This window comes from Nocardia sp. NPDC056952 (genome assembly GCF_042674185.1).
Lineage (GTDB): Bacteria > Actinomycetota > Actinomycetes > Mycobacteriales > Mycobacteriaceae > Nocardia.
Genome location: NZ_JBHURA010000004.1, coordinates 45439 through 100099 on the forward strand (window position 1 = coordinate 45439; position 54661 = coordinate 100099).

At 68.4% G+C, this 54661-nt stretch carries 61 protein-coding genes and 1 pseudogene (1 of these 62 cut by a window edge); 35 read left to right on the plus strand and 27 right to left on the minus strand.

The features are described 5' to 3' along the window. The first annotated feature begins 293 nt into the window (after positions 1–293). The 4 genes and pseudogenes from ACFTS5_RS16250 (at position 294) to ACFTS5_RS16265 (ending at position 5424) form a co-directional block, all read left to right on the plus strand. A complete protein-coding gene (locus ACFTS5_RS16250; protein ID WP_101464728.1) occupies positions 294–905 on the plus strand; it encodes an FHA domain-containing protein in 612 nt (203 codons plus the stop codon). A 124-nt stretch (positions 906–1029) separates the two neighbouring features. Further along, entirely contained in the window at positions 1030–1587 is a 558-nt protein-coding gene (locus tag ACFTS5_RS16255) for a DUF1772 domain-containing protein (RefSeq protein WP_378631529.1), read from the plus strand. Between the two features lie 63 nt (positions 1588–1650). Beyond that, a pseudogene (locus ACFTS5_RS16260) lies at positions 1651–2582 on the plus strand (esterase/lipase family protein). A gap of 274 nt (positions 2583–2856) precedes the next feature. Next, positions 2857–5424, plus strand: a complete 2568-nt coding sequence (locus ACFTS5_RS16265) for an ATP-dependent Clp protease ATP-binding subunit (RefSeq protein WP_378631531.1) — start codon at positions 2857–2859, stop codon at positions 5422–5424. 67 nt (positions 5425–5491) lie between these two features. Here ACFTS5_RS16265 and ACFTS5_RS16270 read toward each other — a convergent pair whose 3' ends face one another. Continuing rightward, positions 5492–6283: an LLM class flavin-dependent oxidoreductase gene (locus tag ACFTS5_RS16270; RefSeq protein ID WP_378631532.1), complete on the minus strand. Its 792-nt coding sequence runs from the start codon at positions 6281–6283 to the stop codon at positions 5492–5494. Between the two features lie 2 nt (positions 6284–6285). After that, positions 6286–6549: an SHOCT domain-containing protein gene (locus tag ACFTS5_RS16275; RefSeq protein WP_378631534.1), complete on the minus strand. Its 264-nt coding sequence runs from the start codon at positions 6547–6549 to the stop codon at positions 6286–6288. Positions 6550–6679: 130 nt separating this feature from the next. Here ACFTS5_RS16275 and ACFTS5_RS16280 point away from each other — a divergent pair, with 130 nt between their 5' ends. Then, a complete protein-coding gene (locus tag ACFTS5_RS16280; protein ID WP_378631535.1) occupies positions 6680–7528 on the plus strand; it encodes a helix-turn-helix domain-containing protein in 849 nt (282 codons plus the stop codon). On the opposite strand, the gene ACFTS5_RS16285 is transcribed toward ACFTS5_RS16280, so the two are convergent. Beyond that, the gene (locus tag ACFTS5_RS16285) at positions 7509–8699 is read right to left on the minus strand and encodes an MFS transporter (RefSeq protein ID WP_378631537.1); all 1191 of its coding nucleotides are present in this window, start codon (positions 8697–8699) and stop codon (positions 7509–7511) included. The two genes, ACFTS5_RS16280 and ACFTS5_RS16285, sit on opposite strands and share 20 nt — an antisense overlap. Positions 8700–8978: 279 nt before the next feature. Between ACFTS5_RS16285 and ACFTS5_RS16290 the strand changes: the two genes are divergently transcribed. Beyond that, a complete protein-coding gene (locus tag ACFTS5_RS16290; protein WP_378631539.1) occupies positions 8979–9626 on the plus strand; it encodes a VWA domain-containing protein in 648 nt (215 codons plus the stop codon). Positions 9627–9628: 2 nt separating this feature from the next. Here ACFTS5_RS16290 and ACFTS5_RS16295 read toward each other — a convergent pair whose 3' ends face one another. From ACFTS5_RS16295 to ACFTS5_RS16310, 4 genes are read right to left on the minus strand one after another with little or no spacing between them, the layout of a single operon-like run. Continuing rightward, positions 9629–9940, minus strand: a complete 312-nt coding sequence (locus ACFTS5_RS16295; protein ID WP_378631540.1) for a helix-turn-helix domain-containing protein — start codon at positions 9938–9940, stop codon at positions 9629–9631. A gap of 6 nt (positions 9941–9946) precedes the next feature. Beyond that, positions 9947–10303 (minus strand): type II toxin-antitoxin system RelE/ParE family toxin, encoded by a 357-nt coding sequence (locus tag ACFTS5_RS16300; RefSeq protein ID WP_378631542.1) that lies wholly within the window; start codon positions 10301–10303, stop codon positions 9947–9949. Between the two features lie 45 nt (positions 10304–10348). After that, on the minus strand, positions 10349–11044 hold the full coding sequence (locus ACFTS5_RS16305; RefSeq protein WP_378631543.1) for a response regulator: 696 nt from the start codon (positions 11042–11044) through the stop codon (positions 10349–10351). After that, complete coding sequence (locus tag ACFTS5_RS16310) at positions 11041–12321, minus strand: sensor histidine kinase (protein WP_378631545.1); 1281 nt, start codon at positions 12319–12321, stop codon at positions 11041–11043. Before ACFTS5_RS16310 ends, ACFTS5_RS16305 begins: the two co-directional genes overlap by 4 nt. A gap of 146 nt (positions 12322–12467) precedes the next feature. On the opposite strand from ACFTS5_RS16310, the gene ACFTS5_RS16315 reads away from it, so the two are divergent. Both ACFTS5_RS16315 and ACFTS5_RS16320 read left to right on the plus strand, forming a co-directional pair. Further along, complete coding sequence (locus ACFTS5_RS16315) at positions 12468–13367, plus strand: ABC transporter ATP-binding protein (protein ID WP_378631547.1); 900 nt, start codon at positions 12468–12470, stop codon at positions 13365–13367. Further along, a complete protein-coding gene (locus tag ACFTS5_RS16320; protein ID WP_378631548.1) occupies positions 13364–14224 on the plus strand; it encodes an ABC transporter permease in 861 nt (286 codons plus the stop codon). The genes ACFTS5_RS16315 and ACFTS5_RS16320 overlap by 4 nt, the downstream gene beginning before the upstream one ends. A 73-nt stretch (positions 14225–14297) precedes the next feature. Here ACFTS5_RS16320 and ACFTS5_RS16325 read toward each other — a convergent pair whose 3' ends face one another. Together ACFTS5_RS16325 and ACFTS5_RS16330 are read right to left on the minus strand one after the other, a co-directional pair. Then, complete coding sequence (locus ACFTS5_RS16325; RefSeq protein ID WP_378631550.1) at positions 14298–14774, minus strand: DUF4240 domain-containing protein; 477 nt, start codon at positions 14772–14774, stop codon at positions 14298–14300. 53 nt (positions 14775–14827) lie between these two features. Further along, positions 14828–15433, minus strand: a complete 606-nt coding sequence (locus tag ACFTS5_RS16330) for a TetR/AcrR family transcriptional regulator (protein WP_378631551.1) — start codon at positions 15431–15433, stop codon at positions 14828–14830. A gap of 102 nt (positions 15434–15535) precedes the next feature. Here ACFTS5_RS16330 and ACFTS5_RS16335 point away from each other — a divergent pair, with 102 nt between their 5' ends. The 4 genes from ACFTS5_RS16335 to ACFTS5_RS16350 are packed head-to-tail and all read left to right on the plus strand — an operon-like array spanning position 15536 to position 17502. Further along, positions 15536–16189, plus strand: coding sequence for an FMN-dependent NADH-azoreductase (locus tag ACFTS5_RS16335; protein WP_378631553.1), 654 nt, complete (start codon positions 15536–15538; stop codon positions 16187–16189). Beyond that, positions 16186–16506: a DMT family transporter gene (locus ACFTS5_RS16340; RefSeq protein ID WP_378631554.1), complete on the plus strand. Its 321-nt coding sequence runs from the start codon at positions 16186–16188 to the stop codon at positions 16504–16506. The genes ACFTS5_RS16335 and ACFTS5_RS16340 overlap by 4 nt, the downstream gene beginning before the upstream one ends. Positions 16507–16561: 55 nt before the next feature. After that, positions 16562–17008 (plus strand): SRPBCC domain-containing protein, encoded by a 447-nt coding sequence (locus ACFTS5_RS16345; RefSeq protein WP_378631556.1) that lies wholly within the window; start codon positions 16562–16564, stop codon positions 17006–17008. A 56-nt stretch (positions 17009–17064) separates the two neighbouring features. Beyond that, positions 17065–17502 carry an OsmC family peroxiredoxin gene (locus ACFTS5_RS16350; RefSeq protein WP_378631557.1) on the plus strand — a complete coding sequence of 146 codons (438 nt, stop codon included), beginning with the start codon at positions 17065–17067 and terminating at the stop codon, positions 17500–17502. Positions 17503–17515: 13 nt separating this feature from the next. Here the strand turns inward: ACFTS5_RS16350 and ACFTS5_RS16355 are convergent, their stop codons facing one another. From ACFTS5_RS16355 to ACFTS5_RS16370, 4 genes are all read right to left on the minus strand, one after another. After that, positions 17516–17968: a hypothetical protein gene (locus tag ACFTS5_RS16355; protein WP_378631559.1), complete on the minus strand. Its 453-nt coding sequence runs from the start codon at positions 17966–17968 to the stop codon at positions 17516–17518. Between the two features lie 36 nt (positions 17969–18004). Beyond that, positions 18005–18790: a CbtA family protein gene (locus tag ACFTS5_RS16360; protein WP_378631560.1), complete on the minus strand. Its 786-nt coding sequence runs from the start codon at positions 18788–18790 to the stop codon at positions 18005–18007. Then, entirely contained in the window at positions 18781–18981 is a 201-nt protein-coding gene (locus tag ACFTS5_RS16365; protein WP_019044677.1) for a CbtB-domain containing protein, read from the minus strand. The genes ACFTS5_RS16360 and ACFTS5_RS16365 overlap by 10 nt, the downstream gene beginning before the upstream one ends. Before the next feature lie 224 nt (positions 18982–19205). Further along, positions 19206–19529 carry an antibiotic biosynthesis monooxygenase family protein gene (locus ACFTS5_RS16370; RefSeq protein WP_378631562.1) on the minus strand — a complete coding sequence of 108 codons (324 nt, stop codon included), beginning with the start codon at positions 19527–19529 and terminating at the stop codon, positions 19206–19208. Positions 19530–19620: 91 nt separating this feature from the next. Between ACFTS5_RS16370 and ACFTS5_RS16375 the strand changes: the two genes are divergently transcribed. Then, positions 19621–20364 (plus strand): alpha/beta fold hydrolase, encoded by a 744-nt coding sequence (locus ACFTS5_RS16375; protein WP_378631563.1) that lies wholly within the window; start codon positions 19621–19623, stop codon positions 20362–20364. Positions 20365–20412: 48 nt separating this feature from the next. Here the strand turns inward: ACFTS5_RS16375 and ACFTS5_RS16380 are convergent, their stop codons facing one another. Further along, positions 20413–21291, minus strand: coding sequence for an A/G-specific adenine glycosylase (locus ACFTS5_RS16380; RefSeq protein WP_378631565.1), 879 nt, complete (start codon positions 21289–21291; stop codon positions 20413–20415). A 90-nt stretch (positions 21292–21381) separates the two neighbouring features. Here ACFTS5_RS16380 and ACFTS5_RS16385 point away from each other — a divergent pair, with 90 nt between their 5' ends. Both ACFTS5_RS16385 and ACFTS5_RS16390 read left to right on the plus strand, forming a co-directional pair. Next, positions 21382–22005: a carbonic anhydrase gene (locus ACFTS5_RS16385; RefSeq protein ID WP_056819369.1), complete on the plus strand. Its 624-nt coding sequence runs from the start codon at positions 21382–21384 to the stop codon at positions 22003–22005. A gap of 82 nt (positions 22006–22087) precedes the next feature. Continuing rightward, positions 22088–22765: a hypothetical protein gene (locus ACFTS5_RS16390; RefSeq protein ID WP_378631566.1), complete on the plus strand. Its 678-nt coding sequence runs from the start codon at positions 22088–22090 to the stop codon at positions 22763–22765. A gap of 155 nt (positions 22766–22920) precedes the next feature. On the opposite strand, the gene radA is transcribed toward ACFTS5_RS16390, so the two are convergent. After that, positions 22921–24321, minus strand: coding sequence for a DNA repair protein RadA (gene radA, locus ACFTS5_RS16395; RefSeq protein ID WP_378631567.1), 1401 nt, complete (start codon positions 24319–24321; stop codon positions 22921–22923). A gap of 81 nt (positions 24322–24402) precedes the next feature. After that, positions 24403–25104, minus strand: a complete 702-nt coding sequence (locus tag ACFTS5_RS16400; RefSeq protein ID WP_378631569.1) for a hypothetical protein — start codon at positions 25102–25104, stop codon at positions 24403–24405. A gap of 351 nt (positions 25105–25455) precedes the next feature. On the opposite strand from ACFTS5_RS16400, the gene carD reads away from it, so the two are divergent. The 6 genes from carD (at position 25456) to ACFTS5_RS16430 (ending at position 30016) form a co-directional block, all read left to right on the plus strand. Then, entirely contained in the window at positions 25456–25944 is a 489-nt protein-coding gene (gene carD, locus ACFTS5_RS16405) for an RNA polymerase-binding transcription factor CarD (RefSeq protein ID WP_019044685.1), read from the plus strand. A gap of 14 nt (positions 25945–25958) precedes the next feature. After that, positions 25959–26705, plus strand: a complete 747-nt coding sequence (gene ispD / locus ACFTS5_RS16410) for a 2-C-methyl-D-erythritol 4-phosphate cytidylyltransferase (protein WP_378631570.1) — start codon at positions 25959–25961, stop codon at positions 26703–26705. Continuing rightward, a complete protein-coding gene (gene ispF, locus ACFTS5_RS16415; RefSeq protein WP_378631571.1) occupies positions 26702–27169 on the plus strand; it encodes a 2-C-methyl-D-erythritol 2,4-cyclodiphosphate synthase in 468 nt (155 codons plus the stop codon). Before ispD ends, ispF begins: the two co-directional genes overlap by 4 nt. A 131-nt stretch (positions 27170–27300) precedes the next feature. Then, on the plus strand, positions 27301–28704 hold the full coding sequence (gene cysS, locus ACFTS5_RS16420) for a cysteine--tRNA ligase (RefSeq protein WP_378631573.1): 1404 nt from the start codon (positions 27301–27303) through the stop codon (positions 28702–28704). Further along, positions 28704–29687: a 23S rRNA (guanosine(2251)-2'-O)-methyltransferase RlmB gene (rlmB, locus tag ACFTS5_RS16425; RefSeq protein ID WP_378631574.1), complete on the plus strand. Its 984-nt coding sequence runs from the start codon at positions 28704–28706 to the stop codon at positions 29685–29687. Before cysS ends, rlmB begins: the two co-directional genes overlap by 1 nt. Positions 29688–29737: 50 nt before the next feature. After that, a complete protein-coding gene (locus ACFTS5_RS16430; RefSeq protein ID WP_378631576.1) occupies positions 29738–30016 on the plus strand; it encodes a DUF4190 domain-containing protein in 279 nt (92 codons plus the stop codon). Between the two features lie 3 nt (positions 30017–30019). Here ACFTS5_RS16430 and ACFTS5_RS16435 read toward each other — a convergent pair whose 3' ends face one another. The 7 genes from ACFTS5_RS16435 to kstR form a co-directional block, all read right to left on the minus strand. Further along, a complete protein-coding gene (locus ACFTS5_RS16435; protein ID WP_378631577.1) occupies positions 30020–30823 on the minus strand; it encodes an enoyl-CoA hydratase/isomerase family protein in 804 nt (267 codons plus the stop codon). Positions 30824–30837: 14 nt separating this feature from the next. Continuing rightward, positions 30838–32013, minus strand: a complete 1176-nt coding sequence (locus ACFTS5_RS16440) for an acyl-CoA dehydrogenase family protein (RefSeq protein WP_378631579.1) — start codon at positions 32011–32013, stop codon at positions 30838–30840. Positions 32014–32072: 59 nt separating this feature from the next. Continuing rightward, on the minus strand, positions 32073–32939 hold the full coding sequence (locus tag ACFTS5_RS16445) for a metal ABC transporter permease (RefSeq protein ID WP_378631580.1): 867 nt from the start codon (positions 32937–32939) through the stop codon (positions 32073–32075). Beyond that, positions 32939–33787, minus strand: a complete 849-nt coding sequence (locus tag ACFTS5_RS16450) for a metal ABC transporter ATP-binding protein (protein ID WP_378631582.1) — start codon at positions 33785–33787, stop codon at positions 32939–32941. Before ACFTS5_RS16450 ends, ACFTS5_RS16445 begins: the two co-directional genes overlap by 1 nt. Before the next feature lie 8 nt (positions 33788–33795). Next, positions 33796–34680 (minus strand): metal ABC transporter solute-binding protein, Zn/Mn family, encoded by an 885-nt coding sequence (locus tag ACFTS5_RS16455; RefSeq protein ID WP_378631583.1) that lies wholly within the window; start codon positions 34678–34680, stop codon positions 33796–33798. Between the two features lie 134 nt (positions 34681–34814). Beyond that, positions 34815–37385 (minus strand): trehalose-phosphatase, encoded by a 2571-nt coding sequence (gene otsB, locus ACFTS5_RS16460; protein WP_378631585.1) that lies wholly within the window; start codon positions 37383–37385, stop codon positions 34815–34817. A gap of 343 nt (positions 37386–37728) precedes the next feature. After that, positions 37729–38346, minus strand: a complete 618-nt coding sequence (gene kstR / locus ACFTS5_RS16465; protein ID WP_378631587.1) for a cholesterol catabolism transcriptional regulator KstR — start codon at positions 38344–38346, stop codon at positions 37729–37731. Between the two features lie 147 nt (positions 38347–38493). Between kstR and ACFTS5_RS16470 the strand changes: the two genes are divergently transcribed. The 7 genes from ACFTS5_RS16470 to ACFTS5_RS16500 are packed head-to-tail and all read left to right on the plus strand — an operon-like array spanning position 38494 to position 45903. After that, the gene (locus ACFTS5_RS16470; RefSeq protein WP_378631588.1) at positions 38494–40617 is read left to right on the plus strand and encodes an acyl-CoA dehydrogenase family protein; all 2124 of its coding nucleotides are present in this window, start codon (positions 38494–38496) and stop codon (positions 40615–40617) included. Between the two features lie 4 nt (positions 40618–40621). After that, entirely contained in the window at positions 40622–41701 is a 1080-nt protein-coding gene (locus tag ACFTS5_RS16475; RefSeq protein ID WP_378631590.1) for an acyl-CoA dehydrogenase family protein, read from the plus strand. Beyond that, complete coding sequence (locus ACFTS5_RS16480; RefSeq protein WP_378631592.1) at positions 41686–42849, plus strand: acyl-CoA dehydrogenase family protein; 1164 nt, start codon at positions 41686–41688, stop codon at positions 42847–42849. The genes ACFTS5_RS16475 and ACFTS5_RS16480 overlap by 16 nt, the downstream gene beginning before the upstream one ends. After that, complete coding sequence (locus ACFTS5_RS16485) at positions 42846–43817, plus strand: bifunctional MaoC family dehydratase N-terminal/OB-fold nucleic acid binding domain-containing protein (RefSeq protein WP_378631593.1); 972 nt, start codon at positions 42846–42848, stop codon at positions 43815–43817. Before ACFTS5_RS16480 ends, ACFTS5_RS16485 begins: the two co-directional genes overlap by 4 nt. A 20-nt stretch (positions 43818–43837) precedes the next feature. After that, positions 43838–44260 (plus strand): MaoC family dehydratase, encoded by a 423-nt coding sequence (locus tag ACFTS5_RS16490; protein ID WP_056819362.1) that lies wholly within the window; start codon positions 43838–43840, stop codon positions 44258–44260. After that, on the plus strand, positions 44257–45447 hold the full coding sequence (locus ACFTS5_RS16495) for a lipid-transfer protein (protein WP_378631595.1): 1191 nt from the start codon (positions 44257–44259) through the stop codon (positions 45445–45447). Before ACFTS5_RS16490 ends, ACFTS5_RS16495 begins: the two co-directional genes overlap by 4 nt. 18 nt (positions 45448–45465) lie before the next feature. Beyond that, positions 45466–45903: an NUDIX domain-containing protein gene (locus ACFTS5_RS16500; RefSeq protein ID WP_378631597.1), complete on the plus strand. Its 438-nt coding sequence runs from the start codon at positions 45466–45468 to the stop codon at positions 45901–45903. On the opposite strand, the gene ACFTS5_RS16505 is transcribed toward ACFTS5_RS16500, so the two are convergent. Further along, positions 45876–46514 (minus strand): TetR/AcrR family transcriptional regulator, encoded by a 639-nt coding sequence (locus ACFTS5_RS16505; RefSeq protein ID WP_378631598.1) that lies wholly within the window; start codon positions 46512–46514, stop codon positions 45876–45878. The two genes, ACFTS5_RS16500 and ACFTS5_RS16505, sit on opposite strands and share 28 nt — an antisense overlap. 65 nt (positions 46515–46579) lie before the next feature. Here ACFTS5_RS16505 and zapE point away from each other — a divergent pair, with 65 nt between their 5' ends. The 6 genes from zapE (at position 46580) to ACFTS5_RS16535 (ending at position 52031) form a co-directional block, all read left to right on the plus strand. Continuing rightward, the gene (gene zapE, locus ACFTS5_RS16510) at positions 46580–47632 is read left to right on the plus strand and encodes a cell division protein ZapE (RefSeq protein WP_378631599.1); all 1053 of its coding nucleotides are present in this window, start codon (positions 46580–46582) and stop codon (positions 47630–47632) included. A 168-nt stretch (positions 47633–47800) separates the two neighbouring features. Next, positions 47801–48700 carry a DUF4129 domain-containing protein gene (locus ACFTS5_RS16515; protein ID WP_378631601.1) on the plus strand — a complete coding sequence of 300 codons (900 nt, stop codon included), beginning with the start codon at positions 47801–47803 and terminating at the stop codon, positions 48698–48700. A 139-nt stretch (positions 48701–48839) separates the two neighbouring features. After that, on the plus strand, positions 48840–49334 hold the full coding sequence (locus tag ACFTS5_RS16520) for a hypothetical protein (protein ID WP_101464691.1): 495 nt from the start codon (positions 48840–48842) through the stop codon (positions 49332–49334). Between the two features lie 17 nt (positions 49335–49351). Beyond that, positions 49352–50314, plus strand: a complete 963-nt coding sequence (locus ACFTS5_RS16525; RefSeq protein ID WP_056818940.1) for a MoxR family ATPase — start codon at positions 49352–49354, stop codon at positions 50312–50314. After that, a complete protein-coding gene (locus tag ACFTS5_RS16530) occupies positions 50311–51585 on the plus strand; it encodes a DUF58 domain-containing protein (protein ID WP_358069548.1) in 1275 nt (424 codons plus the stop codon). The genes ACFTS5_RS16525 and ACFTS5_RS16530 overlap by 4 nt, the downstream gene beginning before the upstream one ends. Next, complete coding sequence (locus ACFTS5_RS16535; protein WP_378631603.1) at positions 51582–52031, plus strand: hypothetical protein; 450 nt, start codon at positions 51582–51584, stop codon at positions 52029–52031. Before ACFTS5_RS16530 ends, ACFTS5_RS16535 begins: the two co-directional genes overlap by 4 nt. Positions 52032–52037: 6 nt before the next feature. On the opposite strand, the gene ACFTS5_RS16540 is transcribed toward ACFTS5_RS16535, so the two are convergent. Together ACFTS5_RS16540 and ACFTS5_RS16545 are read right to left on the minus strand one after the other, a co-directional pair. Further along, complete coding sequence (locus tag ACFTS5_RS16540; RefSeq protein WP_378632441.1) at positions 52038–52868, minus strand: GNAT family N-acetyltransferase; 831 nt, start codon at positions 52866–52868, stop codon at positions 52038–52040. A gap of 69 nt (positions 52869–52937) precedes the next feature. Next, positions 52938–53285, minus strand: coding sequence for a winged helix-turn-helix transcriptional regulator (locus ACFTS5_RS16545; RefSeq protein ID WP_378631604.1), 348 nt, complete (start codon positions 53283–53285; stop codon positions 52938–52940). A 70-nt stretch (positions 53286–53355) separates the two neighbouring features. On the opposite strand from ACFTS5_RS16545, the gene ACFTS5_RS16550 reads away from it, so the two are divergent. Beyond that, complete coding sequence (locus ACFTS5_RS16550; RefSeq protein ID WP_378631606.1) at positions 53356–54117, plus strand: SDR family oxidoreductase; 762 nt, start codon at positions 53356–53358, stop codon at positions 54115–54117. Positions 54118–54220: 103 nt separating this feature from the next. Here the strand turns inward: ACFTS5_RS16550 and dmpG are convergent, their stop codons facing one another. Beyond that, positions 54221–54661, minus strand: the end of a protein-coding gene (dmpG, locus tag ACFTS5_RS16555; RefSeq protein ID WP_378631607.1) for a 4-hydroxy-2-oxovalerate aldolase. It continues 609 nt past the right edge of the window; only the last 441 of its 1050 coding nucleotides appear in the window; the start codon falls outside the window, past its right edge; its stop codon occupies positions 54221–54223.

Here is a 54661-nt window from a genome sequence, read left to right on the forward strand (position 1 = left end):
GGGGTTGCGGGCCCCCGCGGGCCCGGGGTTGGGGCCCCGGTGGTTGGCCCCTCGGCCCCCGCCCCACGGCCCCCCAACCGCGGGGACGGCCGCGAACGGCAGGCTGCGCCTGCCTGCCCCTCCTCGAGGTCGGGGCGTGCGGGGTTGCGTCAGTGGGGAAAACGAGGGAACGAAGGGCCCGGGTTGGGCCGAGTGCGGGGAACAAGGGGCCCGGGTTGTCCCGGGTGTGGGGTCTCGGGACGTAGACTGATGGCCGTGCACAAGGTGTTTCGAGTATCCGGCGGTGTCGCGCAGTGAGTTCCTTCCTGCGGTATACCGACGACACCGGTAAGCAGCATGAATTGGCCCTGGAGGCCGGGCAGCAGCGTGTCACCATCGGGCGCAATGTGCAGGCCGACCTGGTGCTCGCGTGGGATGCCGAGGTTTCCCGGCTGCACGCGGCGGTCGAACATCTCGGTGCGCACTGGACCATCATCGATGACGGGCTGTCGCGCAACGGCACCTTCGTCAATGGCGAGCGGCTGGTCGGGCGGCGTCGGCTGAGTCCCGGCGACCGGATCCGGGTCGGGACCACGCTCGTGCACTTCTTCGATTTCGGCGGTGTGGTGGATGACGCGACGCATACCGCGTCCGGGTCCATCCCCACGATGCGCTCACTGACCGAGACCCAGCGCGCGGTGCTGGTCGCGCTGTGCCGTCCGTACAAACACGGCACCGGATTCGCGACGCCCGCGTCGAACCAGCAGATCGCCGAGGAATTGTTCCTCTCGATAGACGCCATCAAAACCCACCTGCGTGCCTTGTTCGCGAAGTTCGGGGTGGAAAATCTGCCGCAGAACCAGAAGCGCACCCGATTGGCCGCGCTGGCGATGCAGAGCGGCCTGATCTCCGACCACGATTTGTGAGTGCGACGTTCGCGTAGGCCGGTGAGCGTCTGAACTATGTCGCGGATCCGGTCTGGGCGGTTGACTTACTCGTATCACCGGAGCGCGGGATCGAAGCTCCGGACCACGAGTCAGGAGACATCGCATGTTCGCAGTTCGGATGGCCACCATGGTGCTGGCCCTGCTCAGTACCGGACTCATCGCCGGCGTGTTCTACGCCTACGCGATCTCGGTGATGCCCGCTCTGGCCCGCACCGACGACCGCACGCTGATCGACGTGATGCAGAAGATCAACGTCGTGATCATCAACCCCTGGTTCATGTTCGGCTTCATGGGCACGGTCGGTTTCACCGCGCTGGCGGCCGCGCTGCACCTCGGCAAGGAACAGCGCTCGACGCTGATCTGGATCGGAATCGCGTTGGCGCTCAACGTGATCGCGTTCGCGGTCACCGCCGGACTGAACGTGCCGCTCAACGACGCACTCGCCGCGGCGGGTGATCCGGCGTCGATCGCCGACACCGCTGCTGTCCGTGCGGATTTCGAGGCGACCTGGGTTCGCTGGAATATCGTCCGCGCGGTGCTGCACAGTGCCGCGTTCCTGGTGCTGTGTGGCGCGCTGTTCGCCGCGGGCGTGCAGCAGGGTAAGTCCGGTTCGGCCACCGACGTGGCCGCGGCACCGGTGGCGATGGTTTACGGCCGGTAGTGCCACGCGATCACTAGAACGTGTTCCATGATGAGTGGAACACGTTCTAGTGAGGAGTCGTTCATGCGACGTTGTTCGCTTCTGGTGCTGGCCGCGGCCCTGTTCGCCTGCCTGCCCGCCACCGCGTCGGCCCAGCCCCTCCCGGTCGACTACAACTTCTTCGCGGGCATTCCGCCGGAGCTCACCAACCCGGGCGGCTCGCTACCCGGCGCGAACGATCCGGCCTGCGTCCCCTCGCCCGAGCATCCCGACCCGGTGGTCCTGCTGCACGGCACCGGTGGCGGAGGGCAGACGAACTGGGGTGTGTACGCCCCGCTGCTGGCCAATGAGGGCTATTGCGTCTTCAGCGCCTCACCTACGGCGCCTACGGCCTCCCGTGGCCGATCTCGGCGATCGGCGGCATGCGTCCCATCGAGCAGAGCGCCGCCGAGGTTTCCGCCTTCGTCGACGGTGTGCTGGCCCGCACCGGTGCCGCGCGGGTAGACCTGGTCGCCCATTCGCAGGGCAATATCGTCGGCAACTACTACATCAAACGGCTGGGTGGCGGGAACAAGGTCGGCAAGCTCGTCGGGATCGCGCCGCCCTGGCTCGGCACCAATGTGCTCGCGGCGGGCGATATCGCCCACTTCAGCAGGGCACTCGGTGCCGGGCCCGCGTTCGACGCGGTCAGCTCGTCGCTGTGCCAGGCATGTGGGCAGATGCTCACCGGCGCCGCCTTCCTGGCGGCTCTCAACGCGGACGGCGTGTACGACCCGCGCGTCACCTACACCAATATTGTCGCCGGCCTCGACGAGATAGTCGTCCCGCACACATCGGGCCTGGTCCCCGGCCCGAACGCCACCTCGATCGTGGTGCAGGACGGGTGCGCGCAGGACTACTCCGAGCACCTGGCCATCGCGGGCAGTCCGCGCGCGGCAGGCCATGTCCTCAACGCCCTCGATCCCGCCCGGCAGGCCGCGGTTCCGTGCGAATTCGTCCCACCCTTCACCGGTTGAGCCGCGCGGCGCGATTTCGCTGTAGGCAAAACTGAGGTGGAAACGAATGCTGCGACGTGCGCGTTGTCAGTGAGTGACCATGTTGTCGCCGGTCCCCAATAGGGTGGACCGGCGGCGGCGGAATCCCCTGCCAACTAGAGTGGATGGCGGGGGCCGCAACCCCCGGGCTTCATGGCAGGCTGACGGCGAGAGTTGTCGGTCCGACGCCCTAGGTTGTATCGAGCATACTGCGGCGTCTGTTGCCAGAATGTCGGAGCAGGAGAGTGAGGGAGCGATGTTCGAGAGGTTCACCGACCGCGCGAGGCGTGTCGTTGTCCTGGCCCAAGAAGAGGCCCGGATGCTCAACCACAACTACATCGGCACCGAGCACATCCTGCTTGGGTTGATCCACGAGGGCGAGGGCGTGGCGGCGAAGTCGCTGGAGTCCCTTGGCATCTCGCTGGAGGGTGTGCGTAGCCAGGTCGAGGAGATCATCGGGCAGGGCCAGCAGGCGCCGTCCGGTCACATCCCCTTCACCCCGCGTGCCAAGAAGGTGCTGGAGCTGAGCCTGCGCGAAGCGCTGCAGCTCGGCCACAACTACATCGGTACCGAGCACATTCTGCTCGGCCTCATCCGCGAGGGCGAGGGCGTCGCGGCCCAGGTGCTGGTCAAGCTCGGCGCCGACCTCAACCGTGTCCGTCAGCAGGTCATCCAGCTGCTGTCCGGGTACCAGGGCAAGGAGCCCGTCGAGGGCGCCGGTCCGCGCGGCGAGGCGGGGACCCCGTCCACGTCGCTGGTGCTCGACCAGTTCGGTCGCAACCTCACTCAGGCGGCCCTCGAAGGCAAGCTCGATCCCGTCATCGGGCGCTCGAAGGAAATCGAGCGCGTGATGCAGGTGCTCTCGCGCCGCACCAAGAACAACCCGGTGCTGATCGGCGAGCCCGGTGTCGGTAAGACCGCGGTCGTCGAGGGCCTCGCACAGGCCATCGTCAACGGCGAGGTCCCCGAGACCCTCAAGGACAAGCAGCTCTACACCCTCGACCTGGGCTCCCTGGTCGCGGGCAGCCGTTACCGCGGTGACTTCGAAGAGCGCCTCAAGAAGGTGCTCAAGGAGATCAACACCCGCGGCGACATCATCCTGTTCATCGACGAGCTGCACACGCTCGTCGGCGCGGGTGCTGCCGAAGGCGCCATCGACGCGGCCTCGATCCTGAAGCCGAAGCTGGCCCGTGGCGAGCTGCAGACCATCGGTGCCACCACCCTCGACGAGTACCGCAAGTACATCGAGAAGGACGCCGCGCTGGAACGCCGTTTCCAGCCGGTGCAGGTGGGCGAGCCGACCGTCGAGCACACCATCAACATCCTCAAGGGTCTGCGCGACCGCTACGAGGCGCACCACCGGGTCTCCATCACCGACAGCGCGCTCGTCGCCGCCGCCACCCTGGCCGACCGCTACATCAACGACCGGTTCCTGCCGGACAAGGCGATCGACCTGATCGACGAAGCGGGCGCGCGCATGCGCATCCGCCGGATGACCGCTCCGCCGGACCTGCGCGACTTCGACGACAAGATCGCCGATGCTCGCCGGGAGAAGGAAAGCGCTATCGACGCGCAGGACTTCGAGAAGGCCGCGCGTCTGCGCGACAAGGAGAAGCAACTCGTCGCCAAGCGTGCCGAGCGCGAGAAGCAGTGGCGTTCCGGTGATCTGGACGTCGTGGCCGAGGTCGACGACGAGCAGATCGCGGAGGTGCTGGCCAACTGGACCGGCATCCCCGTCTTCAAGCTCACCGAGGAGGAGACCACCCGTCTGCTCCGGATGGAAGACGAGCTGCACAAGCGGATCATCGGCCAGGAGGATGCCGTCAAGGCCGTCTCCAAGGCGATCCGCCGCACTCGCGCCGGTCTGAAGGACCCCAAGCGTCCGTCGGGCTCGTTCATCTTCGCCGGCCCCTCGGGTGTCGGTAAGACCGAGCTCGCCAAGTCGCTGGCGAACTTCCTGTTCGGCGACGACGACGCGCTCATCCAGATCGACATGGGCGAGTTCCACGACCGCTTCACCGCTTCTCGTCTGTTCGGTGCCCCTCCCGGGTACGTGGGCTACGAGGAGGGCGGCCAGCTCACCGAGAAGGTGCGCCGCAAGCCGTTCTCGGTGGTGCTGTTCGACGAGATCGAGAAGGCGCACCAGGAGATCTACAACACGCTCCTGCAGGTGCTCGAGGACGGCCGTCTCACCGACGGTCAGGGTCGTACGGTCGACTTCAAGAACACCGTGCTGATCTTCACCTCGAACCTGGGCACCTCCGACATCTCGAAGGCTGTCGGCCTGGGCTTCACCCAGTCGAGCGCCGAGGGCTCGAACTACGAGCGGATGAAGCTCAAGGTCAACGACGAGCTGAAGAAGCACTTCCGCCCCGAGTTCCTCAACCGCATCGACGACGTGATCGTCTTCCACCAGCTCACGAGCGAACAGATCGTGATGATGGTGGACCTGATGATCGCCCGCGTCTCGGTGCAGCTGAAGAACAAGGACATGGCGATGGAGCTGACCGATCAGGCCAAGAGCCTGCTCGCCAAGCGTGGCTTCGATCCGGTTCTCGGCGCTCGTCCGCTGCGTCGCACGATCCAGCGCGAGATCGAGGACCAGCTCTCGGAGAAGATCCTCTTCGGCGAGATCGGCGCGGGCCAGACCATTCTGGTCGACGTCGAAGGCTGGAACGGCGAGGGTCTCGGCGAGGACGCCAAGTTCACCTTCGAAGGCAAGACGAAGCTGACCAAGACGTCCGCGACCGACGACAAGCCCGAGGTGGTTCTCACCGGCGCAGCCGAGGGCACCGCGCCCGAGGCCGCCGCCTCCGGCGAGTAGCAGTAACCAGCTGAACCGAAAGCCCGCCCCCTGTATCAGGGGGCGGGCTTTTCGCGTCGCGGATCGTCTACCGATGTGCGCGTTCGAGAACCGGGGCGAAGGCGGTGGCCAGCTCGCCCGGGACGATCAGCTCGTCGATTCCGTAACGCTCGCTGCGGGACTCGAGGATTTCCACAGCGGCCTGTGGATCGCTGGGGAGAAGTCCGGCGGCTCCCGCGGCGCGGAGTTTGTCGGGGGTGTGGCCGAGGCGGGTGCTCAGCCAGATGGGGAGCTGGTCGCCGATGCCGACCAGTTGGAGGGTGAATCGGACCTCGCGGTCGGTGTGGGCGGTGACGGTGCCGACCATTTCGGCGAGGTCGTCTTCGGTCGCGTCCGGTGCCGCCGCCAGCAGAATGCGGTCGGCGTATTCCGCCGCGGTGGTGAGCATTCGAGGCCCGCTCGCCGCGATGACCACCGGTGGTGGCGGGTCGACCTGGGCGCGCACCGAGGTGATGGTGTCGATCAGCTGGTTTCGTCGTTCGCCCGCCGAACCCCATGGCATGCCGAGCCTTTCGGCCTCCGCTCGTGCGTCCGGTCTGCCGGTGCCGATCCCCAGTTCGAATCGGCCGTCCGAGAGCAGTTGCAGTGCGGCCGTTTCCCGAACAGTCGCAGCGGCGGAGCGGAAGGGTGCGGCCAGGACATTGGGCCGCAATCGCACGGTCTCCGTCACGGCGGCGGCCGCTGCCAGGGCGAGGAGCGGGGACGGCGTGTACAGCGTGTCCGGCAGCATCAGCGTGCCGTATCCCTGCGCCTGCGCCCCGGTCACCGCCTGTGTCCACTCCGCCCCGGACCGCGGCACGAGCACGATTCCGAAACGCATCGCTACTTCCTCCCGCGCGGTTCGCTCAATACCGCGAGCCTGCCGCGATATTCGTCCTCGGTGATCTCGCCGCGAGCGAAACCTTCGCGCAGCGCGCCCACCGCGCCGCCGCGTCCCGCGCACCGTCGGCGGGCGAAGAACACCAGTGCGATCACGGTGATCCAGAAGATCACCGGGAAGATCCAGAAGAACGGCCATGGATGCCACCCTCCGTCGTAGTGGTCGGCCAGCAGGGTCAGCGTCGTCGCGCTGTCGACAATGTTCATGTCTCAACCCTGCTCGCGCGAACGACCGACGACATCGGCCGCGAGACCCGATCCGGCGTACGTCACCGCGCGTACGACCCGTCGACCGGTACCGTGCAGGGCATCGGAGTTCCACCAGGAGGGGTGCACAGTGACGCAGACCGATGGTGCGCACAGCCTCGATGATGTGCTGGCCGGTGTGCAGTGGCGCTTCGCCGGGCGCGACGAGTTCGCGCTGGCGGCGGGCCAGTGGGAGTTCATGACCGAGCCGAGCGCGCTGGTGGTGCTGGACGGGCTGGTCCGGGTCGAAGGGCTCAGCAAGACAGAAGATCTGGCGAGTGGGGACTTCCTGTTCGTGCCCGGCACGGACCGATTCGCGATCAACGCGCTGTCGGACGGCCGGGTGCTCCGGGTGCGCCTGGAACCTGTCGGGACCGGCAGTGCCATGACCGCGCTGCCACAACGGCTGCTGCTGACCGGTTTCGTCGACCACACGCCTCTGGCCGCGACCATGTTTCGCCATCTGGTCGAACAGTGCCCTGACCCGTTCGGCGTCCAAGGCGATCGGGTGGCCACCTTGCTCACGTCGATGGCGATCGAGTCCTGGCATGCCCGTGGTTGCGCGCCGCCACGGTGGCTGCTGAAGGTGAACGAGCCCGGGGTGGCGCAGGCCGTGGCCGCGATGCACGCCGACCCGGGGCAGGAGTGGACCGTCGAGGGGCTGGCGAAGATCGCGCTGGCCTCGCGGTCCGGGTTCGCCGCCCGTTTTCAGGCGGCGACCGGCCTCACGCCGGGCAGGTACCTGACGAAACTGCGGATCGAGCGGGCACAACTGCTGTTGGTCGACCACGCTGTGCCGGTCGGCACGGTGGCCCGCCGGCTCGGCTACCGCTCGGAGACGGCGTTCGGGCGGGCGTTCCGGCGGCAGACGGGCCGCACGCCGTCGCAGTGGCGGCGGGCGGCCCGGACATCGACTGATGTCAGTGCCCCGCTCGGGTGAGTGAGCGTCGGATCAGTACTCCGCCGAGGACCGCGGCGACGGCACCGAGCGCGTAGGTCGGGGCCAGGCCGATGCTGTCCACCCCGCGGCCGCCGATCGCCGAGCCGAGGATGATCGCCAGCTGGAAACCGGCGACGATCAGTCCGCTGCCCGCTTCCATGCGATCGGGCAGCACCCGCGAGACCCACACCTGAACGAGATTGAGAATGCCGCCGAACGCGGCGCCCCACACCACCACGGCCAGGTAGGCGAGTGGGGCGAACGCCGCGGAGGCGATGATCGCGAGCAGTGACAGGCCGACGGCCGCCGGCACCGCCACCAGCAGGGCGCCGAGGTGGCGGTCGGCGAGGGCGCCGAGGACGAAGTTGCCGAGCAGACCACCGACGCCGAACAGGGCGAGCAGCACCGGGATCACCGCCGGGCCGGCACCGAGCAGTTCGGCCAGGGCCGGGCGGATGTAGGTGTATCCGGCGAAGTGCCCGCCGACGACGGCGACCATGCTGACCAGCCCGAGCGTCACGCCCGGGGACCGCAGGGCATTGCCGAGTGCGGTGAATCCGATGCCCTTGCTCGGCGCGATCGGCGGCAGCATCAGCCGCACGGCGACGGCGGTGGCGGCGGTCAGCGCGGCCGCGATCAGGAAGGTCGTCCGCCACCCGGCGTAGGTGCTCAGCAGCACACCGAGCGGCACTCCGGCCACCGTCGCGACCGTGGTTCCCGCGTTCACGATCATCATCGCCTTGCCGAGCCGTTCGGCCGGGACGAGCTTCGCCGCGATCACCAGCGCCATCGACCAGTAGCCGCCGACAGCCAGACCGAGCAGCAGTCGCGCGATCAGCAACAACACGATGTTCGGCGCGAGGGCGACCACCACGTTCGACACCGCCGCGCCGACGGTCAGCCAGATCAGCAGGGTGCGCCGATCCAGGCGGGGGAACAGTGCGCCCGATCCGAGCGCGGCTACCAGCGCGGTCAGCGCCGTCGCGCTCACCGAGAGCCCGACCACGCCTTCCGGCACATTCAGATCGGTCGCCAGCGCGGTGAGTACACCGGGCGGTAGGAATTCGGCGGTCACCAGCGTGAAGCTGCCGAGGAACATGGTCAGCAGGGCGGGCCAGATTCGGCGATCGGTGCTCTGCACCGCCGCATCGGCCGTCGAAGTCGTTGTCATGCCAGGTGCAACATCGGCTGTCGGCCTCGCACTCGCCCGAAACGCCACCGCATCCGACTCAAACGCCGCGTTCCCCGACGAAGACTGGGGCACACCGGTTCCGACCGAGCGCCGGTTCGAAAGTGGGGTCGGCGGAGCGGTGGAATGTGAGCGCCGGCCCCATGCCCGGGACGCAGGCTTGGCGATACCTTGGCATCTTCTTTTCGCCGGTCAGACGGTCCTCTTTCGCGGCGTACGGTGGGAATTGCTGATCCGACCGACACGGGGGTGTTCGCACACATGACTGATTCCGACCGCACGCTGATCGCCGTTCTGCTCGACCGTTCGGGGTCGATGCAGACGATCAAGGCCGATACCGAAGGTGGGTTGGCCGCCTATTTCGAACAGCAGCGCAGTGTGCCGAAGACGATCGAGGTCACGCTCGCGCAGTTCGACACCACCTACGACGTGGTCTACGCGAATGTGCCGCTGGCTCAGGTGCCTGCGCCGAGTTTGCAGCCACGTGGTGGGACCGCGCTCTACGACGCGCTCGGCAAGCTCGTCACCAGCGTGGGCAGCGAGCTGGCCGGGCGCCCCGAACACGAGCGTCCCGGCACCGTGATCGTCGTGGTTCTCACCGACGGCCACGAGAATTCCAGCCGCGAATGGACCCACGCCGCGGTGAAGTCCCTCATCACCCAGCAGCAAGACGTGTACAACTGGACCTTCGTCTTCCTCGGCGCCAACATGGACGCCGTCGAAGTAGGCTCCAACCTCGGCTTCGACCCCGGCTCGGCCATCACCTACGCCCCGGTCGCGGGCGGCGTCCGAGGCGCCTTCGACGCCCTCTCCGCCTACTCGGCCCGAGCCCAAGCCGCCCCCGCGGGAGCAGCCCGCCGCGCCCGCTTCTCCGCCTCCGAACGCCGGCAAGCCGACCAGGGCAAGTAGTCCTACGCCGCGTCGACCTTCTCGAACCGAGCGACGAACCGAACCTCGAGCGCATACGCCAAACGTTCGAGCATGCCGATTGTCGGTGTCCCGCCTCCGGATTCGATCCGTGAGACCTCGGGTTGACGCAGCCCAGCCCGCTCGGCCAGCTGTGTCTGTGTCAGCCCGAGTTCCAGCCGCCGTTCGCGAATGGCTTCGGCCAGCTCGATCGCCAGAATCGCCTCGGCCCGCCCGGCCTCGTACTCGCCCGCGTCGAACCCGGGGCTGCTCATCCGTTCACGGCGCAGGTCGTCCATCGATGGGTGCTCAGTCATGATCGGTTACCTCCTGTCGAAATCTGTGTGGGCACAACCATGTTCCGATTCGCATACCTTGCGTAGTGCCTTGGCTCGCGCCACCTCGTCGGTCTCCCGCATGCGAGTCTTGCGGAAAACTGTCAGCAGCACGATGCGACGACCCGGAGCGAGCCAGTAGGTGATTCGCATTTCTCGCGGGTGAAGGTGAAAGCGGAGTTCACGTACCCCATCGCCAAGATTGCGCGACCACGGTTCGCTCAGGGTGGTTGCACGTTCGGCCAGCATGCCCACGTACACGTCTACCTGGCCGTACTCGCGTGTAGTCAGTGAGCGCAGCCATCGGGCTACCTCGGGTTCGAGTTCCACCAGGTACAGGTGCATAGGATTGATCCTATATAGGATCAATCCTATATAGCAATGGTGGCGCTACTGCCAGCCTGGGCGGACCAGGCCTGACTCGTAGGCGAGGACTACGAGCTGGGTGCGGTCGCGGGCGTCGAGTTTGGTGAGGATTCGGCTGACGTGGGTGCGGGCGGTGGCGGGGGACATGTAGAGGCGGGCGCCGATTTCGGCATTGGTGAGGCCTTCGGCCACCAGCGTCATCACCTCGCGTTCGCGGTCGGTGAGTTCGGCGAAGGCAGCGGGGGGTGGTTGTTTGGCGTGGGTGGAGAATTCGGCGAGGAGGCGGCGGGTGACGCCGGGGGAGAGGAGGGCGTCGCCCGCGGCCACCACGCGGACGGCGCGGAGCAGGTCGGCGGGTTCGGTGTGTTTGACCAGGAAGCCCGCGGCGCCCGCGCGGATCGCCTCGAAGACGTATTCGTCGAGTTCGAAGGTGGTGAGGACGACGACGCGGACCGGCGCGAGCTGGGGGTCGTCGGCGATCATGCGGGTGGCGGCGAGGCCGTCGAGGATCGGCATGCGGATGTCCATCAGCACCACGTCGGGGACGAGGGCTCGGGTCATCCGGACGGCTTGCTCGCCGTTTTCGGCCTCGCCGATGACTTCGATGTCGTCCTGGGCGTCCAGCAGTGCGACGAAACCACCGCGCACCAGCGCTTGATCGTCGGCGACGAGTAGCCGGATCTTGGCGGGTCCCGACCCGACCGGCGGCAGTTCGGTCATGCGCCCGCCTCCCTGCCCGGTGAATCCGACGATCGCGCGGACGCGGCCGAAGTCGCTGGGCGAGCGGGCAATCGGGCCGCCACCCGGAACCCGCCGGACGGTCGCGGCCCCGCGGTGAGCGCCCCGCCGAGCGCGTGCGCCCGCTCACGCATGCCGATGATCCCGTTGCCGCCGATGCCGGTTCGGACAGCGGTTCCGGTCGGCCGGGTGTTGTCGACGGTGATGTCGACCGATTCCGGGGTGTATCGCAGGGTGATCAGGGCGGTCGCGCCGGGCGCGTGGCGCACCACGTTGGTCAGCGATTCCTGCACGATTCTGGCCGCGGCCACATCGATCACGCTCGGCAGCTTCTTCGGCGTACCGATGATCTTGGTATCGACGTCGAGCCCGGTCGCGCGGGTGCGCTCGAGCAGTGTGTCGAGGTCGTCGAGGGTCGGTGCCGGCGCGCGCGGAGCGGGACGCGGCGGCGGGGGCGAATCATCCACGACGGGAGCGTGTTCCGGGTACTGCGGCACCACCGCCGCGCCACTGCGAATCGCGTGCAGCAGCGTGTGCACCTCGGTCAGCGCCTCTTTCGAGGTCGTCTTGATGGTCGCCAGCGCCGCGGCCGCTTGCTGCGGCTTGCGATCGAACAACTCCAGCGCCACCGACGACTGCACGTTGATCAGCGAAAGACTGTGTGCCAGCACATCGTGCAGTTCCCGAGCGATCGCCAACCGCTCCTCGGAGGCCGCCCTGGCCTGCTGAGCTTGCTCGTCGCGTTGTGCCGCCTCGGCCCGTTGCTCGCGCGCGAGCACCACCGCGCGCCGCTGCCGTACGCCTTCGGCGATCCCGACCAGCACGCCCATCCAGGCCAGCAGGCCGAAGATCTGCCACGCGTCGGAGTGCCGCCCGAGCAGGGCGGGTAGTGGCCACACCATCGTCAGATACCCGATCGCGACCACCGGGTAGGTGCGCCATCGCGACCCGGTGACGGCGGCCGAGAGGAAGGCGATCACCAGCGACAGGAAGATCGGCCCATATCCGTAGTCGCGCAGGACATAGGTCACCGTGGCGATCAGCGACACCGCCAGCACCACTTCGGGCGCTACCCGCCGGAAACCGAGCGCCACCGGCCCGGCGAGCAGCAGCAGATACGCGAACGCGTCCAGTGACCGCACGCCGGTTTGATGCGAATTCGCACCGGAACTACCGGCCAGCTGGATCACCGCGACCACCACTGCCAGGCCCCAGTCCTGAACGACTGAGCCACGCTCCCACTTCGCAGACGCTCCCACGTGCCCAACCCTATTGTGTGCGCCCACCCGCCGCGTCGGCCTGCGCACGTATTTCCCGCGAGAAGCCGCGTAGGCCGCGCGGCGTAGCGCCGTGCACGCCGCGGGACGGATGTCCCGGCACCCCTCGAGCACGGATTCTGATTTGCATGAACGAATCGATCGTGGTCACCACCGAGTTGACCAAACGCTATGGCGAGCACCTCGCGGTGGACGGGGTGAGCATGCGGGTCGCGGCCGGGAAGATCTACGGATTCCTCGGGCCCAACGGCGCGGGCAAAACCACCACGTTGCGCATGCTGGCCGGTCTCATCCGGCCCAGCGCGGGCACCGCGACCGTGCGGGGCCTGCCGCCGGGCGATCCGGAGGTGCTGCGCCGAATCGGTGTACTCATCGAGGGCCCCGGCTTCTACCCGTACCTCTCGGGCCGCGACAACCTGCGGGTATTGGCCCGCTATCGCGGCCATGGCAATGCCGAGGTCGAGAAGGCATTGGAACGCGTCGGCCTGGCCGACCGGGCAGGCGACCGCTTCCGGACCTATTCGCTCGGCATGAAACAGCGTCTCGGCGTCGGCGCGGCCATGCTCGGCGACCCGGACCTGCTCATCCTCGACGAACCGACCAACGGCCTGGACCCGGCGGGCCTGGCCGAAATGCGCACGCTCATCACCGATCTCGCGGCCGACGGACATACTGTGCTGCTGTCGAGCCACCAGCTCGCCGAGGTGCAGGAGATCTGCCACCGGGTCGGCGTGATCTCCGGTGGCCGCCTGCTGGCGGAATCTACGGTGGCCGAATTGCGCGGCACCGCGACACTGCTGGTGCGCGCCGAGCCCGTGGACGTGGCTCTGGACGCCGTACGCGCCGTCACCGATGCCCCCGCCCGAGCGGGGACGGACGGCATCAGGGTCGACACGAGCGCCGCGCTGGCCCCTGAGGTCGCGCGAGCCGTCGTGACGGCAGGCGCGGACCTGCTCGAACTGCGGGTGGACGAGAAATCGCTGGAAGAAGTGTTCTTCGAGATGACGGCTGTGGAGGTAGCGAAATGAATGCCATGACCAGGGATCTCACCGCGAGCGTCCGTGCGGAAGCGCTACGCCTCGGCCGCTGGCCCGCCTTCTGGATCGTCCTCGGTACCTGGATCCTACTCAACCTGACCTTCGCCTACCTCTTCAACTACCTCGCCTACACCTCGGGCGAAAACGGTGCGATGTCGGACGGCCTGCCTCGCGATGTTCTGCTCGGCCAGCTCATGCCCGCCGCTGTCCCCGAGGTGTTCACGCAGGGCATGTCGATGTTCGGCGGCGCGCTGGTGCTGATCCTCGGCGCTCTCGCGGTGGGCAGCGGATATGGCTGGGGCACATGGAAAACCGTGTTCACCCAGGGCCCGAGCCGAGCTGCGGCCGTGGCGGGACTGCTGTTGACGCTGCTGGCAGTGGTCCTCGCGCTTGTCCTGGCGGCCTTCGCCGTCGATGTCGGCATCGCCACCGTGATCGCGGTCGGCGAAGCCCAGCCGGTCACGATGCCCGCACTCGACGACTCACTGATCGGAATCGGCACCGGTACCGCGATTCTCGGCATGTGGACCCTCGCGGGGGCCCTCATCGGCGCCATCGCTCGCGGCCCCGCTCTCGCCGTCGGGCTCGGCCTGGTCTGGGTTTTGGTGGTGGAGAACCTGCTTCGCGGTGTGGCGGGGATCTTCGGCCCGATCGAAGCTGTCACCAACTTGCTCCCCGGTACGGCCGCGGGCTCGCGGGCCGGGGCGATGCGCACCGTGGAGGGACCGGCCAACCCCGGAGTTCTCGACATCCTCACCCGCGGTGAATCTTTCGCTCTGCTGGCCGTGTACGTGGTGGCCTTCGCCGGCGGCACCATCTGGTTGATGACCCGCCGCGATCTCACCTGACGCGCTGCGATCATCGAACCCGGCACCAGGGAGCGGCAGTCCGAAAACGGGCTGCCGCTACCTGCGCGTCAGGTCAGGACCAACCGGCCGGGTTGGACGCCGTTTCACGGGAGATTCCCGAGCCCGTGTCGGGGAAGGCGCCGAAGCGCTCATTGTGCAGGTGGGCGAAGAAATAGCACATCTGCTCGCATTCGGCGTCGGTGGTCGCGGCCTCCGGGTCGGAGCTGACGGCGTCGTAGTAGTCGCGGCCCATGGCCACGATGAATCCCCGGGCGTAGAGGAAGCCGTCGTCGGAGCCGTCGGTGACCGCCTGGAGGTCGGCGCGATCGATGTCGTACAGCGCGCGTTCGGCGACGCGGTCGAGCGCGGTCAGTTCCGCGCTGCTGAAATCTGTTGACAGGGCGCTCAACTGCGTCAGGAAGGCGTCGAGTCGGCTGTCGAGGTCGTCTGCTGCCGACCGCAGGGCGGCGGACGGTTCGGTACCGGTGGCCGTCCAGGCCGACGCGATCAGATTCCAGAATCGGGAGATGTCTTCGGGGGTGCTCGTCACCTGCCGGACGGTACTGCTCGGGTCCGACACGGAGTGGGGTCCGAGGTCATCGATCAGGCACGCAGGAGGCGCTGGGCGAGGGCGGACAGACCGGCGGTGATCTGCTCGGGCGACAAGCCGCGGTCGCGTTGCTGGAGGTAGACCTCGGCGGCGAGTGGCGCGAGGACCGGATCGACCAGCGAATCCGGCTGTGACACACCGGCTTCGACCAGCAGCGACCGCACGTGCGCCGACCAGAACCCGTAGGCGCCGGTGGCGAAGCGGGCGCCGCCGATCTCCGCACCGAGCACCAGATGAGCGTGGGCGGTGAGCAATTCGATCATCGCCGCGTAGAAGGCGGCCAGGCGATCGGCCGGGGCAGCGCCGGGGCCGAGCGGGGGTGCGCCGCGCAGGAGCTGTTCCTGGAGGGCGCGTTCGTGCTCGTCGAGGAGGGCGACGGCGATCGCGTTGCGGTCGGGGTAGCGGCGGTAGAGGGTGCCGCGGCCCACGCCCGCGGCCTTGGCGATGTCGTCCATGGTGACCGTGCGTGGGTCGCGAGTGGCGAAGAGGTCGGCGGCCGCCGCCAGTACTTTCGCGCGATTGCGGGCCGCGTCGGTGCGCTCGGTGGGTGGCTGCGCGTCCAGCGCCAAGCCGGTGATCAGGTCGGATCGTGGCTCCATGGGTCGACTGTAACCCGGCAACGATTATCTGGACAACATGTCCACTTGTGTTCTATCGTCGAGAGATCAACAAGTGGACATCATGTCCAGTTAGGAACCGTCATGACTCACCTGCTGCACCTCGATGCCAGCGCTCGCACGAACTCCCTCAGCCGCAAGCTGGGCGCCGAATTCGTCCGGGCCTGGCGCGACGCCGAACCCGGCGGCACCTACACCTATCGCGACCTCGCCGCCGAGCCGACGCCGTTCATCGACGAGGGCTGGACCGAACTGTGTGACGCCGTCCTCGCCGCCGGGGCCACCGACCTCGACCGGCTCCCGGAACTCGCCGTCACTCCCGCGGCGAAGGCCGCATGGCGGGTGGCCGAACCGCTGCTGGCGCAGGTGCTGGCCGCCGATGTGATCCTGATCGGCACACCGATGTACAACTACTCCGTCCCCGCCGCTCTCAAGGCATGGCTCGACCAGGTCACCTTTCCCCGAATGTCGCTGGGGGAACGCAGGTTCGTCGTGGTGACCGCCCGCGGCGGTGCGTACTCGCCCGGTGCGCCCAAAGCGGCGTTCGACTACCAGGAGCGCTTTCTGCGCGACTTCTTCGCCGGCCACTTCGCGGTCACCGACACGGTTTTCGTCAACGCCGAATTGGCCAATGCCGGGCAGGATCCGAACCTGGCCCATCTGCGCGACGCTCACGAAGCCTCGCTCGCCGCCGCGCAGGCCGAAGTGCGTTCGCTGGCAAAGGATTACGTGCGATGAGCTGGATAGTGCTCGGCCTGGCCGGGCTCGTCGAAATCGTCTGGTCACAAACCATCAAACCGACCGAGAACTTCACCAGACTCGGTCCGACCCTGCTCTGCGTCGCGCTCGGCTCCCTGGCGGTATATCTGCTCTCGCGCGCCATGCAGACCCTCCCGGTGGGCACCGCCTACGCGGTTTTCACCGGAATCGGCGCGCTCGGCGCGATCGGTCTCGGGGTGCTCGTGCACAAGGATCCGCTGAGCGCGGGCCGCGCGCTGGCGCTGTCGCTGATCCTCGGCGGCATCGTGCTCGCGCGGGTGACGAATCCTGAGTAACTCTGTCGCACACCCGATGCGAGGATCGGCCGGTCATGACCGGTAAGGTCGGCTGATGGACCAGCCAGTTCGCCCCCCGGACCTGTCCACGCGGCCACACGAGCTCACGGTCGAGCGCGTGATGAAAGCCCAGCCCAGCCTGCTCTACGCGGCCTGGACCCAAGGCTTGGATTTATGGCTGGCCGTTCCCGGATCGGTGCTGATGCGCCCCGCCGTCAACGAGCCCCTCTACTTCGACACCGGCTCGCCCGACAAGCGCAACCCCCATTACGGCCGCATTCTGCTGCTCGAGCCGAATCGGCGGATCGAATTCACCTGGGTCACCGCCGCCACCGACGGCGTGGAAACGGTGGTCGCCGCCGAATTCCTCAAACAACCACGCGGTATCCGCCTGCGTCTGCGCCACTCGGGTTTCCCCACCGCGGCGATCCGGGATCTGCACCAGCAGGTCTGGCCGGACAAACTCGAGCGTCTCGACGAAATCACCAGCGCCACCGTCTGAGGACCCGAGTAGGTTCGTCATCGCCACGCAATACAACTCGAACCGAAAGGATCGCGATGCCGACTCGCAGCGCACGCACACTCTGGTCAGGCGGACTGCAGGACGGGTCCGGGCAGGTTGAACTGGCCAGCTCGGGTGTGGGCAAGTTCGATGTGAGCTTCCCACGCCGGGCGGCCGACACGGCCGAGGGCACCAGCCCGGAGGAACTGATCGCGGCGGCGCACTCGTCGTGCTATTCGATGGCGCTGTCGGCGGAGATCGCCAATGCCGGTGGGACGCCGGAAAGCCTCGATGTCAACGCCGATGTCACCCTCGCGCCCGACCCGGCCGGTGGCTTCCAGATCAGCAAGATCAAGCTCACGGTGCGCGGGCGTGCCTCGGGGCTGGATGCCGACGGGTTCGCCGCGGCTGCCCTCGCGGCCAAGAACGGTTGCCCGGTGAGCAAGGCCCTCACCGGTGTGGCCGAGATCGAGCTGGACGCGGCACTGGCCTGAGCGGCGCTCGCCGTCACCGCTGGGTGAACCAGCGGTGCGCGGCGGGGGTGTACATGGCCGGGATCGCGAGGACGACGGCCAGGATGTGCACGGTCCGGCAGCCTGCCAGCACGGTCGAGCTGGGGGACATGCCGTCGAGCAGGGTCGCGTAATCGTCGGTCGACAGCACCACCGCCAGCGGCTCGATGATCAGCGAGACCAGGCCCACCACGCCGATGCCGACGGTCAGTAGCGCACGGGCCACCCGGCTGCCGTTCAGCATGTACAGGGCGACCCCGGCGACGGCCAGGTAGATGGCGAGCCGGGGCAGCAGACCCGTTGCGGTGGCGCCGAATTCATCGCCGCCACGAACGGCGCGCAACAGTCCCTCGGCGACCCCGGCGGCGAGCGCTGTGACGATCCCGCCGAAGGCGACATTCACGGCGCGGGGGCGAGTGCTGGAAACAAGAAAGGCAGTGCCGGTCATGACACCGACACTGCCGTTCTCAGCTGCTCGCGAGGATCACCCTGCGGTAGGAACCTTGTCCACTACCGGAGTGCTACGCCGCGAGGCGAATTCCGTGAGCGCGGCGAACGCCAGCCCCAAACTCACCCACAGCGTGGTGGTTTCGGCCAGCGAAGCCACCCGGAAGTTCCACAGGAGGGTGGCGGGGAAGTCGTCGGCCACCTCGTTCACGCCGGGCAGCAGCACGTAACCGACCGTGGTGACCACGACGAACGCGCCCACCCCGGCGATGAGTCGCAGCGTGTCCGACGCGGCGAGCGCACGGTAGGCCGCGACGGCGGCCGCGACGGCCAGCAGGCCGAGGACGACGGCCGCGACCCACAGCCAGGTGCGCTCGTTGATGGTGTCCGGATCGCCCACCGCGGGCGGGTTGGCCGGATACTTGAAGAACGGCACCGCGACGATCGCCGCCCACGCGAGAACCGCCGAGGTCAGCGACAATTGGGGCCCCGACAGGTTCGTGAACCGGCGAGCCACGTTCACCGCCGACGCGAACAACGCGCCGAACGCCATGCCCGCCAAGCCCAGTGCGAGGAACTGTCCCGCCTTCTGGCCCGGCCGGCTGACCAGCGGTTCTTCCTCGTCGCCGTGGGAGTGGCCCTGCGGCTGCGCGGCTTCGTGGCCGTGCTCGGCCGGAGCGGCGGCGGCCTCTTCGATAGCGATCGCGGCGTCCACCTGGGGCTCGCCGACGAAGTAGCCCACTGTCGCGGCCAGCAGGCCGGCGATCAAGCCGGCCAGCAGGCCGCGCAACAGCAGGGTCTTGAGTGATCCGATCAGTGGCACGGAACACCCAGCAGGTGGCGTCCGTCGTGCATCAGCTCGTGCAGGAACATCCCGCTACGCGAGACGGCCCCCTGGTCGAAACCGACCAGGTACAGGGCGAGCAGTGCAAGCAGGACGACACCGACCGTGACGAGCACGGTTGCGAGGGTGTCGAGACCGGTAGACCGGCTGGGTGAATGCGCGATAGCCATTCGGGTCCTCCTCTAGGGATACGCGTCCCACGGTTGAAGTGTGGTGCGAAGGTGCCGGTGTCTGGCTCTCCGGCACCGGGGACCCGGTACTTGGATACAGTGGCGCGACCGCTCCGGACTCACACCGGAATTACCGCGCACCCTCGCGTGTTCCCTCGAACTGTGACAGCCGCGAGCCGTCCACGTCAATACACGTAACCGCATGTCCAGCGGAAACGCCGCTGTCAGGCCTTCGCGGGCACGTCGAGGACGACCTCGAACTCGAGCAGCGAGGCACCCGTCGACACCGGCTTGGGACGCTCGCCGTCACCACCGTTTCCGGCGTGCGCCGCACGGGCCGGACCGTCACGCCACGCGGCGAACGAATCCTCCGAATCCCATTGCGTCACCACGAAATACCGGTTGTCGCCGGCGACGGGGCGCAGCAACTGGAATCCGAGGAAACCGGGGGAGTTCTCCACCGCGCCGGCACGCGCGGCGAACCGCTTCTCCAGCTCGGGGCCCGCGCCCTCGGGAACTTCGATCGCATTGATCTTCACAACAGCCATGCAGACAGTATCTCTGCCGGCCGGCGCCGGGTGTTCGCGGCCCGCGAACTCGCCTTCGGCGACGTGACGTAGCTGGGGCAGTATCGGAGATGTGTTGTACGACGAAGGTGGGTCCGGGGTTCCGATTCTGCTGTTGCACGGGCTGATGGGGAGCGCGCGGACGTGGGCCGATCAGGTGCCGTGGTTGCGGGAGTTCGGGCATGTGTATGCGGTGGACGCCGCCGGGCACGGTCGGCCGGCGCCCGCCGAGCTCACGACGGAGGCGTTCGTGGCCGACCTGGCCGAGCGCACCGCCGCGATCACCGAGCCGATGGTGATCGTCGGGCACTCGATGGGCGCGATCCACGGGTGGGTCTTCGCGGCGACCTGGCCCGAGCGGGTGCGCGCGATCGTCGTCGAGGACATCGCTCCCGATTTCACCGGCCGCACCGCCGCCCACTGGGCCGAGCTGATCCACTCCTGGCCGCAACCGTTCGCCGACGAGCAGGCGGTGCTCGACTTTTTCGGCCCGGTCGCGGGCACGTACTTCCTGCGCGCGTTCACCGCCGCGTCCGACGGCTACCGGCTACACGGCGAGGTGGACACCTTCCGCGCGATCTCCGAGGAGTGGGGCACGCGCGATTTCTGGGCCGAATGGAAGTCGCTGCGGGTGCCCACGCTGCTCATCGAGGGTGAGCACACCATCACCCCGCCGGGGCAGATGCGGACGATGGCGCAGGTGCATCCCGACGCGGAGTATGTGCGCATCGCCGAGGCAGGCCACCTCGTGCACGACGAACAACCCGAGGCATACCGCGAACACGTCGGCCAGTTCCTGGAGCGCGTCACGAGGTGAGCCGGCCGGCGGTCGTCCCGCTCTCTCGGTGCGTGCCGCGATCCGACATCACCCGGTGGGGCTTCCTTCGCCCGCGAGTGCGAACAGCCCATCGTCGGTCTGCTCGATCAGCCCGTCGACCAGCAGCGAGTCCAACGCTCGCGCACGCTGACCCGGATCGCGGGTCCATGCCAGGTCGAGGCGAATCCGCTCGACCGGGCCCGACGCGTCGCGCAGCACATCGAGCAGCCGCCCACGGGCCTGACGGTCGGTGCCCTCGTACTTCTGCACCTTCCGCACCACGTCGGCGGCCGGTTTGCCCGCCGTGACCCAGGCGCAGCTCGGCAGCGGGCAGCGGGCGCAGTCGGGGTTGCGGGCCGTGCATACCAGCGCGCCCAGTTCCATCAGGGCGGCCGAGAACCTCGCGGCCCGCGGCACCGGAACAGGGAGCAGCGCTTCGGTTTCGGCGAGATCGCGCGAGGACGGGTTGCCGGGCTCCCTGCCGTGGACCGCCCGAGCCACCACGCGCCGAACGTTCGTGTCCACCACGGGAACTCGCTGCCCGTAGGCGAAACAGGCCACCGCGCGAGCGGTGTACGCGCCGATGCCGGGCAGGCTCAGCAGCACGTCGACGTCGGCGGGGACCACGTCACCGTGTTCGGTCGCCAGCACCCGCGCGCACTCGTGCAGCCGCAACGCCCGCCGCGGATATCCCAACTTGCCCCACGCCCGCAGCACCTCCGCTTGCGAGGACGCCGCCATCGCCGACGGCACCGGCCAGCGCGCCACCCATTCGCGCCAGATCGGCTCCACCCGCACCACCGGCGTCTGCTGGAGCATGATCTCGCTCATCAGGATGTGCCATGCGGTCGCGTCCGGTTCGCGCCACGGCAGCGGGCGCGCCGTGTCGTCGAACCAGTCGAGCAGGGCCTGCGCGTCGATGCTCACTGTTCCCGTTTCCTCTGAGCCAGTCTCTCTTTGCCGACGCGTAACGTGGCGGACTCGCTGGTAACCAAGGGTCTGTGCACAATGGTCGGTATGCCTGGTTCCAATCCGATAAGCGCCTGGAAGTCGTTGCGCGAAGGCAATGAGCGCTTCGTCAACGACACCCTGCAGCATCCTAGCCAGGGTGCCGCGGACCGAGCCAAACTCGTCAAGGGCCAAAACCCCCACGCGATCCTGTTCGGCTGCGGTGATTCCCGCGTCGCCGCCGAGCTGATCTTCGACCAGGGGCTCGGCGACATGTTCGTGGTGCGCACAGCGGGCCATGTCGTGGACAGTTCGGTGCTCGGCTCGATCGAATACGGCGTCGAGGTGCTCAATGTGCCGCTGATCGTCGTCCTAGGGCACGACAGCTGCGGCGCCGTGAAAGCCACCATCGACGCACTCGACGGCGGCGAGGTGCCCGGCGGGTTCATTCGCAGCGTGGTCGAGCGGGTGACCCCGTCGATCCTGGTCGGGCGACGCGAAGGGCTCACCTCGCTCGACGATCTCGAAGCGCGTCACGTGGTGGAGACCAGCAAGCTGCTCATGCAGCGCTCGATGATCATCTCCCAGCGCGTTGCCACTGGTCAGTGCGCTATCGCGAGCGTCACCTACAAGCTCGAAGACGGTCGCGTGCACCTGCGGCGCACTGTCGGCAATATCGGCGAGGTGGTCTGAACCGCCCGCTTCTCCCCGGTTCGGCCCCCGACACGCCGAGGTCATCGAGCGCGCCCCTGCGCGCTGCGCTTACCGTTGAGGCGTGCTGGAACCGAATGGACCGCTGTCACCGGAGATCTACTGGCGCCGCCGTGCACTCGCGATCGGCGTCATCGTCGTCGCGCTCGCGATCGTGATCTGGCTCGTCACCATGGTCGCGCGCGGTGGGGACTCGTCCGGCGCCGACAAGGCGGCCGCGAGCACGACCACGTCGGCGGAGTCGAGCGCGTCCGAGACGAGCTCGGCGTCGAGTAGCGCGTCGACCACGCCCAGCAGTGGGTCGGTCACGCCCAGCGCGACGACGGCCGCCGCCGACCAGCCCGCGGCACAGCCGTGCTCGGACCAGTCGCTGGCGCTGAAGGTGACGGTCGGCCAGCCGACCTATCGGGTCGGCGACCAGCCCGCGTTCGGCACCGTGATCACCAACATCTCGTCCGCGGCCTGCTCGCGCGATCTCGGCGCGGGCCCACAGTTCCTCGTCTACACCCTCGACGGCCAGCGCAGGCTGTGGGCGAGCAACGACTGCAACCAGGACGATCCGGCGGAGATGAAGACGCTCAAGGCCGGTGAACAACTCTCCTACAAGGGCACCTGGTTCGGCACCACCTCGCAGCCGCAGTGCGCGGGTGACCGCCTCCAGGTGCCCGCGGGTGCGTACATGGTCGTGGCCCAGCTCGGTGCCGTTCGCAGCGCCGCGGAGCCGTTCAACCTCGCCTCTTGACGCCGCGCTCCCGCAGGCCGGGGGCATTGTGCGGGTGCGCCATAGGTCACATGTTCAAGATGGGTTGATTTGCAGCGTTCGCAAGATCGGCGGTGCCGTCAATGGACATTGGCGGAGCAATGGCGAACCGGCGCTGAATCAGCCGGTTGCCGGAGTTATTCCACCGCCACCACTTCGCGGGGTGCGCGGGATTTGCGGAGTTCGGCCAATCGCAGTGCCGATCGCAGATCCCCGACCTCGTGGATACGCATCGTGCCGGTCTTGGTTTTCTCCGAACCGGGCGGAACGAGCGCGGTGGTGAACCCCAGCCGTTCGGCTTCGGCCAGGCGTCTGCCGAGCCCGGTGACCTTGCGAACCTCACCCGCCAGCCCGACCTCGCCGAGGATCACCCACCCCGCGGGCAGGGCGATGTCGGCCTCGGCGGAGGCGATGGCCAAGGCGATGGCCAGGTCGGCGGTCGGCTCGAGCAGGCGCATCCCGCCGACGGTCGCCGCGTACACGTCGTGCTTGCCGAGGAAGACCCGGCCCCGGCTCTGCAACACCGCCAGCACCATGGCGACGCGGTTGTAGTCCAGTCCGCTCACCGCCCGGCGTGGCTGCGGGATCTCGGTCTTGACGGTCAGCCCCTGCACCTCGGCCACCAGCGGCCGTTTGCCGTCCATCGCGACGGTCACCGCCGTGCCCGGCACGGTGTCGGTGCGATGGTGCAGGAACAACCCGGACGGATCGTCGACGCAGGCGATGCCGTCGTCGTGCAGTTCGAAGCAGCCCACCTCGTCGGCGCTGCCGAACCGGTTCTTGATGCCGCGAACCATGCGCAGCGACGAATTCTTGTCGCCCTCGAACTGCAGCACCACGTCCACCAGGTGTTCGAGCGTGCGCGGGCCTGCCACGTTCCCGTCCTTGGTGACGTGCCCGACCAGCAGCACCGCGATCCCGGTCGCCTTGGCCAGCGAGGTCAGCGCCGCGGTGACCGCGCGCACCTGGGTGACACCGCCGATCACCCCGTCCACCTCCGGTGCCAGCATGGTCTGCACGGAGTCGACGACCAGCAGCGTCGGCCGCACCTGCTCCACATGCCCGAGCACGATCGACAGATCCGATTCGGCCGCCAGGTACACGCGGTCGTGCACCGCACCCGTGCGATCGGCCCGCAGCCGCACCTGCCCGGCGGACTCCTCGGCGGTCACATACAGCGCGGTCTCCTCGCGCGCCGCTGCCCACCGGAACGCGACCTCGAGCAGCAGCGTCGACTTGCCGACTCCCGGCTCGCCGGACAGCAGCACCACCGACCCGGGCACCACACCGCCCCCGAGCACCCGATCGAGCTCGCTCACCCCCGTCGACCGCGCCTGCGTGACCTTGGCGTCGATCTGCGACAACGGCGCCGCCGCGGTACTCGGCAGCATCGCCCGCCGCCCCGGGGCCGCGCTGGAGGCCGAAACGGCCACCTCGTTCACCGTTCCCCAGGCACCGCAATCAGGGCACTTACCCACCCACTTGGACACCTCGTGCGTGCACGCGGAGCACCGGAAGACTGCTTTGGTCTTGGCCACACGCGCACCCTACGGACCCGGACCGACACAAAAAGGAAGAGCCGCCGCGAAGTTCGCGACGGCTCTTCCCTACGGCTGGTGTCAGTGACCGCCCGCGCCCTCGGGCGCCGGGCCGGACTTCTCGTTCTCGATGCGCGGGACGGCCGCGGCATCGACCGGGACCGACACCTGCACGGTGCCCGCGTCCTTGAAGTTGAAGGTGACGTTGTAGGTCAGGCCGGGAACGATGTCCTTGGACAGGCCCGTGATCTCGATCGTGGCCGGGGTCTTCACCGGATCGTTCGAGGGGATGTCGATGCCCGCGGCGGCGCTGGTCGGCGCGGCCGCGGAGGTGGTCGGCGCCGCCGAGGTGGCGCCGTGGTGATCGTCGGCCGCGGCGGGCTTGGTCTCGCCCGGTCCCACGACCACGGTCTGCTGCGGCTTCAGCACGAACTTGGGGTCGCCCGCGGGCCCGGTGATCTTGACCTGGCCCAGGTCGGTGCTCACGCTGGTCAGCTCGTCGGTGACGGTCTCGCTGTTGTTGATGATCGACATCGCGATCACCGCCTTGCCGCCCTTGTCGTGCTCGGCGGCGGCCTCCGGGTACACGATGTGCACGTTGCGCAGGGCGATGGCGCCGACGTTGGCGTGGTTGCCGTTGATCGCGGCGGCCTGCGTCGAGGTCTGGGTGTGCTGGCCGGCACTGCAGCCGGTCAGGGCGATGCCCGCGGCAGCGGCGAGCGCGGCAACCGTCACCATGCGACGTCGCGCCGAGTGGGCGGTCACAGCTTTCAGGGCAGTCACGGTTTGTCCTCCATGTCGACCGGGCTCACTCCGTCCACACGGGGATCGGAGGGTAGTAACTAGGCAGCGTAGTAGTTCACTTCGCGCGGGTGACGTTCGGGCTCGCGACGCGCGGGTGCGGAAGTAACAGTTCGGTGTCTCGAGGGGGTTTGCCGGATCGATGCCGGGATCGCCCTGTGCGATAACCTGTCGCTGTGCTGGTGGTTAACCCGTTCTGGCACAACACAATGCACAACAATTCTGGATTGTCAACCCCTGCGATGGCCTCGTTGTGGCCCTGACCTGCACAGTTGATCGCGCCGTTATCGAGTCGCATGTTAAACTGTGAACATCGAAAGGGGCACGGGACACATGATTTTTAAGGTCGGAGACACCGTCGTTTACCCCCACCACGGAGCGGCGCTGATCGAAGCAATCGAGACCCGCACCATCAAGGGTGTGCAGAAAGAGTATCTGGTCCTGAAGGTTGCGCAAGGCGACCTGACCGTTCGGGTTCCCGCAGAGAACGCTGAATACGTCGGCGTCCGTGACGTCGTCGGCCAAGAAGGTCTCGACCGCGTCTTCCAGGTGCTGCGCGCGCCACACACGGAGGAGCCGACCAACTGGTCCCGCCGTTACAAGGCCAACCTCGAGAAACTCGCCTCCGGCGATGTGAACAAGGTGGCCGAAGTGGTGCGTGACCTGTGGCGTCGTGAGCAGGACCGCGGCCTGTCCGCCGGTGAGAAGCGAATGCTCGCCAAGGCTCGTCAGATCCTCGTCGGTGAGCTCGCGCTCGCCGAGGGCACCGACGACGGCAAGGCCGAATCGCTGCTCGACGAGGTTCTCGCCGCGGCTTCCTAGAAACAAACAAACAAGTGCGACCTGTCGTAGCACTGGTCCCTGCCGCCGGTCGTGGCGTGCGCCTGGGTGAACCCACCCCGAAGGCGTTCGTCGCGGTCGGCGGCACACCTATGGTCCGGTTGGCCGTCGACGGTCTGATCGCGTCCGGTGCGGTGCACCGGGTTGTCGTGGTCGTGCCCGCCGAACTGGTCGAGGCCGCATCCGCGCTGCTGTCCACCACCACCTCGCTGACCGGCGGTTCGATGCCCCCTGTGCCGGTGCAGGTGGTGGTGGGCGGCGCCGAGCGCACCGATTCGGTGCGCGCGGGCATCGCCGCCGCGCCCGACGCCGCGTTCTATCTCGTGCACGATGCCGCACGAGCGCTCACACCACCGGAACTCATCGCACGGGTGGCCGCCGAGCTCCAGGCAGGCAGCCAGGCCGTGGTTCCCGCGTTGCCCGTCGTGGACACCGTGAAATCGGTCGACGACGCGGGCATCGTCACCGGGACCCCCGATCGCGCCCACCTGCGCGCCATCCAAACCCCCCAGGGCTTCGCCGCCGACCTACTCCGCCGCGCCTACGCCACCGACGTCGGCGCCACCGACGACGCCGGTCTGGTCGAACGCCTCGGTGTCGCCGTGCACACGGTCCCCGGTGACCCACTGGCATTCAAGATCACCACCCCCCTCGACCTGCGCCTGGCCGAGGCGCGGCTGGCCGACGGCGGTCGGTCGCCTGCCGTCGGGCGTCCCGGCGTCGAGCAGGCGGTTGCCCGATGAGAGTCGGTATCGGCAGCGACGTACACCCCATCGAGCCGGGACGGCCCTGCTGGATGGCCGGTCTGCTGTTCCCGGACGCCGACGGCTGCGCGGGCCACTCCGACGGTGACGTCGCCGCCCACGCCCTCTGTGACGCCCTGCTCTCCGCCGCCGGCCTCGGCGACGTGGGCGCTGTCTTCGGCGTCGGCCGCCCCGAATGGGCCGGTGTCACCGGGGCCGCCATGCTCATCGAGGTCCGCAGGCTGCTGGCCGACGAAGGCTTCGAAGTCGTGAACGCCGCGGTGCAGGTCATCGGTAATCGCCCGAAGATCGGCCCCCGCCGCGCCGAAGCGCAAAAAGTGCTCGGCGAACTCCTCGACGCCCCCGTTTCGGTGTCGGGTACCACGACGGACGGTCTCGGTCTGACCGGTCGCGGCGAGGGTATCGCCGCCATCTCCACCTGTCTGATCGCAGCATGTTCGTAGCCCCGACGGGCCACTGAACCTTTCCTTCCGCGTATTGCTTTTCGCCGATTCGATCAGCCGTTCCGTTCACCACGGCGCCACGAACCGGCCGGTCAACCCCACCCCAATCCCACCGACTAGGATCGAATGCCGTGACCTTGCGCCTTTTTGACACCGACACGCGGACCATGCGGGAATTCACCCCGCTGGTCCCCGGCCGTGCCTCGGTGTATCTGTGTGGGGCCACCGTGCAGGGGCAACCCCATATCGGTCATGTGCGCAGTGGCGTCGCCTTCGACGTGCTGCGTCGCTGGTTGCTCGCGCACGACTACGACGTGCAGTTCATCCGCAATGTCACCGATATCGACGACAAGATCCTGAACAAGGCCGCCGAAGCGGGCAGGCCGTGGTGGGAATGGGCAGCGACCCACGAGCGCGCGTTCGACAAGGCCTACGAGACGCTCGGCGTGCTGCCGCCCTCGGCCGAACCGCGCGCCACCGGTCACATCACCCAGATGGTCGAGCTGATGCAGCGGCTGATCGAGCGCGGTCATGCGTATGCCGCCGACGGCGATGTCTATTTCGATGTGGTGAGTTGGCCTCATTACGGTGAGCTGTCGGGCCACAAACTCGACGACGTGCACCAGGGTGAGACCCCGACCCGCGGCAAACGCGACCCCCGCGACTTCACGCTGTGGAAGGCCGCCAAGCCCGGCGAGCCGAGCTGGCCGTCGCCATGGGGTCCCGGTCGCCCCGGCTGGCACCTGGAATGCTCCGCGATGGCCGAGTTCTATCTCGGCGCGGAATTCGATATCCACTGCGGTGGAATGGATTTGATTTTCCCGCACCACGAGAACGAGATCGCCCAGTCCAAAGCCGCGGGCGACGGTTTCGCGCGTTACTGGCTGCACAACGGCTGGGTGACGATGGGCGGGGAGAAAATGTCGAAGTCACTCGGCAACGTGCTCTCGGTGCCGAATGTCCTCACCCGGGTGCGCCCGGTAGAATTGCGTTTCTACTTGGGCAGCGCGCATTACCGCTCGATGCTCGAATACTCCGACAAGGCACTCGACGACGCGGTCGCCTCGTATCAGCGCATCGAAGCCTTCGTGCAGCGAGTGCTGGACCGGGCGGGCGAGGTGCCGATCGGAAAATGGACCGACGGATTCGCCGCCGCGATCGATGACGATCTGGCAGTCCCGAAGGCGCTCGCCGAAATTCACCACGTGGTGCACGAGGGCAATCGCGCGCTGGAAGCGGGTGCGGTGGAGACCGCGGTCGAACTGGCCGGTCAGGTGCGGGCGATGCTGGGAATTCTCGGCGTCGACCCGCTCGACGAACAGTGGTACACCCCCGCCGACAATTCGGCGGCGATCGACGCGCTCGACGTGCTCGTCCGCACGGAGCTGGATCGCCGCGCGAACGCGCGGGCCGACAAGAACTGGGCAGAAGCCGATGCCGCACGGGATCGGCTCATCGCCGCGGGTATCGAGGTAACCGATACCCCGCAGGGGCCGGAATGGTCGCTGGGCGCATCGAGCGGAAAGGCGAACTGATGGCAGGCAATTCACAGCGACGCGGAGCAGTCAGGAAGAGCGGCACCAAGAAGGGTGCCGTCGCCGGTTCCGGCGGGAAGCATCGCCGCGGTCTCGAGGGCAGGGGCGCGACTCCGCCCGCGTCCGAGCGCACCAAGCACCCCGCCGCCAAGCGGGCCAGAGCGGCGGCCAAAGCCAATGCGGCACAGGGTCGGCCGACCGGAAAGTCCGGCGTTCCGCGTGCGGGACGCAAGTCCGACGAGGGTCCCGAGTTGGTGCTCGGCCGCAACCCCGTCCTCGAGTGTCTGCGCGCCGACGTGCCCGCGACCGCCCTGTACGTGGCGGTCGGCACCGAGAACGACGACCGGCTCTCGGAGAGCGTGCAGCGCGCCGCCGACATGGGCATCTCCATCCTCGAGGTGCCCCGCACCGATCTGGACCGGCTGAGCGCCAACGGAATGCACCAGGGCGTGGCCCTGCAGGTGCCGCCGTACCGCTACGCACACCCCGACGACTTGATGGACCGGGTGAAGGCCACCGCCGAACCCGCGCTGCTGGTCGCGCTCGACAACATCACCGACCCCCGCAACCTCGGTGCCGTCATCCGCTCGGTGTCCGCGTTCGGCGGACAGGGCGTGGTGATCCCGCAGCGTCGTAGCGCGAGCGTCACCGCCGTGGCATGGCGTACCAGCGCCGGTGCCGCCGCCCGGCTGCCCGTCGCACGGGCGACCAATCTGACTCGCACGCTGAAGGATTGGGCCTCGAACGGCATCCAGATCGTGGGCCTGGACGCCGACGGCGACACCACCCTCGACGACTTCGACGGCAGCGTCCCGACGGTCGTCGTGGTCGGTTCCGAGGGCAAGGGCCTGTCGCGGCTCGTTCGCGAGAACTGCGACTCGATCCTGAGCATCCCGATGGCGGGCCCGGTCGAGTCCCTCAACGCCTCGGTCGCCGCGGGCGTCGTCCTCGCCGACATCGCCAGGCAGCGCCGTCTGGGCTGAGTCCGCGCGGTTGACGGGCAAAACTGCTCTGTCACCGTACAATTCGTGCTGTGGCGATCCCTAATCAGCCGATCGGCGAAACGGTCGAGCACCCGCAGGCCAACCTGATCCTTGTGCTCGGGCTGCTCAGCCCGTTCTGCTGTGGGCTCTTCGGGCCGGTCGCGTGGGTGCTCGGCAAGCGGGCACTCAACGACATCGACGCGTCCTACGGTGCGCTCAGCGGCCGGTCTCAGGTGATGATCGGCTATATCGCGGGCATCTTCGGCACCATCTGCATGCTGCTGTTCGCGATGCTGTACCTGGCCGGGTCCTGCAACGGGAACTTCTGAGGCTCAGTCCAGGCTCGGGCGCACGCCGGGCGCGTCCCAGGCGGGCCATTCGCCGCTGACGCTGCCGGTCCAGTTCGGCGGGCGACGCTCCTTGAACGCCACCATCGCCTCGCCGCCGTCGACGCTCTTGGCAACCTGCGCGTTGAGCTCGGATTCGAGCTGCCCGACCACCGCAGGCGTCATGCCGAGGCTCTCCCAGATCAGCCGCTTGGTGAGCGCGACCGGCAGGGGAGCGGTCCCGGTGGCGATGTCGTGGGCCACCGCCATCGCGGTCATGAGCACCTCGTCGGCGGGCAGTGCGGCATTGGCCAGCCCGAGTGACTTGGCTTCGTCACCGTCGAAGGTGCGCCCGGTGAGCATGATGTCGGCGGCGTTGGCCAGGCCGGCCAGGCGCGGCACCGTCCAGTGCGCGAACCCGTCGGCGAGCACCCCGCGACGCACCTGATTCAGCCCGTACACCGCGTCGCGCGCGAAATAGCGCAGGTCGCACTGGAGAGCCAGCGCCAGCCCGATACCGACCGCGTGCCCGTTCACCGCGGCGATCACCGGTTTACGGACCTGCCAGGGGGGCGGATCGAGGGTGGCGCTCACGTCGCCACCGCGCGCGGCCAGGTCGGCGCCCGCGCAGAAGGCAGGCGGCGTGCCGGTGATCACGACGGCGCGGATCGCGTCCTCGGTATCGCACCGGCGAAGGGCGGCGCTCAGCTCGGCCGCCATCGTCGGGGTGACGGCGTTCTGCTTGGCTGGTCGGTTGAGCGTCAGTAGCGCGACGCCGCCTTCGACATCGACGAGCAATTCCGAACTCATGGGATGGAATCGTACTAGCGACCGGCCAGCAAGTGTCTGCCGATCGCGTACTTGTGCACTTCCGTCGGCCCATCGTAAAGACGGAACGCGCGCATGTCCCGGAACAACATCTCCACCACCGTCTCGTCGCTGATCCCGATCCCGCCGAGCACCTGCACACAGCGATCGGTGACCTTGAACAGTTCCTCGGACACATACGACTTGGCCATCGACGATTCGTGCCTGGCCTGCTGCCCCTGATCCATCAGCCAGCAGGCGTGCCAGATCGTCAGTCTGCACTGGTGCAGCGCCACCTCGTTGTCGGCGAGCATGAACGACACGCCCTCGTGTTCGCCGATCGGCTTGCCGAACGCGGTGCGGGTACGCGCGTAGTCCAGCGCGATGGACTGGGCGCGGGCCGCCGCGCCGAGCCAGCGCATGCAGTGTGTGAGCCGGGCGGGGGCGAGCCGTAATTGCGCGTACCGCAGGGCTTGTCCGGTGCGCCCGAGCACGGCCGTCGGCGGCAGCGTGAGATTGTCGAACCGGACGACCGCGTGCCCGCCGACGTAGTTGCGGTCCATCGTGTTCATGATCCGCTCGATCACGATGCCGGGCGCGTCACCGTCGGCGAGGAACAGGGTCGGCCCGGCGGGCAGGTGGGGGTTCTCGGCGAGCAGGGCCATGATGATCCAGGTCTTGGCGCCGTCGGCGCCGGTGATCAACCACTTGAGGCCGTTGATCACGAAGTTCTCGCCGTCGAACACCGCCTCGGTGCTGAGCTGTCCGGGATCCGAACCGGCCCCACCGGGCTCGGTCATCGCGAACACCGAGCGTTGTTCACCGCGGATCACCGGCATCAGATACTGGTCGACCTGCTCCGGGTCGGCGACCTTGCCGAGCAGAAACATGTTCCCCTCGTCGGGCGCGGCGCAGTTCATGGCGACCGGTCCGAGCGTGGACCACCCCGCCGCCTCGTACACCAGCGCCTGCTCGACGTGGCTGAGTCCGAGCCCGCCGTATTCCACCGGCGCCTGCACGGTCAGCAGCTTCTCGGCGCGGGCCAGTTCGACGAGTTCGGCCCGCAGGTCGTCGTTCGGGCCGTGCGCGGTGAGCCGGGGATCGCGCTCGAACGGCACGATCTGCTCGACGACGAAGGCGCGAACCCGATCTCGCAGTGCGGCCAGATCATCCGGAACGGTGAAGTCGATCATGCTGGCCATTCTGCGCGCCGACCTACGTGGTTCGCGGCCGTTCGGGCATCGGAGCGGGTTCAGCGCGCGTGCGCGAGTTGCCGATTGCGATGTCCGACGACCCGGCACACCAGGTAGATGCTGAACGAGATCGCGGTGACGAAGGTCGACACCGGAACACCGGGCGCCAGCGACAGCAGCAGCCCGCCGACCGCGGCGACCTCGGCGAAGATCACCGACAGCACGGTCGCCCGCATCGGGCTCGAGGTCACCTGCGCGGCCGCGGCCGCAGGGGTGATCAGCAGCGCGAGCACCAGCAGCGCGCCGACGATCTGCACGCCGAACGCGGCGGTGATGCCGAGCAGTACCGCGAACACCACCGACAGCGCCCGCACGGGCACCCCGCGCGCGATCGCGACCTCGGGATCGGAGCTGGCGAACAACAGCGGCCGATACACCACGGCCAGCACGGCGAGCACGCCCGCGGTGCAGGTGACCAGCAGCGCGAGCCCGTCGTAGCCGACCCCGGCGACCTGCCCGGTGAGCAGCGAGAATTTCGACCCGGCCCGTTCCGGCGCGAGCCACAGGAACAGCACCGACAACCCGAGCCCGAACGACAGCACCACCGCGATCACCGAATCGCGTTCGCGCGCACGAGAACCCAGCCACCCGAACAGCACGGCCGCGACCACCGAACCGGCGATCGCCCCGAAGCCGACCCCGACCCCGACGAGCAGGGCCGCCGACGCGCCGGTGAGCGAGAGCTCGCTGGTGCCGTGCACGGCGAACGACATCTGCCTGGCGACGATCAGCGGTCCGATCAAGCCTGCCAGCAACCCGAGCAGGGCACTGGCCAACAGCGCCTGCTGCACGAAGTCGTAGCCGAGCAGGTTCGCGGTGGTGGCGAAGTCGAACATCTGCTGGAACACCTTGGTGAGCTTTTCCATCAGGCGGTACCGCCCAGGGCGTCCATATCGTCGCCGGTGCCGACGACCACCAGGCGGCCGCGCACCCGCAGTACCTCGACCTCGGTGCCGTAGAGCTCCGACAGCGTCTGCGAGGTCATCACCTCATCGGGCGTACCGATCCGGAAGCCACCGTCCACCAGGTAGAGCACCCGGTCCACCAGCGGCAGGATCGGGTTGATCTCGTGGGTCACGAACAGCACCGCGGTGTCGTGTTCGCGGCGGCGCTTGTCGACCAGTTCGGCGACCAGCCGCTGGTTCGCCATGTCCAGGCTCAGCAGCGGTTCGTCGCACAGCAGTACCGACGGGTCGCCGACCAGGGCCTGCGCGACCCGCAACCGCTGCTGCTCACCACCGGACATCGTCTCCAGCGACGCGTGCGCGAACGACCCGGCGCCCACCGCGGCGATGGCCCGCTCGACCTTGTCGGCCCGGCTGCGACGCCCGCGCCATCCGAGCCCCCACCGATGCCCGTCCACGCCGAGGCCGACCAGGTCGACGCCGCGCAGTTGCACGCCGGCGTCGATGGTCTTCTGCTGCGGGATGTAGCCGATGCCCGGATTGCCGACCCCGGCTCGCCTGCCCGCGATCTCCGCGCTGCCCGAGCTCAGTTCGAGGGTGCCGAGCAGAGCGCGCAGCAGCGAGGTCTTGCCTGAGCCGTTGGGTCCGAGGACGGCGATGAACTCACCCGGCCGCACGTCGAGGTCGAGGTCGCGCCAGAGGGTGCGGTCGCCGAAGGCCATCCTCGCCCCGCGCAGCCGGATCGCCGCGTCGGCGGTCTCGATGTCCGGTGCGGCGGTGGTGTCCGACAGTGCGGTTGCCTCGGTCATGGGGGTCCTCAGCGCAGGGCCGCGGCGAGCGCCTTGGCGTTGGCGGTCTGCCACTGGATGTAATCCATTCCGGCGGGCAGGGTTTCGGTGACCTCGACAACGGCGATGCCCGCGGACTGCGCGGTGGCCCGCAGGTCCTGGGTGATCTTGTCCTCGGTCTGGGTGTTGTAGATCAGTGCCTTGACCTGCTTGGCGGTGATCAGGTCGCGGGTGGCGGCGACGGCGGCCGGGGCCGGGTCGGTCTCCTGCTCGATCGCTTCCTGGAACTCGTGCGGGGTCTTGTCCTGCGCGGTCGCGGCCGTGAGCAGGTAGTGCGCGAGCGGCTCGGACTGGGCGACCGGCGCGTTCGGCGTCTGGGTGGCGATGGTGCCGGTGATGGTGCTGACGCCGATCAGCTGATTCTTGAAGGCGACCGCGCGCTCGGTGTAGGCGTCGGCGTGCGCGGCGTCGACCTGGCCGAGCTGGGCCGCGATCCGATCGGCGACGGCGGCGACGGTGCTCACGTCGTACCAGACGTGCTCGTTGTCGTCGTTCTTGTCCGCGCGCTGCTCGAACGCCTCGACGGTCCGCTTGTCCTTGCCCGAGATGGCCTTCTCGATGAACTCGTCGTAGTGCCCACCGTTGAACACGACGAGATCCGCGTCACTGATCTTGGCGGTGTCGGTGGCCGAGGTCTCGAACGAATGCGGATCGGCGGCGGGGTCGCTGATGATCGAGGTCACCTGGGCATCCGGCCCGGCGACGGCGGACGCCACCGAACCCCACACATTGGTGGAGGCGACGATCTGGGGGGTATCGGAATCGCTGGAGCTGGTACCGCAGGCACTGAGGACGACCACGGCCGCCACCCCCGCCGTGAGACCGGCAAACAAGCGGGCGAATCGAGGGTTCACGCGGCACTCCTGGCGAGCAAGCTCTAGATCGTAATGGAAATCGTTACCGTTTTAGATTAGCAGCTACGAATACCCAGTACGAACCGCATCGAAAAGCCGGGCTCGAAATTCGAACCCGGCTTTTTCGAGCGTTGTCAGACCAGGGCGTTGACCGGCTGGCTGAGCAGTTGGGCGCAGCGCAGCAAACCCAGGTGGCTGTACGCCTGGGGGTGGTTACCGAGGGAACGTTCGGCGACCGGGTCGTATTCCTCGCTGAGCAGGCCGGTGGGGCCCGCGGCGGCGACGAGCTGGGCGAACAGCGCCTCCGCATCGGAGCGCCTGCCGATCAGCAGGTACGCCTCCACCAGCCAGGCGGCACACAGGTGGAAGCCACCTTCGCCGCCGGGCAGCCCGTCGTCGTGGTGGTAGCGGTACACCGTGGCGCCGCTGCGCAGTTCGGCCTCGGTGGCCACCACCGTCGCGGCGAAGCGCGGGTCGGCGGGATCGATCAGGCCGCTCAGGCCGATGTGCAGGGTGGCCGCGTCCAGGTCGGTGCCGTCGTAGGCGGCGGTGTAGGACTGGACCTCGTCGTTCCAGCCCTTCGCCTTCACCTCGTCGGCGATTGTGTCGCGCAGACTCACCCAGTCGGGATCGGGGGTGCGATCGAAACGGTCGGCCAGGGTCAGGGCACGGTCGATGGTGAGCCAGCCCATCACCTTCGAGTACACGTGGTGGCGCGGATTCCCGCGGATCTCCCAGATGCCGTGGTCGGGTTCGGTCCAGCGGCGCTGCACCGCCGACACCATCGCGTGCACCAGTTCCCAGTCGGCATCCGGCAGTGCCTTGGCCGGGGCGGTGATGCCCTGACGCTCGCGCTCGTGCGCCATCGAGGTGATCAGGTCGACGATCGGCCCGAACACGTCGAGTTGCACCTGCATATTGGCCGCGTTGCCCACGCGCACCGGCCGCGACCCCGCGTAACCGGGCAGCAGGTCGATCACGGCCTCGGGCGGCAGCGTCTCGCCGTAGATCGTGTACAGCGGGTGCAGGCGCTCCGGCCCCGGCAGGGTGTCGAGCACCTTGTGCACCCAGCCGAGGAACTCCTCGGCCTCGGTCAGCGAGCCCAGGGTCACCAGTGCCTGCGCGGTCAGCGACGCGTCACGCAGCCAGCAGTAGCGGTAGTCCCAGTTGCGCACGCCGCCGATGTCCTCGGGCAGCGAGGTGGTGGCCGCGGCCAGGATCGACCCCGACGGGCGATGGACCAGCCCGCGCAGGGTGAGCGCCGAACGCTTCATCAGATCCGGCTTGAGCGGCGGCAGCAGCAACTCCGAGGCCCACTGCGACCAGTACTGCTCGGCGAGCTGGCGGCGCTGCGGCTCCGGGGTCATCGAGGGCGCGAGATCTGCTGTTCCGCACCGCAATTCGAGCACGACCGGACCGAGTGACGGGTCGACCACCGCGCGCGCCTGCTCGTTGGTGCCGTCGGACAGGATCTCCCATTCCACACCGGGGGAGCGAAGCACCATCGGATCATTGGTGCCGCTGACCTGAATTCCGCTGCGTACGGCCTGCATTCGCACCGGCACCTGGCCGAACTCCGGCTGCGGCGCGAAGATGACCACGGCCTTCGCGGCGCCGGTGATCACCCTGGTCAGATCGGTGCGATCGGGAGCGACGTCGTGCGGCAGGTAGTCGGCCACTTGCAAACTGGCCCACCGTGTCTCGACCGTCATCGTGCCGTCCACATACCGCTGCGACAGCGGCAGGCTCGGCCGCTCCGGCGCCACCGTGAAGTGTCCGGCCGCCGCGCCGCCGAGCAGATGCGCGAACACCGCCGCCGAATCCGGTTCGGGGTGGCAGAGCCAGGTGACCGTCGCGTCGGGGGTGAGCAGCGCGACCGAGCGCGGGCTGGCCAGCATGCTCAGCCGCTCGATCCGGGGGGCGCTCGCCCCGGCAAGCCAGGTGCGCCGCTCCTCGACGAGGAACGCCAGCGCGCGCGCCACGTCCTCGGTGGAGTTCACATGCAGCTTGGCGATGCTCTCGCCCTCGCCGACCTTGATGCCGACATCCGGTCCCGAGAGCACCCGGAACGCCTTCTCGTCGGTCACGTCGTCGCCGAAGAACACTGCGGCGGAGGCGCTTTCCTGATGGCGGATGGTGTCGAGCGCGGTGCCCTTGTCGGTGGGGATCACCGCGAGCTCGATCACCGCCTTGCCTTCGGTCACCTGCACGCCCACCCAGCAGGCCGGGCCTTGGCGCACGGAAGTCAGTGCGCGCCTGCCGATTTCGGGGCTGGCGTTGCGCACGTGCAGCGCGGCGCTGGCCGGCTTCATCTCGACGGTCACGCCCGGGTTCTCGGCGGCGATCTTCGAGAACGCGGAATTGATCTCTGTCAGTAGCTGTTTGGCGTCGTTGTCGATCGCGTGCACGAAGCCGACGTCGAACTCCGAGCCGTGACTACCGATCAGCTGCACCTCGACCGGCAGGCGCGACAGCGCCGCCAGGTCTCGGAGCGCTCTACCGGAAATCACCGCCGCAGTAGTGTTCGCCAACCCCGCCAGCGCGCGTAGCGCGCTCACCGATTCCCGCTGGGGAAACGCTTTCGACGGGTCGGACACGATCGGGGCGATGGTCCCGTCGTAGTCCGAGGCAACCAAGAGCCGTGGCACGCGCGCAACCGACGCCAGTGCACGGCGGACATCCAAGGGCAGTTCCTGTGCGCTCACGCATCCAACCTAGTGATGGGAGGAGTTGATCAGGGGGCGCGAAAAACAATACTGCGTCAATTTTGCCGCGCGAGCGGCGCGGCGCGTTGTGCGCACTATCCCCGGTCGTTTGCTCGCGACCTTACGGCAAATTCCGTCCCGGCGGCCCACCGCCCTCCGCCGGATTCGTCGAGCTCACCGCGCATACGAGGGCGCGGCGAGGCACGCGCGCCCGGTAGATGCGATGTTTCGCATATGCGACGTCGGCTATGCATCTTCCTACTGGAAGGCGCACAGCCGACGGGTGTCAACAGCGATGGGCGATTTGTGATGTTGCGGTGGTGAGCTTTGCCGGGTTGCTGGGTTATCCGCGATCGCCCAGCAACAGGTCGACGGTGAGCTCGAGTCGTTCCGTGACATCGGTCGCGGACGCGCGCCGGGTGAGCCAAGCCACCAGGTTCGACAGCCACACATCGGAGATGACGCGGGCGATGGCGAGCTGACGGTCGTCGGGTTCGCCGTCGCTCATCGCGCGGGCGAAGACCCGGTCCATCACCTTGCCCACCCGATCCACTTCCGCGGCGGCCGAGGCGTCGGCGAACATGAACGCGCGCGTCATCGCCTCGGTGAGCAGGGGGTCGCGCTGCATCATCCGGGTGATCTGGGTGAGCAGGGTGTGCATGCGCTCGGACGGGCCGTCGCCGTCGGGTAGTGGCTTGCGCTTGCCCTCGAACATCTCGAATTCCCTGGCCAGCGCCGAAACGAGCAGGTGAACCTTGGACGGGAAGTAGCGGTACAGCGTGCCGACGGCCACGTCGGCGCGCTCGGCGACCGCACGCATCTGCACGGCGTCGTAGCCGCCCTTGGAGGCGAGCGCGAGGGTCGCGTCGAGGATGCGCTTGCGCCGGTCGCGCTGTGCGCTGGAGCTGAGCTCGTCCTCGGACAGCGTCGTCACGGTGGGCGTTGGTGCGGGACTGTCCATCGTGGAAACCCTTTCGCTTCAGTGGCAATTCATCGGCCGAGCCGTGTCCGGAGCTTAGTGCGAGTGTAGGTCTCTTGACTTATACCCGGCTTAGATATTAGAACATGTTCTAGAAGTGCGAACCACGCCGGAAGGGCGGATCTTCTTGTGACCATCGCCACCACTGACGAGCACAAAGCCGTCGCGGCATCGCTGCGAGGCTGGGCGAGCACGGTCGCGCCGATTGAAACAATGCGGGCCGGCGGCTCGACCGCCTGGCGCGGGTACTGGACCGGGCTGAGTGAGTTCGGGCTGTTCGAGGTCGCGCTGCCCGAGGGCAATGGCGGTCTCGGCGGCACCGTGGCCGACCTCGCAGTGATGCTCGAGCAGACCGGCGACGACCTGGTCGGCGGTCCGGTGCTGGCCACCGCGCTGGCCGGGCTGATCACCGAGGGCGTGTTCGCCGACGGCACGCCGTGCGCGGTCGCGGTGCCCGGCGACGAGCAGTCCGCGAAGGCGGTCGCCACCGTTACGGGCTGGACTGTCTCCGGCACTTGGGATTTCGTCTACGGCGCCGATGAGCTGACCCGAGTTCTCGTGCCCGCCAACACCATCGACGGCACCCGTTGGCTGCTGCTGCCCGCCGAAGCGGTGACGGTGACGTCGCTGGCACACGGCGACCACACCGTGCCGCTGGCGCGGGTCAGCGCCGCCGAGGTGGCCGTACCGGCCGATCACGGCTTCGCGCCGACGGCCGATGTCACCGATCTCTTCGTAGCGCTCGCGGTAGCGGAGCTGGCCGGCATCGCCGGCTGGACCCTGCGTACCGCGGTCGAATATGCCCGTGTCCGTGAACAATTCGGCAAGCCGATCGGCAGCTTCCAGGCGATCAAGCACCTGTGCGCCTGGATGCTGTGCCGCACCGAGCTGATCCGCGCGGTCGCCGCCGACGCCGCCGCCGCGATCGACGAGGGCGGCGACGAGCTTCCGATCGCCGCGGCTGTGGCCGCCTCGGTGGCCCTCGACGCCGCCGTCGACAACGCCAAGGACGCCATCCAGGTGCTCGGCGGCATCGGCTTCACCTGGGAACACGACGCGCACTTCTACCTGCGCCGGGCGAGCTCGCTGCGCCAGCTCCTCGGTGGTTCGGCGCGCTGGCGCGCCCGTGTCGCCGAGCTCACCAGGGCAGGCCGGCGCCGCACCACCGGCGCCGAACGGGTGCTCGGTGACGCCGCTGTCGACACCGCGCTGGCGGACGAGGTCGCCGCGATCGCCGCCCTCGAGCCCGCCGACCAGGCGCGCGCGCTGGTGGAAGCGGGCATGGTGATGCCGCACTGGCCGCGGCCCTACGGCCGTGCCGCCGATCCGATGACCTGCCTGCAGATCGCCGAACAGCTCCGTCGCGCCGAGCTGACGACCCCCGACCTCGCCGTCGCGGGCTGGGCTGTGCCGACGCTGTTGCGCTTCGGTACCGAGGAGCAGATCGAACGCTACGTCTGGCCGACCCTGCACGGCGAGGTCATCTGGTGTCAGCTGTTCAGCGAGCCGGGCGCGGGTTCCGATCTCGCCGCTCTGCGCACCACCGCCGAGAAGGTCGACGGCGGCTGGGTGCTGCGCGGCCAGAAGGTGTGGACCTCGCTCGGCTCCACCGCGAACTGGGGCATCTGCCTGGCCCGTACCGATCCGGCCGCGGCCAAGCATCGCGGCATCAGCTACTTCCTCGTCGATATGCGCGCCGCGGGCGTGCAGGTGCGGCCGCTGGTGCAGATCACCGGCGAGGAGAAGTTCAGCGAGGTCTTCCTCGATGACGTGTTCGTGCCCGACGATTGCCTGGTCGGCGCACTGAACAACGGCTGGAAGATCGCGCGCACCACGCTGTCGGCGGAGCGGGTCGCGATGGGCGGCGGCGGTATCGGTGGCGCGCTCGAAGCCCTGCTCGACCGTTTTCCGGTCGGTGGATGGGGAACAGAACTGCGTGAGGACCGTTTCGGCGCACTGATCACGTCCTCGGTTGCTGGATCATTGCTGGAACAGCGGATCGCGGTGGCGACGATGGCGGGCGTCGACGCGGGCGCCCAAGCCGGTGTCCGCAAACTGGTCGGTGTCCGGCATCGGCAGGAGCTGGCGGAATACGCGCTGGAACTTGTCGGTCAAGAAGGTTCCCTGGACAGTGATGCTCTGAAAGAATTCCTGCTTACGCGGTGTCTCTCGATTGCGGGCGGTACCGAGCAGATCCTGTTGACCGTGGCCGCCGAACGAATTCTCGGCCTGCCGCGCGATGCGGACAGTTAGCTCGATGAGGGAGGACGCCGTGGATTTCACCCGCGACGAAAGCGCCGACGCCGTAGCCGAGGTAGTGGTAAGCCTGCTCGAACGTGAGCCGGCCAGGGACATGGCCCTGTGGCCGAGCCTGGTCGACTCCGGTCTGCTGGCCGTGCCGGTGCCGGAACGGTTCGGCGGCGACGGTATGGGACTGCTCGAGGTATCGGCCCTGCTCATGGAGCTGGCCACCGATGCCGCGGCGGTCCCGGCGCTGCCGACCTTCGGGTTCGGTGTGCTGCCGCTGCTCGGTGTGCTGTCGGACGAACTGGCCGAACGGGTGCTCGCCGAGGTCGGCAAGGGCACCGTGCTCAGCGCCGCGCTCAACGAACCGGGCGCGCCGTTCACCACCGCGCCCACCACCGAGGCCGTGCGCGCGGGCGACACGGTGCGGATCACCGGGCGCAAGTCCGGCGTGATCTACGCCGAGCAGGCACGGTGGATTCTGGTGCCCACCGATGCCGGTGTGGCACTGGTCGATTCGGTCGCGCCGGGGCTCGAGATCATCCCGGTGGCGGGCTCGGCGGGCATCCCGGAGGCGACGCTGGTCCTCGACGACGTCGAGATCCCGGCCGACCAGCTGCTGCCCGACGCGCTGCCCGTCCTGCACCGCCACGCGCTGGCCTGTATCGGCGCGGTCGCCGACGGCCTGTTGAAGGGCGCGCTCACGCTCACCGCCGAGCACGTGCGCACCAGGGAACAGTTCGGCAGGCCGCTGGCCGAATTCCAGGCCGTGGCTCAGCAGATCGCGGACCTGTACGTGGTCTCGCGCACGCTGCACGTGGCCGCGGAGTCGGCGTGCTGGGCGCTGGCGCAGCCGGACCTCTCGCCCCAGCACCAGTACCGCATCGACGAGGACCTCGACGTGCTCGCCTACTGGGCCGCGGCCGAAGTTCCGCGCGCCATGCAGAAATGTCACCACCTGCACGGTGGACTGGGTGTGGATATCACCCACCCGATGCACCGCTACTACTCGCAGGCCAAAGACCTCGCCCGGCTCCTCGGCGGTGCGGGTCTGCGGCTCGACCTTCTGGGAGCAAGATGTTCATCGATCTGACCGCCGAACAGCGGCGGTTGCGCGAAGAATTGCGTTCCTATTTCGCCGATCTCATCAGCCCGGCCGAGGCCGCGGCGATGGCGGTGGACCGGCACGGCGACACCTACCGCGAGGTGGTGCGCCGGATGGGCCGCGACGGCTGGCTCGGTGTCGGCTGGCCCAAGGAGTTCGGCGGCCAGGGGTTCGGCCCGATGGAACAGCAGATCTTCTTCAACGAGGCCGTCCGCGCCGATGTCCCGCTGCCGCTGGTCACCTTGCTGACCGTGGGGCCGACCTTGCAGAAGTACGGCACCGACGCGCAGAAGAAGAAATTCCTGCCCGGAATCCTGTCCGGTGACATCCATTTCGCCATCGGCTACTCCGAACCGTCGGCGGGCACCGACCTCGCCGCGCTGCGCACCACCGCGGTACGCGACGACGACGGTGACTGGATCGTCAACGGGCAGAAGATCTTCACCACCGGCGCCCACGAGGCCGACTACGTCTGGACGGCGTGCCGCACCGGCACGGTCGAGTCCCGCCACCGCGGCATCACGATCCTCATCGTCGATACCAAGGACCCCGGCTACTCCTGGACTCCGATCATCACCTGCGACGGCGCCCACCACACCAACGCCACCTACTTCGACGACGTGCGGGTGCCCGCGGACATGCTGGTCGGCGAGGAGAACCGCGGCTGGCGGCTGATCACCACCCAGCTCAATCACGAGCGGGTCAGTCTCGGCCCGTCGGGCAAGATCGAACAGCTCTACGACCGCCTGCGCGACTGGTCTGCCCAGCACGGCTTGCTCGGCGAGCCCGAGGTTCGGCGCGCGCTCGGCCGGGTGCGGACCATGGTGCGGCTCAACGAATTGCTGAACTGGCAGGTCGCGGCGGCCGACACCTCGGCGGCGCAGAACGCGGTGATCGCCGACGCCTCGGCCACCAAGATCTTCTCCACCGAGTCGCTACAGGAAGCGGGCCGGGTGGTCGAGGAGATCATCGGCCGCTACGGCGACCCGGCCGAGCCCGGCACCGCCGAATTGCTCGGCTGGCTGGATCGGCGTACCAAGCAGAACCTCGTCGTCACCTTCGGCGGCGGCGTGAACGAGATCATGCGCGAACTGGTGGCCTCGGCCGGCCTCGAACTGCCGCGCGTACCCCGATGAACAAGGAGCGGCGCGTGCCGGAATCCCTCACCGCAGAAGAACTCGCAGAGGGCGCGGCGAAGATCGTCGCGGCGGGGGAGTCGGCGCCGCGCGCCGGTCGTGATCCGGTGAACCAGCCGATGATCCACAACTGGGTCGAGGCCCTCGGCGACGCCAACCCGATCTACGTCGACGACGAAGCCGCCAGGGCAGCGGGGCATCCCGGCATCGTCGCGCCGCCCGCGATGGCTCAGGTGTGGACCATGCAGGGTCTGCACGGTGTCCGTGCCGCCGACGACCCGATGAATCTCGCCAACGAGCTGTTCGACGCGGCGGGCTACACCTCGGTCGTCGCCACCAACTGCGAGCAGACCTACCACCGTTACCTGCGGCCCGGCGAACAGGTACAGGTCACCAGCAAGCTGGCCGAAGTCAAGGGCCCCAAGCGAACCGGGCTGGGCGACGGCTGGTTCCTCACCTACGCCACCACCTGGTCGGTCGGCGACGAGGTGGTCACCGAAATGCTGTTCCGGCTGCTGAAGTTCGCACCCGGCACGGCCGCCGCGCAGCCCGCGGCGGACGGTATCGAGACAGCGCCCGAGGGGCGGGTCGGCCCGGTGATCTCACGCGACACCGAATTCTTCTGGGCCGGTACCGAAATCGGCGAGCTGCGGATCCAGCGGCTGCCCGACGGTTCGTTGCGGCACCCGCCGATTCCGGCCCTCTGGCAGGACAAGGCGGAGCCCACCGACTACGTCGTGGCGGCGGGCACCGGCACGGTGTTCAGCTTCGTGGTGCACCATGCGCCGAAGGTGCCCGGTCGCGACCTGCCCTTCGTCGTAGCCCTGGTGGAACTCGACGAAGGCGTGCGCGTGCTCGGCGAACTGCGGGGCATCGACCCGGCGGACGTCGCCATCGACGTGCCCGTCCGCGTCGCCTTCGAAAAGCTCGCCGACGGAACCGTGCTGCCGTACTGGCAGGCCGTGTGATGACCGCAAAGGACGCCTCGATGACCCCCACGGTCGAACTCGCCACCCTCGCGGTGGGAACTGTGCTGCCGGAGTTGGCGATTCACGCCGATCCCACCTTCGTGATCAGCACCGCCCTGGCCACCAGGGACTTCCAGGATGTGCACCACGACCGCGACAAGGCGGTCGAGCGCGGGTCGAGCGACATCTTCGTCAACATCCTCACCGACACCGGTCTGGTGCAGCGCTTCGTCACCGACTGGGCCGGTCCGCGTGCGCTGGTCAAGCGCATCGCTCTTCGTCTCGGCGTGCCGCTGTACGCCGGTGACACCCTGACCCTTTCCGGCACGGTCACCGAGATCGACGGCACCCAGGTCACCATCGACGTGCACGGCAAAGACAGCCTCGGCGAGCACATCACCGCCACGGCCGTCATCGCCCTTCCCGATCTGGAGCCGAAATGAGCACCACCTCCGCCGAATCCGCTGGCCTTTCCGGTCACGCCGCCATCGTCGGCATCGGTGCCACCGACTTCTCCAAGGACTCCGGTCGCAGCGAATTGCGGTTGGCCGCGGAGGCTGTCAGCGCGGCGCTGGCCGACGCGGGTCTCACGCCCGCCGATGTCGACGGCCTCACCACGTTCACCATGGACACCAACACCCAGGCCGCGGTGGCCAGGGCGGTCGGCATTCCGAGCCTGAAGTTCTTCAGCCACATCGGATACGGCGGCGGCGCGGCCTGCGCGACCGTGCAGCAGGCCGCGATGGCCGTGGCCACCGGGGTGGCCGATGTCGTGGTGGCCTATCGCGCGTTCAACGAACGATCCGGCGCCCGGTTCGGTCAGTTCTCGCCCGCGCTGGCCGCCGCGCCCACGTCGTCGGGGATCGACGCGGGCTGGGCCTACCCGCAGGGGCTCGGCACGCCCGCCGCGCAGGTCGCGATGGTCGCCCGCCGGTACATGCACGTCACCGGCGCGACCAGTGCCGATTTCGGGGCGGTGGCGGTCGCCGACCGCAAGCACGCCGCGGTGAACCCCAACGCCTTCTTCTACGGCAAGCCGATCACCCTGGAACAGCACCAGGATTCGCGCTGGATCGCCGAACCGCTGCACCTGCTCGACTGCTGCCAGGAATCCGACGGCGGGGTCGCCATCGTGGTCACCAGCGTCGAACGCGCCCGCGACCTCCCGCAGCGCCCCGCGATCATCGCGGCCGCCGCACAGGGCAGCGGCGCCGACCAGTACGTGATGACCAGCTACTACCGCGACGCCATGACCGGCCTGCCGGAAATGGGTCTCGTCGGCGACCAGCTGTGGGCGCAGAGCGGCCTGACCGCCGCCGACATGCAGGCCGCGATCCTCTACGACCACTTCACCCCGTTCGTCCTCATGCAGCTCGAGGAACTGGGCTTCTGCCCCCGTGGCGAAGCCAGGAACTTCATCGCCGACGGCGCCATCGAGCTCGGCGGCCGCCTTCCGCTCAACACCCATGGCGGTCAGCTCGGTGAGGCCTATATCCACGGCATGAACGGCATCGCCGAAGCGGTTCGCCAGATCCGCGGCACCTCGGTCAACCAGGTCGAGGCCCTGGAACGCATCCTGGTCACCGCGGGTACCGGCGTCCCCACCTCCGGACTCGTCCTGACGTCGTAGCCTCGTACGCTCGACCGGGTGACTCCCCGCCACCTGGTCGACGTGCACGTCCTGCTGATCCGCGGTGACGAGGTTCTGCTGAGCCTGCGCCGCAGCGGCGACGAGTTCGATCACCGCTGGCACCTGCCGTCGGGAAAGGTCGAAGCCGGCGAGTCGGTGGCGGCGGCAGCGGTCCGTGAAGCCGCGGAGGAGGTCGGGGTCGACATCGATCCCACCGCCCTGCGGCTGTTCCACGTCGCCCACGTCACCGCCCCCGGGCGCGACTCCCGCCTCGGTCTGTTCTTCCGCGTCGAGGTTTGGCGCGGTGAGCCTTTCAATCGGGAACCCGATAAATGCTATGCATTGCAATGGTTTCCGCTGACCGAGTTGCCCGCCGACCTGATCGAGTATTCCGCGCTCGGATTAGCCGCGCTGAATTCGACCGCCACCTATTCCGAATTCGGCTGGCGGGACTGACCGCTCCTCAGGAAATCGGCCAGTGGCCGGGCGAGCTGGTCGACGGTGCCCGCTGATCCCGCGCGCAGTCCCGCGAACCGATCGAAGACGAGTCCTTCCAGCAGTGCGAGGAAGTCGTGGGCCCACTCGCGTGGTTCGGCGGCACCGAGGGCGATGAACAAGTCTGTCGCGCGGTCCAGCGAGAACAGGCTGCCTGCCAGGCGAGCGTGCAGTTCTGGGTCGGACAGGACCTCGATGATCAGGGCGTGCCGGGCGATCAGCTCGTTGCGGCGATGGAGGAGCAGCTGATCGAGCCAGGTCGCGATGTCGTGCGCGACCTGCACGGGATCCATCGGCGGACTTGCTGATTCTTCGCGCGCGACCTGCGTCAGATCTTCCGGGTGGGGCGTTGATTCGTACTGCGCGGCAACGAAATCCGCGCGTGAGCGAGTGGTGATCCCGTCGGCCACCGCCTCGATCAGGGCTCGTCGGGTGCGGAAGTAGTACGAGGTCGAACCCGCCGGCAGGGCCAGCTGGTTGTCCAGCGCGCGGTGGGTGAGCGCGCGGATTCCCCGGGTCGCGATGAGTTCGATGGCGCCCGCCACGATCTGTGCCCGCCGGTCTGTGGACATCGTCACCTCTCCTGGCCGTCGGCGACGGCCATCCTCTACAACTGTAGAGGAACGAGGAGGCTCGCATGAAACCCGACACCGTGGTGCTCGACCCCGCACAGCAAGCGGCCCTGCACGCGCTCGAATCACTGCTCGACCCGGTCGACGGGCACCTCGTACACCGTGGGCACCCCGCTCGACGCACCGGCCCGTTCGGCATCCCGCTCCCGCGCCTCGCTGACAGCGGCGGTCGGCGGGCCGGTCGCGGCGGCATCTACCTGCACGGCCGACCGGGCCGCGGCAAGACCATGGTGATGGACCGGTTCTTCGGCGCGGTCGAGACACGGCTCAAGCGCCGCTTCCACTTCCACAGCTTCTTCGCCGCCCTCCATACCGCCACGCACACCCTGGGTTCGATCGAACGTGCCATCGACGAACTCCTCGGCGACGCCGACCTGGTCTGCTTCGACGAATTCCACGTCACTGATATCGGCGATGCCATGCTCGTCGCCCGCATGCTCGAAGCCCTCTTCGCCGGCCACCGCACCCTCGTGGTCACCTCGAACTACCGGCCCCAGGAGCTCCTGCCCAACCCGCTGTTCCACGACGCGTTCCTGCCCACCATCGAGTTGATCCTCGCCCACCTCGACACGGTCGCTCTCGATGGACCACTCGACTACCGCACCCGCACGCCCCACCGCGACACCGGCTTCCTCGCGGGCCGCTATGTGCTCACGGTGGGTACCGGACCCCTGAAGGGTGTCGGCCTCGTCGACGTGCCCCTCGGCAACGGCCGGACCATCCGCGCCCACGCCGCCACCGATGCCATCACCCTCGACTTCCACGACATCTGCGCCGCCCCCACCAGCGCCGCCGACTACCTCCGCCTGACCGAGCGCTACCGCCACTGGACCCTGCGCGAGGTCCCGCCACTGCGCGCGGTCCCGCCGGACTGGTCGATGCGGCTGGTGAATCTCGTCGATGTCCTCTACGACGCCGATCTCCCGTTCACCGTCCATGCCCCGGAGCGCCCGTACGACCTGACCGCCGGGGTCCCCGCGATTCCCGATCTGGCTCGCACCGCCAGCCGTCTCGGTGAGTTGCCATTAACTGGCGTGTCAGACGTTCGCACTGCGTAGCAAGCCCTTGGTCGCGGGGGGACAATAAGAGGGGAGGGGTCCAAAAGCATCGATTTCCTCTCGAGCGGACCACTCGGCATGTAACTATGTGGCTGTTTTGTGCAGTCTCTGGGGTTTGGTGGTACAGCTGTGATCGGGGTGAATCAGCCCATTACGCGGGCGATTGTCGTGATCGCACTGGTCGTCGCTTCGACGATCGCGTTGCAGGGCACGCTGCCCGGCTCCGGCGCGACCTCGACCGGAGCCCCTTCTCCGCTGCTCATCGCCGTGATGCCGGTCTTGCTGCTGGTCTCGATCGTCATCCTGGTCGCGGGCGTGATCGCCAGCCAGCATCGCCTGCCGCTGGCGATGCCGGAAGCCGAACGCGACGCCATGCCGCGCATCCAGTGGCGCAGGATGGCACTGCTGGTCCCGGTCGCCGTCGCCGCGGTGGCACTGATCTTCGCAGGCGGGGTCACCGCACTGTTCCTGCTGCCCGGCGCCCGCCCGATGCGCCCGGCCGCCGAGACGCTCACCGAGGGTTCCGGCCCCGTCCCCACGACCGACACCCATGCCGCGGACCCCACCACCGGACCCACCGAACTCACCGGCACCGCCCTGGTGATCGCGGCGATCCTGGCCATCGTGCTGATCGTGGTCGCGCTGGTCGGCCTGGTCGTCGTGGCTGTCGCCGCGCGTCGTGAACCGGCCCCCGTCGCGCCCGTCGAGGACGAACCGTCCGCCAGCGAAGTCGACTCCCTCACGCGCGCCGCCGAAATGGGCCTCGCGGCGATGAACGCCCCGGGCCAGGATCCGCGCACCGCCATCATCGCCTGCTATGTGGCGATGGAGCGCGGTCTGTCCAGCGACCGCGCCGCCCGCCCGCTGGCCTCGGACACCCCGATGGAGGTGCTGGCCAGGGCCTTCGAAAGCGGTGTGCTGCACGATGCCTCGGCCCGCGAGCTGGTCGCGCTGTTCGAGGAGGCGCGGTTCAGCCCGCACTCGATGCTCGAATGGCAGCGCATGCGCGCCGAACAACTGCTGCGCATCGTTCTCACGGACCTGCAGCGCAGGCTGGTGACGGCATGAGCGGTCAGCGCCCGGAGGCGGTAGCGAAGTGTGACCACGCAGGGCGCCCGAGCATGCCGAATGGATACCGCATGAGCGGACCGGAGTCGGTAGCTCGCGTCACCACGCAGGTCGCCCGAGCATGCCAGGAGGGCTCAGCGTGAACCGGACTTCGGTGATTGTGACGGCCGTGCTCGCGGTCGCGGTGATCGAAGTGACGTTGGTGCGTCTTGATCGTGACTCGGTGCTGCTCGCGGTTGCCGTGCCGGTGGCCGCGGCGCTCGCGATGCTGGTCTGGTCGTTGCGGCACCGCGTGATCCGCGAGGAACCGCTCACCGAGTACATCGACAACGGTCCGGCCGAGATGCTCGGTCGCTGGCACGCGCGCGCCGAGATGCTCACCGCCCGCGCCGACGGCACCCGCGCCGACTGGGACCGCCACCTGCGGCCACTGCTCGCCAAGGAATTCGAGCTGTCCACCGGGCTGAGGGTTTCCAAGAATCGCCGGGCCACCGAGGCCGCCGGTCAGCTGCAGTTCGGACCCGAACTGTGGCGCTGGGTGGATCCGGCGAACTCCGCGTTGCGCGATCACACCGGTCGCGCACCGGGTAGAGAGGCGCTGGACGAGATCCTGCGCCGTTTGCAGACGATGTGAGGGGTTAGAGGCCACCGATGACAATGCCGTTGAACGTGACCGTCCAGCGCTCCGATGCCGTACTGCGTGAGCTGGGCCGTGTCGTGGTCGGCAAGCGAGATGAGATGCAGCTCATCATGATTGCCGTGCTGGCCGGAGGCCACGTACTCATCGAGGACCTGCCGGGCCTCGGAAAGACCCTGATCGCGCGCTCTTTCGCGGCCGCGCTCGGCCTGGACTTCACCCGCGTGCAGTTCACGCCCGATCTACTGCCCGCCGACCTGCTCGGTTCGACGATCTATGACATGGCGTCGGGCCGGTTCAACTTCCGTCGCGGTCCGGTGTTCACCAATGTGCTGCTCGCCGACGAGATCAACCGCACTCCGCCCAAGACCCAGGCTGCGCTGCTGGAGGCGATGGCCGAGGGTCAGGTGAGCATCGACGGCGAAACCTTCCTGCTCCCACAGCCGTTCGTGGTGCTGGCCACCGACAACCCGATCGAGTACGAGGGCACCTACCCGCTGCCCGAGGCCCAGCTCGACCGCTTCGCCATCCAGCTGCGTCTCGGCTACCTCTCCGAGGCCGACGAGACGCAGATGATCCGGCGCAGGCTCGAACGCGGTTCCACCGCACCGCAAGTGGGCCAGGTGGTCGACGCGCAGGGGTTGATGGAGATGCGTCAGTCGGTCGAGTTCGTCACCGTGCACCCCGACGTGGTGAGCTACGTCGTCGCGCTGGCCTCGGCCACCCGCAGCCACCCACAGGTGGAAGTCGGCGCCAGCCCGCGCGCCGAACTCGACCTGGTGCAGATGTCGCGGGCGAGGGCGTTGCTCCTCGGGCGCGACTACGTGATTCCCGAAGACGTGAAAGCCCTCGCGGTGGCGGCGATGTCGCATCGCATCACGTTGCGCCCCGAAATGTGGGTGCGTCGTATCCGCGGCGAGGACGTCATCACCGAGCTACTCCGCCGGCTACCGGTGCCCCGCGCCACGAGCACATGAAGCACCGCGACGAATCCAGAACGGTCGAGGTCGACCTCCGGTGGCGGCCCGCCCCGCTGGTGTTCATCCTGGCCGGTTGCGCGGCAGCGGCACTGGTCGTCGCGGTGCTGCTGGGGCAGTGGCAGCTGGTCGTCTTCGCGGCGCCGATGCTCGGCGTGCTCGCCACCGCGCCGTGGCAGCAGGCGCCGACCAGGGTCCAGGTCGACGGCAGCGGCACCGTGCGCTGTTTCGAGAACGAGGTGATCGGTTGCAGCGCGGTCGCTTTCGTCGAGAGCGGGCACGCGCTGCTGCGGATGACCGCCCTGCCGATGCCCGGCCTGGAACTCGAGGTCGAGGAAGCCCACGATTCCGGCGGTGCGCCCGCGGGCATGCGGCTCGGGCTCTCGGCCACCCGCTGGGGCCGGTATCCGGTGCAGGTGAAGGTGTCCGCGCTGAGCCCGGCCGGTCTCGCGGTCGCGACCACCGAGCTGCCCGCGGCCAAGCTCTACGTGTACCCCATCGCCGATCCGCAGCGAATGCGCATGCCGCGCACCGAACTTCCCGACCGCATCGGCACCCACCTGACCCGTCGGCACGGCCCCGGTGTCGAATACGCCGACATCCGCGCCTACACGCCGGGCGATCAATTGCGCGCCGTCAACTGGCCGGTGAGCGCGCGGCGCGGCAGGCTCTACGTCACCCAGCGGTTCACCAACCGCTCCGCCGATGTGGTGGTCATGGTCGATACGTCCTTGCAGGCGCCCGGCCCCGCCAGCGCTTCGCTGGAACTGTCGGTGCGCGGCGCGGCCCAGGTGGTGCAGTCGACCCTGCAATCCGGCGACCGCACCGCCGTGGTCTGCCTCGGTGAATCGCCGCGCTGGCTGCGCCCCGACATCGGCCGCAGACAGTTCTATCGCATCGTCGACACGGTCCTGGGCGTCGGCGACGAACACGTCGAGACCACCGGCACTCTCGCACCGCACGCCGCCGTGCCGATCGGCGCGATCGTGGTGGCCTTCTCCACCCTGCTCGACACCCAGTTCGCGCTGGCCCTGATCGACCTGCGCAAACGCGGCCACGTGGTGGTCGCGGTCGACGTCCTGCGCGGTACACCCTTCGAGGACGGCCTCGACCCGACCATGGCCAAGATGTGGCAGCTCGAGCGCGCCTCGATGTATCGGGACATGGGCACCGTCGGCGTCGACATCATCGCCTGGCCCGAAGGCACCCGCCTGGACCAGGCCATGCGCCTGCTCCCCGAACACCGCCGAGCAGTACGGGTACGCCGATGACGAGATTTCTTGCCCTGCTGGCCGGTCTGCTCCTGGTCGCCGCGGTCGCGCTGATCAATCCCCTCGCCGGGGTGCCCGCGCTGGCGCTGGTGATCGCGAGCTGGTGGTGGCGTCCGGCCTCGGTCGGCGCGGTGCTGATCACCATCGCCGCTCTCGCCTTCGCCGACGTCGGCGTCATAGCCGCAGCCGCAACAGGACTTGTCGCAACCACCTACCTGCTGAACGCTGCCGTGCTGCACGCCCCCGAGGGCGTGGTCCCCACCACCATCCCCTCGGTGGGCGGCGCGGTTCTGTTCACCATCGCCGCCGCCACCGCGGCCTGGGTACCCGTCCAGCTGATCTGGGCGCCCCTGGCCGCGCCCGTCCTCATCGTCGCGATCTATGCCCTGCTGGTGAGCGGCCTCTCGGCCAAGGGCCCCACCGTCGAAGAGATCCGCATCGAGTAGGACGGATCAGGCGGGATCTTTGACCAGCACCGCTCGGGTGTAGAGCAGAGCGAAGCCTTGGGACTGGGAGTTCTGCTGGGATTTCGATCCGGGCTGGGTGGTGACGACCGCGAGGTCGCAGTCGGCCGCGGCCGCCGCGTTGAGCCGGGTGGAGAGCAGCGCTGTCTGGACGCCTTGTCGACGGTGCTCGGGGAGCGTCGCCGCCCCGGCGAGAGCGGCGATGCCGCCGTTCGTGCGAAGGCTGGCGCCGCCCGCGGGTTCGCCCGCGCGGTAGGCCAGATAGCGGTGGGTGTTGTTGGTGGCAGCCAGATCTCGGACGGCGGTGGCGAGGATGTCGCGAGGGAAGTCCTCGGTGGCGGGTAGGCCGTCGTCGTCGGGGTGGGCGAAGCCGTCGACGACGATATCGAGCCAGGTATCCAAGTCGTTGTCGTCACGGCGTACCTCGACCGACTGCGGAACCGGCCACGCACGGCCGCGCAGACGCAGGCCGAGCACGTTTTCGAAGGATGTCAGCCGATACCCGCGCGCGGTCAGTTCGGCGCCGATCCGGGGGTCGGCGAGATGAGCCAGCTCGACCTGGACCGGCGCCCCGACCTCGGCATAAGCCTGTTCGACCGCCTCCCACTGCGCCGTCGAGGGCACCCCGGCGAAGCCGACACCGACCACCTTGTTCAACGGCGAGTTCGGCCCGGCGAAACACGCTGCGCCACCGGCGATCTCCTGTGTGAACCCGCCCGCGGCCGGGGTGGCCCGGTGTAGTCCGGCGCGCACTCCACCGGCAATGGCCTCGGTCTCCATCCGTTCGATCCGACCGGCCATACCGGTATCGCAGAACAACGCCGCCGCATCCTCGCTCATCAGCCAGTTATATCGCCCCTGTCCAGCGAGTTTTCGAGGGTCGGCGGACTAGCGGTCGGGCCGCCAGGGGATTCGCCCGTTGCCGTCGCCGGTGGGGGTCCGGTTCTCGGACCAGTCCCACAGGGGCTGGAGGGATTCGGCGAGGAGGGCGCCCTCGGTGGTGAGCTCGTAGGCGCCGCGCTGGCCGTTCTTGCGGATCAGCGCCGCGGACTGGAGTTGCTGGAGCCGGTCCGAGAGCATGCTCGACGAGCAGTTGCCCATGCGCCGGCGGAGGTCGAGGAAGCCGAGGGGGCCGGGCTCCAGTTCCCAGATCACGCGCAGCATCCAGCGCTGGCCGAGTAGGTCGATCGCGGCCAGGATCGCTGGCGAGGGCTCGTCGCCGGTTGCGCTTCTCATTCAGAAGCACGATAGTTGCTTCTGAATCAGAAGCACGACGGCCGGTCGGGGATGGACGAGGAGATCGACGATGGATTCGACAGTGCGGCAAGATCAGCGGATCGTGCTGGTCACCGGGGCCTCGCGGGGGATCGGAGCGGAGGCGGCGGCGCAGTTCGGCGCGGCCGGGGCACATGTCGTCGTGAATTTCCGGGAGAAGCGCAAGCGGGCCCAGGATGTCGTGGACGGGATCGTGACAGCGGGTGGGAGCGCCTCGGTGCTCGGCGCCGATGTCTCCGATCCCGCGGCTGTCGAGACGATGGTCGAGGAGATCGGCCGGACGTTCGGGCGGCTGGATACCCTGGTGCTCAACGCATCCGGCGGGCTCGAGCGAGATGCTGATCCGGGGTACGCGCTGCGGCTCAACCGGGACGCCCAGGTGAACCTGGCCACGGCGATGCTGCCGCTGATGTCCGAGGGCGGCCGGATCGTGTTCGTCACCAGCCATCAGGCGCACTTCATTCACGAAAACGACAACGTGCCACAGGGTTACACGCCGATCGCACGGAGCAAGCGGGCCGGCGAGGATGCGCTGCGAGCGTTGATCCCCGAATTCCGGGAGCGGGGAGTCGGTTTCACGGTGGTGTCCGGCGACATGATCGACGGGACGATCATCGTCCGGCTGCTGGAACGGCGCGACCCGGGCAGTGTCGAGTCCCGCCGCGCGGCAGGCCCGTTGCCCACGGTCGAGGACTTCGCGCGCGTGATCGTTCAGGCCGGCACCGACGCGGTCGTGGACGGCCACACGTTCTACGTCGGCGGTCACGACTACCAGGCTGCATCGCGGCGGTGACGGACTCGATCCAATTGGATCGAGTCGAACCCAGAGGCTGTGCACAAAGAAACAGCACCGGGCCGGCAGGATGTCTGCCGGCCCGGTGCTGGGTGGGGAACTATCAGGCGGTGACCGAAGCTTCGCGCTGGAGTTCCAGGGCGATATCGATGAGCTGGTCTTCCTGGCCGCCGACGAGCTTGCGCTTGCCCGCGCGGACGAGCATTTCGGCGGCGGAGACGCCGTAGCGTTCGGCTTGGCGTTCGGCGTGGCGCAGGAAGCTGGAGTAGACACCCGCGTAGCCCATCATCAGGGCCTGACGGTCGAGCAGGCATTCCGACGGCATGGCCGGGCGGACCACGTCTTCGGCGGCGTCGGTGACGGCGAAGAAGTCGACGCCGGTCTTGATACCGAGCTTGTCGCAGACGCCGATGAAGGCTTCGACCGGCAGATTGCCCGCGCCCGCGCCGAAGCGGCGAGCCGAGCCGTCGATCTGGGTGGCGCCCGCGCGCACGGCGTAGACCGAGTTCGCCACGGCCAGGCCGAGGTTCTCGTGGCCGTGGAA

What these genes read in the sequence shown, in the direction of transcription:
- ACFTS5_RS16255 (WP_378631529.1), top strand. Translation starts at nt 1,030, where the DNA reads ATGTTCGCAGTTCGGATGGCCACCATGGTGCTGGCCCTGCTCAGTACC.
- ACFTS5_RS16265 (WP_378631531.1), top strand. Translation starts at nt 2,857, where the DNA reads ATGTTCGAGAGGTTCACCGACCGCGCGAGGCGTGTCGTTGTCCTGGCC.
- ACFTS5_RS16270 (WP_378631532.1), bottom strand. Translation starts at nt 6,283, where the DNA reads ATGCGTTTCGGAATCGTGCTCGTGCCGCGGTCCGGGGCGGAGTGGACA.
- ACFTS5_RS16275 (WP_378631534.1), bottom strand. Translation starts at nt 6,549, where the DNA reads ATGAACATTGTCGACAGCGCGACGACGCTGACCCTGCTGGCCGACCAC.
- ACFTS5_RS16285 (WP_378631537.1), bottom strand. Translation starts at nt 8,699, where the DNA reads ATGACAACGACTTCGACGGCCGATGCGGCGGTGCAGAGCACCGATCGC.
- ACFTS5_RS16290 (WP_378631539.1), top strand. Translation starts at nt 8,979, where the DNA reads ATGACTGATTCCGACCGCACGCTGATCGCCGTTCTGCTCGACCGTTCG.
- ACFTS5_RS16295 (WP_378631540.1), bottom strand. Translation starts at nt 9,940, where the DNA reads ATGACTGAGCACCCATCGATGGACGACCTGCGCCGTGAACGGATGAGC.
- ACFTS5_RS16300 (WP_378631542.1), bottom strand. Translation starts at nt 10,303, where the DNA reads ATGCACCTGTACCTGGTGGAACTCGAACCCGAGGTAGCCCGATGGCTG.
- ACFTS5_RS16305 (WP_378631543.1), bottom strand. Translation starts at nt 11,044, where the DNA reads ATGACCGAACTGCCGCCGGTCGGGTCGGGACCCGCCAAGATCCGGCTA.
- ACFTS5_RS16315 (WP_378631547.1), top strand. Translation starts at nt 12,468, where the DNA reads ATGAACGAATCGATCGTGGTCACCACCGAGTTGACCAAACGCTATGGC.
- ACFTS5_RS16320 (WP_378631548.1), top strand. Translation starts at nt 13,364, where the DNA reads ATGAATGCCATGACCAGGGATCTCACCGCGAGCGTCCGTGCGGAAGCG.
- ACFTS5_RS16330 (WP_378631551.1), bottom strand. Translation starts at nt 15,433, where the DNA reads ATGGAGCCACGATCCGACCTGATCACCGGCTTGGCGCTGGACGCGCAG.
- ACFTS5_RS16335 (WP_378631553.1), top strand. Translation starts at nt 15,536, where the DNA reads ATGACTCACCTGCTGCACCTCGATGCCAGCGCTCGCACGAACTCCCTC.
- ACFTS5_RS16340 (WP_378631554.1), top strand. Translation starts at nt 16,186, where the DNA reads ATGAGCTGGATAGTGCTCGGCCTGGCCGGGCTCGTCGAAATCGTCTGG.
- ACFTS5_RS16345 (WP_378631556.1), top strand. Translation starts at nt 16,562, where the DNA reads ATGGACCAGCCAGTTCGCCCCCCGGACCTGTCCACGCGGCCACACGAG.
- ACFTS5_RS16350 (WP_378631557.1), top strand. Translation starts at nt 17,065, where the DNA reads ATGCCGACTCGCAGCGCACGCACACTCTGGTCAGGCGGACTGCAGGAC.
- ACFTS5_RS16355 (WP_378631559.1), bottom strand. Translation starts at nt 17,968, where the DNA reads ATGACCGGCACTGCCTTTCTTGTTTCCAGCACTCGCCCCCGCGCCGTG.
- ACFTS5_RS16365 (WP_019044677.1), bottom strand. Translation starts at nt 18,981, where the DNA reads ATGGCTATCGCGCATTCACCCAGCCGGTCTACCGGTCTCGACACCCTC.
- ACFTS5_RS16370 (WP_378631562.1), bottom strand. Translation starts at nt 19,529, where the DNA reads ATGGCTGTTGTGAAGATCAATGCGATCGAAGTTCCCGAGGGCGCGGGC.
- ACFTS5_RS16385 (WP_056819369.1), top strand. Translation starts at nt 21,382, where the DNA reads ATGCCTGGTTCCAATCCGATAAGCGCCTGGAAGTCGTTGCGCGAAGGC.
- carD (WP_019044685.1), top strand. Translation starts at nt 25,456, where the DNA reads ATGATTTTTAAGGTCGGAGACACCGTCGTTTACCCCCACCACGGAGCG.
- ispF (WP_378631571.1), top strand. Translation starts at nt 26,702, where the DNA reads ATGAGAGTCGGTATCGGCAGCGACGTACACCCCATCGAGCCGGGACGG.
- rlmB (WP_378631574.1), top strand. Translation starts at nt 28,704, where the DNA reads ATGGCAGGCAATTCACAGCGACGCGGAGCAGTCAGGAAGAGCGGCACC.
- ACFTS5_RS16435 (WP_378631577.1), bottom strand. Translation starts at nt 30,823, where the DNA reads ATGAGTTCGGAATTGCTCGTCGATGTCGAAGGCGGCGTCGCGCTACTG.
- ACFTS5_RS16440 (WP_378631579.1), bottom strand. Translation starts at nt 32,013, where the DNA reads ATGATCGACTTCACCGTTCCGGATGATCTGGCCGCACTGCGAGATCGG.
- ACFTS5_RS16445 (WP_378631580.1), bottom strand. Translation starts at nt 32,939, where the DNA reads ATGGAAAAGCTCACCAAGGTGTTCCAGCAGATGTTCGACTTCGCCACC.
- ACFTS5_RS16450 (WP_378631582.1), bottom strand. Translation starts at nt 33,787, where the DNA reads ATGACCGAGGCAACCGCACTGTCGGACACCACCGCCGCACCGGACATC.
- kstR (WP_378631587.1), bottom strand. Translation starts at nt 38,346, where the DNA reads ATGGACAGTCCCGCACCAACGCCCACCGTGACGACGCTGTCCGAGGAC.
- ACFTS5_RS16475 (WP_378631590.1), top strand. Translation starts at nt 40,622, where the DNA reads ATGAGGGAGGACGCCGTGGATTTCACCCGCGACGAAAGCGCCGACGCC.
- ACFTS5_RS16480 (WP_378631592.1), top strand. Translation starts at nt 41,686, where the DNA reads ATGTTCATCGATCTGACCGCCGAACAGCGGCGGTTGCGCGAAGAATTG.
- ACFTS5_RS16485 (WP_378631593.1), top strand. Translation starts at nt 42,846, where the DNA reads ATGAACAAGGAGCGGCGCGTGCCGGAATCCCTCACCGCAGAAGAACTC.
- ACFTS5_RS16490 (WP_056819362.1), top strand. Translation starts at nt 43,838, where the DNA reads ATGACCCCCACGGTCGAACTCGCCACCCTCGCGGTGGGAACTGTGCTG.
- ACFTS5_RS16495 (WP_378631595.1), top strand. Translation starts at nt 44,257, where the DNA reads ATGAGCACCACCTCCGCCGAATCCGCTGGCCTTTCCGGTCACGCCGCC.
- ACFTS5_RS16505 (WP_378631598.1), bottom strand. Translation starts at nt 46,514, where the DNA reads ATGTCCACAGACCGGCGGGCACAGATCGTGGCGGGCGCCATCGAACTC.
- zapE (WP_378631599.1), top strand. Translation starts at nt 46,580, where the DNA reads ATGAAACCCGACACCGTGGTGCTCGACCCCGCACAGCAAGCGGCCCTG.
- ACFTS5_RS16525 (WP_056818940.1), top strand. Translation starts at nt 49,352, where the DNA reads ATGACAATGCCGTTGAACGTGACCGTCCAGCGCTCCGATGCCGTACTG.
- ACFTS5_RS16530 (WP_358069548.1), top strand. Translation starts at nt 50,311, where the DNA reads ATGAAGCACCGCGACGAATCCAGAACGGTCGAGGTCGACCTCCGGTGG.
- ACFTS5_RS16535 (WP_378631603.1), top strand. Translation starts at nt 51,582, where the DNA reads ATGACGAGATTTCTTGCCCTGCTGGCCGGTCTGCTCCTGGTCGCCGCG.
- ACFTS5_RS16545 (WP_378631604.1), bottom strand. Translation starts at nt 53,285, where the DNA reads ATGAGAAGCGCAACCGGCGACGAGCCCTCGCCAGCGATCCTGGCCGCG.
- ACFTS5_RS16550 (WP_378631606.1), top strand. Translation starts at nt 53,356, where the DNA reads ATGGATTCGACAGTGCGGCAAGATCAGCGGATCGTGCTGGTCACCGGG.